At 45.6% G+C, this 57671-nt stretch carries 51 protein-coding genes, 3 rRNA genes, 1 pseudogene and 1 riboswitch (1 of these 56 cut by a window edge); of the genes and pseudogenes, 54 read left to right on the top strand and 1 reads right to left on the bottom strand.

Translation table 11 applies throughout. The annotated features are described in order from the left end of the window. The 19 genes and pseudogenes from codY to DESDE_RS23030 form a co-directional block, all read left to right on the top strand. Positions 1–694: the 3' portion of a GTP-sensing pleiotropic transcriptional regulator CodY gene (gene codY / locus DESDE_RS15075; protein WP_014794883.1), read on the top strand. Its footprint begins 95 nt before the window's first position; 694 of the gene's 789 nt are visible here — the last part of the coding sequence; the start codon falls outside the window, past its left edge; it ends in the stop codon at positions 692–694. Between the two features lie 31 nt (positions 695–725). Further along, positions 726–1169, top strand: a complete 444-nt coding sequence (locus DESDE_RS15070) for a hypothetical protein (RefSeq protein ID WP_014794882.1) — start codon at positions 726–728, stop codon at positions 1167–1169. A gap of 154 nt (positions 1170–1323) precedes the next feature. Continuing rightward, the gene (gene rpsB / locus DESDE_RS15065; protein ID WP_014794881.1) at positions 1324–2061 is read left to right on the top strand and encodes a 30S ribosomal protein S2; all 738 of its coding nucleotides are present in this window, start codon (positions 1324–1326) and stop codon (positions 2059–2061) included. A gap of 142 nt (positions 2062–2203) precedes the next feature. Further along, complete coding sequence (gene tsf, locus DESDE_RS15060; protein ID WP_014794880.1) at positions 2204–2857, top strand: translation elongation factor Ts; 654 nt, start codon at positions 2204–2206, stop codon at positions 2855–2857. A gap of 95 nt (positions 2858–2952) precedes the next feature. After that, positions 2953–3675 carry a UMP kinase gene (pyrH, locus tag DESDE_RS15055; protein ID WP_014794879.1) on the top strand — a complete coding sequence of 241 codons (723 nt, stop codon included), beginning with the start codon at positions 2953–2955 and terminating at the stop codon, positions 3673–3675. Beyond that, positions 3675–4232, top strand: a complete 558-nt coding sequence (gene frr / locus DESDE_RS15050) for a ribosome recycling factor (RefSeq protein WP_014794878.1) — start codon at positions 3675–3677, stop codon at positions 4230–4232. The genes pyrH and frr overlap by 1 nt, the downstream gene beginning before the upstream one ends. Before the next feature lie 77 nt (positions 4233–4309). Next, positions 4310–5080 (top strand): undecaprenyl pyrophosphate synthase, encoded by a 771-nt coding sequence (uppS, locus tag DESDE_RS15045; protein ID WP_014794877.1) that lies wholly within the window; start codon positions 4310–4312, stop codon positions 5078–5080. 10 nt (positions 5081–5090) lie between these two features. After that, positions 5091–5873: a phosphatidate cytidylyltransferase gene (locus DESDE_RS15040; RefSeq protein WP_014794876.1), complete on the top strand. Its 783-nt coding sequence runs from the start codon at positions 5091–5093 to the stop codon at positions 5871–5873. A gap of 4 nt (positions 5874–5877) precedes the next feature. Then, on the top strand, positions 5878–6975 hold the full coding sequence (gene ytvI, locus DESDE_RS15035) for a sporulation integral membrane protein YtvI (protein ID WP_014794875.1): 1098 nt from the start codon (positions 5878–5880) through the stop codon (positions 6973–6975). Positions 6976–6990: 15 nt separating this feature from the next. Then, a complete protein-coding gene (locus DESDE_RS15030; protein ID WP_014794874.1) occupies positions 6991–8154 on the top strand; it encodes a 1-deoxy-D-xylulose-5-phosphate reductoisomerase in 1164 nt (387 codons plus the stop codon). 76 nt (positions 8155–8230) lie between these two features. Continuing rightward, positions 8231–9295 carry an RIP metalloprotease RseP gene (gene rseP / locus DESDE_RS15025; RefSeq protein ID WP_014794873.1) on the top strand — a complete coding sequence of 355 codons (1065 nt, stop codon included), beginning with the start codon at positions 8231–8233 and terminating at the stop codon, positions 9293–9295. 12 nt (positions 9296–9307) lie between these two features. Beyond that, positions 9308–10393, top strand: a complete 1086-nt coding sequence (gene ispG / locus DESDE_RS15020) for a flavodoxin-dependent (E)-4-hydroxy-3-methylbut-2-enyl-diphosphate synthase (protein ID WP_014794872.1) — start codon at positions 9308–9310, stop codon at positions 10391–10393. Further along, on the top strand, positions 10393–12120 hold the full coding sequence (locus DESDE_RS15015) for a proline--tRNA ligase (RefSeq protein WP_014794871.1): 1728 nt from the start codon (positions 10393–10395) through the stop codon (positions 12118–12120). The genes ispG and DESDE_RS15015 overlap by 1 nt, the downstream gene beginning before the upstream one ends. Positions 12121–12344: 224 nt before the next feature. Beyond that, positions 12345–12899, top strand: coding sequence for a hypothetical protein (locus DESDE_RS15010; RefSeq protein ID WP_014794870.1), 555 nt, complete (start codon positions 12345–12347; stop codon positions 12897–12899). Between the two features lie 169 nt (positions 12900–13068). After that, complete coding sequence (locus tag DESDE_RS15005; protein WP_014794869.1) at positions 13069–14376, top strand: putative DNA modification/repair radical SAM protein; 1308 nt, start codon at positions 13069–13071, stop codon at positions 14374–14376. Next, a complete protein-coding gene (locus DESDE_RS15000; protein WP_014794868.1) occupies positions 14355–15260 on the top strand; it encodes a TIGR03915 family putative DNA repair protein in 906 nt (301 codons plus the stop codon). Before DESDE_RS15005 ends, DESDE_RS15000 begins: the two co-directional genes overlap by 22 nt. A gap of 119 nt (positions 15261–15379) precedes the next feature. Next, a riboswitch (guanidine-I (ykkC/yxkD leader) is annotated at positions 15380–15474 on the top strand. Positions 15475–15549: 75 nt separating this feature from the next. Then, the gene (locus DESDE_RS14995) at positions 15550–15885 is read left to right on the top strand and encodes a DMT family transporter (RefSeq protein WP_014794867.1); all 336 of its coding nucleotides are present in this window, start codon (positions 15550–15552) and stop codon (positions 15883–15885) included. A 1-nt stretch (position 15886) separates the two neighbouring features. Next, positions 15887–16201 (top strand): DMT family transporter, encoded by a 315-nt coding sequence (locus DESDE_RS14990; RefSeq protein WP_014794866.1) that lies wholly within the window; start codon positions 15887–15889, stop codon positions 16199–16201. A gap of 403 nt (positions 16202–16604) precedes the next feature. Beyond that, positions 16605–18156: pseudogene (locus tag DESDE_RS23030) on the top strand (IS1182 family transposase). Between the two features lie 545 nt (positions 18157–18701). On the opposite strand, the gene DESDE_RS14980 reads toward DESDE_RS23030, so the two are convergent. Beyond that, positions 18702–19136, bottom strand: coding sequence for a hypothetical protein (locus DESDE_RS14980; protein ID WP_014794865.1), 435 nt, complete (start codon positions 19134–19136; stop codon positions 18702–18704). 771 nt (positions 19137–19907) lie between these two features. On the opposite strand from DESDE_RS14980, the gene DESDE_RS14975 reads away from it, so the two are divergent. The 35 genes from DESDE_RS14975 (at position 19908) to DESDE_RS14800 (ending at position 57536) form a co-directional block, all read left to right on the top strand. Beyond that, complete coding sequence (locus tag DESDE_RS14975; RefSeq protein WP_242831261.1) at positions 19908–20588, top strand: polysaccharide deacetylase family protein; 681 nt, start codon at positions 19908–19910, stop codon at positions 20586–20588. Between the two features lie 299 nt (positions 20589–20887). Next, positions 20888–21418, top strand: a complete 531-nt coding sequence (locus tag DESDE_RS14970; protein ID WP_014794863.1) for a hypothetical protein — start codon at positions 20888–20890, stop codon at positions 21416–21418. 859 nt (positions 21419–22277) lie between these two features. After that, positions 22278–23156, top strand: coding sequence for a DUF6612 family protein (locus tag DESDE_RS14960; RefSeq protein ID WP_014794862.1), 879 nt, complete (start codon positions 22278–22280; stop codon positions 23154–23156). Between the two features lie 189 nt (positions 23157–23345). Further along, on the top strand, positions 23346–23804 hold the full coding sequence (gene rimP, locus DESDE_RS14955) for a ribosome maturation factor RimP (RefSeq protein ID WP_014794861.1): 459 nt from the start codon (positions 23346–23348) through the stop codon (positions 23802–23804). A 45-nt stretch (positions 23805–23849) separates the two neighbouring features. Further along, positions 23850–25328: a transcription termination factor NusA gene (gene nusA, locus DESDE_RS14950; protein ID WP_014794860.1), complete on the top strand. Its 1479-nt coding sequence runs from the start codon at positions 23850–23852 to the stop codon at positions 25326–25328. Positions 25329–25337: 9 nt separating this feature from the next. Further along, the gene (gene rnpM / locus DESDE_RS14945; RefSeq protein ID WP_014794859.1) at positions 25338–25607 is read left to right on the top strand and encodes an RNase P modulator RnpM; all 270 of its coding nucleotides are present in this window, start codon (positions 25338–25340) and stop codon (positions 25605–25607) included. After that, positions 25601–25897, top strand: a complete 297-nt coding sequence (locus DESDE_RS14940) for a L7Ae/L30e/S12e/Gadd45 family ribosomal protein (protein WP_014794858.1) — start codon at positions 25601–25603, stop codon at positions 25895–25897. The genes rnpM and DESDE_RS14940 overlap by 7 nt, the downstream gene beginning before the upstream one ends. A gap of 43 nt (positions 25898–25940) precedes the next feature. Then, positions 25941–28886 carry a translation initiation factor IF-2 gene (gene infB, locus DESDE_RS14935; protein ID WP_014794857.1) on the top strand — a complete coding sequence of 982 codons (2946 nt, stop codon included), beginning with the start codon at positions 25941–25943 and terminating at the stop codon, positions 28884–28886. 24 nt (positions 28887–28910) lie between these two features. After that, positions 28911–29288, top strand: coding sequence for a 30S ribosome-binding factor RbfA (rbfA, locus tag DESDE_RS14930; RefSeq protein ID WP_014794856.1), 378 nt, complete (start codon positions 28911–28913; stop codon positions 29286–29288). Further along, entirely contained in the window at positions 29278–30258 is a 981-nt protein-coding gene (locus DESDE_RS14925; RefSeq protein WP_014794855.1) for a DHH family phosphoesterase, read from the top strand. The genes rbfA and DESDE_RS14925 overlap by 11 nt, the downstream gene beginning before the upstream one ends. Continuing rightward, the gene (gene truB / locus DESDE_RS14920) at positions 30242–31126 is read left to right on the top strand and encodes a tRNA pseudouridine(55) synthase TruB (RefSeq protein WP_014794854.1); all 885 of its coding nucleotides are present in this window, start codon (positions 30242–30244) and stop codon (positions 31124–31126) included. The genes DESDE_RS14925 and truB overlap by 17 nt, the downstream gene beginning before the upstream one ends. A gap of 160 nt (positions 31127–31286) precedes the next feature. After that, positions 31287–32243, top strand: coding sequence for a bifunctional riboflavin kinase/FAD synthetase (locus tag DESDE_RS14915; protein ID WP_014794853.1), 957 nt, complete (start codon positions 31287–31289; stop codon positions 32241–32243). Between the two features lie 120 nt (positions 32244–32363). Further along, on the top strand, positions 32364–32630 hold the full coding sequence (gene rpsO / locus DESDE_RS14910) for a 30S ribosomal protein S15 (RefSeq protein WP_014794852.1): 267 nt from the start codon (positions 32364–32366) through the stop codon (positions 32628–32630). 271 nt (positions 32631–32901) lie between these two features. Beyond that, positions 32902–35064: a polyribonucleotide nucleotidyltransferase gene (locus tag DESDE_RS14905; RefSeq protein ID WP_014794851.1), complete on the top strand. Its 2163-nt coding sequence runs from the start codon at positions 32902–32904 to the stop codon at positions 35062–35064. A gap of 73 nt (positions 35065–35137) precedes the next feature. Further along, complete coding sequence (locus DESDE_RS14900) at positions 35138–35890, top strand: polysaccharide deacetylase family protein (protein ID WP_014794850.1); 753 nt, start codon at positions 35138–35140, stop codon at positions 35888–35890. A gap of 21 nt (positions 35891–35911) precedes the next feature. Then, positions 35912–37051 carry a D-alanyl-D-alanine carboxypeptidase family protein gene (locus DESDE_RS14895; RefSeq protein ID WP_014794849.1) on the top strand — a complete coding sequence of 380 codons (1140 nt, stop codon included), beginning with the start codon at positions 35912–35914 and terminating at the stop codon, positions 37049–37051. 5 nt (positions 37052–37056) lie between these two features. Beyond that, positions 37057–38331, top strand: coding sequence for a M16 family metallopeptidase (locus DESDE_RS14890; RefSeq protein ID WP_014794848.1), 1275 nt, complete (start codon positions 37057–37059; stop codon positions 38329–38331). Positions 38332–38361: 30 nt separating this feature from the next. Next, on the top strand, positions 38362–38817 hold the full coding sequence (gene dut / locus DESDE_RS14885; protein WP_014794847.1) for a dUTP diphosphatase: 456 nt from the start codon (positions 38362–38364) through the stop codon (positions 38815–38817). Positions 38818–38884: 67 nt separating this feature from the next. Then, positions 38885–39187, top strand: coding sequence for a hypothetical protein (locus DESDE_RS14880; RefSeq protein WP_014794846.1), 303 nt, complete (start codon positions 38885–38887; stop codon positions 39185–39187). Between the two features lie 12 nt (positions 39188–39199). Beyond that, the gene (locus tag DESDE_RS14875; RefSeq protein WP_014794845.1) at positions 39200–39478 is read left to right on the top strand and encodes a YlmC/YmxH family sporulation protein; all 279 of its coding nucleotides are present in this window, start codon (positions 39200–39202) and stop codon (positions 39476–39478) included. Between the two features lie 150 nt (positions 39479–39628). Further along, the gene (gene dapB / locus DESDE_RS14870) at positions 39629–40432 is read left to right on the top strand and encodes a 4-hydroxy-tetrahydrodipicolinate reductase (protein WP_014794844.1); all 804 of its coding nucleotides are present in this window, start codon (positions 39629–39631) and stop codon (positions 40430–40432) included. Between the two features lie 84 nt (positions 40433–40516). Further along, the gene (gene dpsA, locus DESDE_RS14865; protein ID WP_014794843.1) at positions 40517–41428 is read left to right on the top strand and encodes a dipicolinate synthase subunit DpsA; all 912 of its coding nucleotides are present in this window, start codon (positions 40517–40519) and stop codon (positions 41426–41428) included. 18 nt (positions 41429–41446) lie between these two features. Then, entirely contained in the window at positions 41447–42034 is a 588-nt protein-coding gene (locus DESDE_RS14860; protein ID WP_014794842.1) for a dipicolinate synthase subunit B, read from the top strand. Positions 42035–42130: 96 nt separating this feature from the next. Then, entirely contained in the window at positions 42131–43120 is a 990-nt protein-coding gene (locus tag DESDE_RS14855) for an aspartate-semialdehyde dehydrogenase (protein ID WP_014794841.1), read from the top strand. A gap of 139 nt (positions 43121–43259) precedes the next feature. Next, positions 43260–44489 carry an aspartate kinase gene (dapG, locus tag DESDE_RS14850; protein WP_014794840.1) on the top strand — a complete coding sequence of 410 codons (1230 nt, stop codon included), beginning with the start codon at positions 43260–43262 and terminating at the stop codon, positions 44487–44489. 30 nt (positions 44490–44519) lie between these two features. Then, complete coding sequence (dapA, locus tag DESDE_RS14845; protein WP_014794839.1) at positions 44520–45395, top strand: 4-hydroxy-tetrahydrodipicolinate synthase; 876 nt, start codon at positions 44520–44522, stop codon at positions 45393–45395. A gap of 317 nt (positions 45396–45712) precedes the next feature. Continuing rightward, entirely contained in the window at positions 45713–47377 is a 1665-nt protein-coding gene (locus DESDE_RS14840) for a ribonuclease J (protein WP_014794838.1), read from the top strand. Positions 47378–48009: 632 nt separating this feature from the next. Further along, positions 48010–49691: ribosomal RNA gene (locus DESDE_RS14835) — 16S ribosomal RNA — on the top strand. 428 nt (positions 49692–50119) lie between these two features. Further along, a 23S ribosomal RNA gene (locus DESDE_RS14830) occupies positions 50120–53175 on the top strand. Between the two features lie 138 nt (positions 53176–53313). Continuing rightward, positions 53314–53430: ribosomal RNA gene (rrf, locus tag DESDE_RS14825) — 5S ribosomal RNA — on the top strand. Together the 16S, 23S and 5S rRNA genes form the textbook arrangement of a ribosomal RNA operon. Before the next feature lie 453 nt (positions 53431–53883). Next, positions 53884–54477, top strand: coding sequence for a hypothetical protein (locus tag DESDE_RS14820; RefSeq protein WP_242831260.1), 594 nt, complete (start codon positions 53884–53886; stop codon positions 54475–54477). A gap of 130 nt (positions 54478–54607) precedes the next feature. After that, positions 54608–55366, top strand: coding sequence for an ABC transporter permease (locus DESDE_RS14815; RefSeq protein ID WP_014794836.1), 759 nt, complete (start codon positions 54608–54610; stop codon positions 55364–55366). A 13-nt stretch (positions 55367–55379) separates the two neighbouring features. Further along, a complete protein-coding gene (locus tag DESDE_RS14810) occupies positions 55380–56135 on the top strand; it encodes an ABC transporter ATP-binding protein (RefSeq protein WP_014794835.1) in 756 nt (251 codons plus the stop codon). Between the two features lie 26 nt (positions 56136–56161). After that, a complete protein-coding gene (locus DESDE_RS14805) occupies positions 56162–57166 on the top strand; it encodes an NrtA/SsuA/CpmA family ABC transporter substrate-binding protein (RefSeq protein ID WP_014794834.1) in 1005 nt (334 codons plus the stop codon). 184 nt (positions 57167–57350) lie between these two features. Beyond that, on the top strand, positions 57351–57536 hold the full coding sequence (locus DESDE_RS14800) for a hypothetical protein (protein WP_014794833.1): 186 nt from the start codon (positions 57351–57353) through the stop codon (positions 57534–57536). Positions 57537–57671: the final 135 nt, after the last annotated feature.

The following is a 57671-nucleotide window of genomic DNA, read 5'->3' as shown; positions in this document are numbered from 1 at the left end:
CAGTGAATCCATTCAGTCCAACTGCTATATCGTAGGACGGCGTGGCAAGATTCTGGGCTATAGCTTTATGCCTAATTTTGGCTGCAACACCATGGAAGACATCGTTGTTCATACCGAGCGTTTTCCTGAAAGCTATAATGAAGGATTATTAAAGGTAACAGAAACTCGGTCCAATACAACTCAAGTAGCCAACGGATGCGTATTTAACGAAAAAGAGCGTTGTCATTTCAACAATAAAATTACCACGATTGTCCCGATTCTCGGAGGCGGAGAACGCGTGGGAACATTAGTATTGGCAAAATTCGATCAGGATTTCAGCGAAGCAGATTTAATCCTTGCTGAATACGGAGCTACAGTAGTTGGTATGGAAATCCTGCGGATAAAAGCTGAGCGGGCAGAAGAAGAAGCCCGGAAGAAAGCGGCTGTCCAAATCGCTGTAGGCACCTTGTCTTATTCAGAATTGGAAGCTGTAGAGCATATCTTTGCCGAACTGGGAGGCGGGGATGGATTACTGGTTGCCAGCAAGATCGCCGACCGTGTGGGAATTACCCGTTCCGTCATTGTCAACGCCTTAAGAAAATTTGAATCCGCCGGTGTGATTGAATCCAAATCTTTAGGGATGAAAGGGACCTACATCCGCGTATTGAATGATTATCTCCTGGAAGAGCTGGACAAAATCAGCCACAATAAATAATCCCTGTAAACACAAAGGTGGAGGGATCTCGATGGAAGAACAGGTTTATTCCTATCAAGTGAAGCCTTTGCTGATTCCCGGGGGACTATATCTCGTCATTGCCCCACTTGCTTTAGCTGGTCTGCACTACGGATTAAAGATTTCGGCTTTGGAAACGAATATACTGCGGGTTATCTATGGTCTTACCGCTCTGGGGATTGTCGCCGTATGTGTTTATGGACGGAGCAAGAGTTTTCGGATCAGTGACAATCGGTTAGTCTTTGGTTCTCTGAGGGGAGAGTACAGCCTCTCCCCTGCTGAGATTCGCCGAATTGCCCTTTTTACGACCAAGCAAGGCAAGGAAATCGTTCAGATCAAAACCAAAAAACAAGATTATTATCTCAGCGATCTCTATTTTCCTTTTCCGGAACTGATGACAGAGTTGGAGCAGTACATCAAAGAGAATGAAATTCGGACAAACTTTTCCTGTGCATAAGCTTTTTGTTGCATTGGAGTTCCAACTATGATATCCTATTCGCAGTGTGAAATGACTACACACGCAGAGGGATGGCGGCTTAAGTTCCCTGAGATCAGGGTAAGCCAAAAGATGAACCTGCGGAGGAAAAAAACAAGAAAGGAGGTGCAACACAATGGCTGTAATTTCTATGAAGCAATTACTAGAAGCCGGTGTTCACTTCGGTCATCAAACTCGTCGTTGGAATCCTAAAATGGCTCGTTACATTTTTACGGAGCGCAATGGTATCTATATCATTGACCTGCAAAAAACCGTAAGAAAGGTAGAAGAAGCCTACAATTACGTGCGGAATTTAGCGGCAGATGGCGGTACTGTTTTGTTTGTCGGTACTAAGAAGCAAGCCCAGGAGTCAGTGAAAGAAGAAGCTGAACGCTGCGGTATGTATTATGTCAATGAGCGTTGGCTCGGCGGCATGATGACCAACTTCCAAACCATTCAAAAGCGTGTTAACCGTCTTCGTGAATTGGAAAAGATGGAAGCTGAAGGAGTATTCGAGGTTCTTCCTAAAAAGGAAGTTGCTTCACTTCGCCATGAAATGGAGAAGTTGGAGAGATTCTTAGGCGGAATCAAGAACATGAAAAGACTTCCGGATGCTTTGTTCGTTGTGGATCCACGCAAAGAGCGGATCGCTGTGGCTGAAGCCCATCGCTTGAACATTCCTATCGTTGGTATTGTGGATACGAACTGTGATCCTGATGAAATCGACGTGGTCATTCCAGCGAATGATGACGCAATTCGTGCAGTGAAGCTCTTAACAGGTCGTATAGCGGATGCCATCATTGAGGGACAACAAGGAAGCGATGAAGCTGAAGAAGCAGCAGAAGAAGCTGCTGAAGAAGTCGTTGCTGAATAATTATCCCCCATACGGGTAAATGTGGATTAAGTAGAGGGGCAGGGTGAAGAAGGGTTGGTTAAGCTTCCCGGATGCTCATCCTGCTCCTTTTCTGTAATGTCCTGTCGAAAGAAATACATACAAATGTTTGGAGGGTTTTAACATGGCAGAAGTTAGTGCAGCTCAAGTAAAAGAGCTCCGTGAACGTACCGGAGCCGGAATGATGGATTGTAAAAAAGCTCTTAACGAAGTCGGTGGCGATATGGATAAAGCGATTGATTTCCTTCGTGAAAAAGGTCTCGCTGCTGCAGCCAAGAAAGAAGGACGCATCGCAGCCGAAGGAATCGTTGAAGCCTATATTCATGGCGGCGGAAGAATCGGCGTCATGCTCGAAATCAACTGTGAAACAGATTTCGTGGCCAATACGGATGATTTCAAACAATTTGCCAGAGATATCGCGTTGCAAATTGCTGCGGCAAAGCCCCTTTACCTTTCGAAAGCGGATGTTCCTGAAGAGGAACTGGAGCATGAAAAGAATATTCTCAGAGCTCAGGCTCTAAATGAAGGAAAACCCGAGAAGATCGTTGATAAGATGGTCGAAGGAAGGATCTCCAAATACTATAAAGAAGTATGTCTGCTTGAGCAAGAATTTGTGAAAGATCCGGATAAGACCATTAATGATCTCGTACTTGAAAAGACTGCTAAGATCGGAGAACGTATCGTGATTCGTCGCTTTACTCGCTATGAAATGGGCGAAGGGATCGAGAAACGTCAAGAAGACTTTGCTGCAGAAGTTATGAAAGAAATGAACCGCTAAGGTAAGCAATTAGAGGACACTTAGGTGTTCTCTTTTTAGAATAGCGAAGAGGATTATTTTTCGTTATGTAGAAATATGTATTTGGAGGTTCAGCAATGGAAACACCACGATATCGCCGGGTTATCTTAAAACTTAGCGGAGAAGCGTTAGCCGGGAATCAGGGCTTTGGTATTGCTCATGATATGCTTGTAGCCGTTGCAGAACAAGTTGTTGAAATCCAGAAGCTTGGAGTAGAAGTGGCCTTAGTGGTTGGTGGTGGAAACATCTGGAGAGGAATTGCGGGAAGCAATCAAGGGATGGACCGGGCCAATGCGGATTATATGGGAATGCTTGCCACGGTAATGAACGCTTTAGCGTTGCAGGATGCCTTGGAAAAGGCTGGTGCGGCTACTCGTGTCTTGTCCGCTATTGAGATGAGACAAGTGGCGGAACCTTATATTAGAAGACGGGCTATCCGCCACCTTGAAAAAGGACGCATTGTTATTTTTGCGGCTGGGACCGGAAACCCTTATTTCTCAACGGATACCACGGCAGCACTGCGTGCTGCGGAGATTGAAGCCGAAGCCATCCTTATGGCCAAACGTGTGGATGGAGTTTATGATTGTGATCCCCTGAAAAATCCTGAAGCTAAGAAATATGACAGACTGACCTTCCTAGATGTTCTTAGCCAGGGATTGGGCGTTATGGACTCTACAGCAGCTTCATTGTGTATGGACAATAATATTCCTCTTATCGTGTTTGACCTAAACAAAAAGGGTAATATCCTAAAAGGAATCATGGGTGAATCCATTGGAACCTATGTAGGGAGGGATAAATAATGATTAATGACGTTTTAAAAGAAGCAGAAGACCGTATGGTCAAAGCAGTGGAAGCGCTAAAAAGAGAATATTCTACGATTCGTGCAGGGCGGGCCAATCCCAACATGCTGGATAAGATCACCGTGGAGTACTACGGGACCCAAACTCCAGTGAACCAGCTGGCCAATATTTCAGTTCCGGAGCCTCGCATGCTTGCGATTCAGCCCTGGGATAAATCCAGTCTGCCCATGATCGAGAAAGCGATTTTGAAATCTGATTTAGGATTGAATCCCTCAAGCGATGGTGCAGTTATTCGTCTAATCATTCCTCAGTTAACCGCTGAACGAAGAACAGAAATCGTAAAGACTGTGAAGAAAAAAGCTGAAGAATCCCGGGTTGCAGTACGCAACATCCGCCGGGACTGCAATGACGACCTTAAGAAACTGGAAAAAGACCATACGGCTTCAGAAGATGAAGTCAAACGGGCTCAGGATGATGTACAAAAGATGACCGATAAATTCGTAAAAGAAATTGATCGTATTATGGGTATAAAGGAAAAGGAAATCATGGAAGTTTGATTTCCAGTGGATTTGACCCCCTTTAAACATAAGGGGGTCTTTACCCTCTTTAAGGTCTGCCCATTGGAGGTATGGAAATGTGGCATAGATTTTGGGACAAAAAAGAGAAAAGCAAAACCTTAGTCGATCAGCTGGATAAGAATAATTTGCCGCGGCATATAGCTATTATCATGGATGGGAATGGCCGCTGGGCTCAGAAGCGAGGCTTACCCCGAGCGGTAGGTCATAAGGCCGGCGTCGAAGCACTGAGGGATATTGTTAAGGCTTGTTCAAATCTTGGCATTGAGGTCTTAACGGTTTACGCTTTCTCCACCGAAAACTGGAGTAGACCCAAAGATGAAGTCAATATTTTAATGAATCTATTAATCGATTACTTACGACGTGAATTGGATGAACTCCACCAGAATAAGGTGTGCATACAAATGATTGGCAATATGGAACAGCTCCCTTCGGAAGCGCAAAAAGAATTAAAGCGCTCTATTAAAAAAACAGAGAACAATAGGGGGCTTATTCTCAATCTAGCCTTAAATTATGGTGGACGTGCAGAAATAACTTCAGCAGTACGGCGGCTCTGTGAAGAAGTCATGAAGAAAGAGTTGACACCTGAAGAAATTACGGGAGAAGTTATCTCACAACATCTGTTTACATCAGGATTACCTGATCCGGATTTACTCATTCGGACTTCGGGGGAGTTGCGTGTAAGTAATTTTTTATTATGGCAGATTGCTTACACCGAGATTGTTGTCACAGAATGTTTGTGGCCTGATTTTAATCCGGATCAACTGATTGAAGCGCTTCTGGAGTTTCAGAAGCGGGAGCGTCGTTTTGGCGGGTTGAACAAGCGGTAAGGAGTATCATATGCTGACAAGAACACTAAGCGCCTTGGTTTTTGTCCCTATTATATTGGGATTGACATATTTGGGAGGGGTATATACTGCTTTACTTGTGACGACGGTTTCCCTCATAGCGCTTAAGGAAGCTCTGGCCATTGGTGAAAAATTAGGATTTAAAGCATGGACTATAAGTTCGGGTATCTTTTCCATGGTATGGCTATACCTGATGTTTGCGGGCGAAACCCAATGGAAATTTCCTTTAATGATTGCATGGCTTTTGTTTGCTATGGGAAGAATGGCTTTAGGGTATCCCAGGGTTAATTTGGGAGAAGCAGGGTATAATTGTTTTGCTCCGATTTACACTGTGGTGCTGTTTTCTCATCTCTATCTTATCCGAGGATTCTCTGAAGGAATAGCTTGGGCAATTCTCACGTTTATTTTGGTATGGGCTACGGACACTTTTGCATACCTTATAGGGAGAGTCATGGGGAAGCGCTTACTTGCCCCTCACGTCAGTCCCAAAAAGACCATAGAGGGTTCCTTAGGGGGACTGGTTTTTTGTATTCTAAGCGGCATCCTGGCGTGGAAAATTATTGGCGGCGCCCCTTTTATAGCGTACATTGTTTTAAGCATTGTCGTAGCTGTCAGTGCTCAGATTGGTGACCTGTTCGAATCCGCCCTGAAACGCAGTGCAAACATTAAAGATTCAGGGAAGGTTATTCCAGGACATGGGGGAATTCTCGACCGCTTTGATAGTCTTTTATTTGTGATACCCATTATGTATTATTGGGCATTATTTGTGAGGTGATTCTGTGAATCTTCAGGAGGAACCGAAGCTTAAACAAAATATTAATCGCTTAGCGGTTATTACCTTTATTTTGGTGCTGCTCAAAGTTATTACATTTTTCTTTGTGGAGTTTATGCCTGTTTTCAGCCGGGTTATGAGTCAACTCCTTGCTGCGCTTTTACCTTTCATTATTGCTTTTTTCATCGCCCTTTTGCTGGAACCTTTGGTCATACGATTTATGCGCGGATTAAAGGCAAGCAGACCCATCGCCGCAATTTTGGCCTTAGTTCTTGCTATTTTTGGAATTGGCAGTATCGTCTTTTTGATTATAGCCCGTCTCTATACAGAGCTGTCTGACCTGGGTCATTCTTTCCCTAGCTACGGGTATTTGGTGACTTTTTTTAACAACATTCTCGACACAGTCGACAACTTTATCCAGCTCAATCCTCAAGTCCAAATTTCCATCAATAATGCCACTCAGGGACTCATTGACTCGTTGCAGGGCTGGGCTCTCGCGGGCAGCAAGATTCTTTTGAATTTCATTTCCGCCTTGCCGGGAGTTTTTGTGGTCTTAGTCGTATCCATCGTTGCCACCTTCTTTATGAGTGCCAGTTACCCGGGAGTCAAGAATTTTTTCAGCAACCTGATCCCTCGAAAGTGGAAGCCCAGTGCCCATTCCGTAAGCCGGGATCTGGGGGCTGCGGTGGTTGGATTCGTTCGGGCGGAAGCCATACTTATTTCTGTAACCGGCCTTATTTTGACTTTAGGATTAGTATGGATGGGTAACCCCTATGCCTTCACCATTGGTTTTATTTCTGTCTTTTTAGATTTATTGCCCATCGTCGGAACAGGGATGATTTTTGTCCCTTGGATTGTTGGTTTGTTTATTTTGGGTTCGGTATCTGAGGGCATTAAGCTCTTAATCATATATTTGATAGCCATGGTCGTAAGGCAAATTATCGAACCTAAAATCATGTCCCAAAATATTGGGATTCATCCCTTGGCCACCATTATTTCCATGTATGTTGGTTTGAAATTATTGGGTGCTTTTGGTTTGATTTTAGGACCGGGTTTAGTGATTATTTATGAAGCTTTAAGAAAAGCAGGCTTTTTTGGAAAATAAGAAGGTAGTGAGCGCGTGAAGAGATTGACAATTCTAGGCTCTACGGGGTCTATTGGAACACAAACCCTGGATATTGTGCGTCAGAATCCGGAGAAATTAGAAGTTTTTGCTTTGGCGGCAGGGAAGAATGTCAAGGAAATTGAACTCCAAGCCCGGGAGTTCAGGCCCCAGATCATTGGGCTGATGGAGGAAAAGGCTGCTCTGGAGTTAAAGCATAGGATAGCAGACCTGGACATCGAAGTGGTTCATGGGATGGAGGGGCTCCTGCGAACGGTTACAGATGAGGTGCCGGATACGGTGGTAACTGCTATCAGCGGACGGATTGGTTTAGAACCGACCCTGGAAGCTTTGCAGACGGGAAAAGATATTGCCTTAGCCAATAAAGAAACTTTGGTTGCCGCCGGCGAGTTGGTTATGGAGACAGCCAGAAGGCTGGGTAGAGCTATTCTTCCGGTGGATAGTGAGCATTCTGCAATCTTCCAATGTATGGAAAGTGATTCGCGTACCCTGGAGAAGATCATACTTACCGCTTCCGGCGGTCCTTTCCGGGGATGGTCTGAAGAACAGTTGAAAGAAGTCACTCCGGAAAGAGCTCTCCAGCACCCTAATTGGGCTATGGGAGCAAAGATAACCATTGATTCAGCGACCATGATGAATAAAGGTTTAGAAGTTATCGAGGCTCATCACCTCTTCAATATGGAGTATGAGCAGATCGAGGTATTGATTCATCCCCAAAGTGTGATTCATTCTATGGTCCAATACTGTGACGGGAGTGTCCTGGCCCAATTGGGGAGACCGGATATGCGTTTGCCTATCCAGTATGCCTTAGCTTACCCGACCCGCTGGCCTAATCCATTGGAACGGCTTGATCTGCGGGGAAAGAGCTTAACCTTTTTTGATCCGGAGGATTATGATTTTCCTGCCTTGAAGCTTGCCTATGCTTGTGGAAAACGGGGAGGGACTTTGCCGGCTGTTATGAATGCTGCCAATGAAGTTGCGGTTCATGCCTTTTTATCACGCAGGGTGTCCTATCCGGAAATCATCGCCTTGGTGGATAAGGTTTGCTGGGAGCATGATGTGTTAGATGCTACAGATTTGGAAACCATACTTAATGCGGATCATTGGGCGCGTGTTCGCACGGAAGAGCTCATCCTTTCGAATAAGACAAGGCATAGTTGAAGATAGATTGGTATAAGATTAAGAGAAACATGAGCAAGGACACCATTCATAGTGGAAGAATGGAGGAGGGTTTAGTTTGGTAAGTGCTATAGCTGTGGTATTTGCTTTCGGGCTGCTGGTTATGATTCATGAACTCGGTCATTTTATTGTGGCCCGTTTAAATGGCATTAAGGTGTTGGAGTTTGCTTTTGGATTTGGGCCGAAGATCATCGGTTTTAAAGGCAAAGAAACTGCTTACTCCCTAAGGCTGGTTCCTTTAGGTGGCTTTGTAAAGCTTTATGGAATGGATGCTGAGACAGACGAAAATGGGAACCAGGTTTTAGCCCCTACCACAGATCCGCGCAGCTTCAATAACAAAAAAGTATGGCAGCGCATGTCGGTTATCGCCGCAGGACCCATTATGAATTTAGTCTTGGCTATATTTTTATTCATGATTGTCTTTGCCTATTTTGGCATCGCCACAGCAACCAATACCAATGTCGTAGGTTCGCTGATTCAAGGAATGCCTGCTCAGGCCGCCGGGATTGAGCCCGGGGATAAAATTGTTTCGGTCAATGGAGTCGAGACTTCTACTTGGACGGATTTAACCCAAGCGATTCATATTAAGCCTGAGCAAGAGGTTGTTCTTGTGGTTGAGCATCAAGGAATGCAAAGAGCCCTAACCATAACGACCCAGAAAGACCCCACCTCAGGAAACGGTCTGGTGGGGATCAGTCCGGAGGTTACCTATCAGAAGACGAGTTTACTGGAAGCGGCACGCTATGGGCTGGAACAGACCATTAATTTCACTCGTTTGATCTTAGTCACCTTAGCTCAGATGATTACAGGTGAGACGAAGGCTGAACTGGGAGGACCGGTAGCCATTGTTCAAGCCATCGATCAAAGTGCTGAGTCAGGCTGGGAGAATTATTTAGGATTTATCGGGATATTGAGTATTCAACTGGGCCTCCTTAATCTTTTTCCCATTCCAGCCCTTGATGGAAGCCACCTGGTCTTTTTGCTGATCGAGGGACTGAGGGGTAAACCTATGAACCCCGAACGACAAAACTTTATTCATTTTCTGGGCTTCATTTTCTTAATGTGCTTAATGTTGGCAGTCACTTATCAAGATATTTTAAAACTCTTTTCAGGCAAAGGATAAGGAGGCCTCAATGTGGAGCGCAAGATGACGAAAACCGTAAGGATTGGAGATGTAACCATAGGGGGAGGAGCTCCTATCGTCGTCCAATCTATGACCAATACAGATACCCGGGACATCTCCAGTACCCTGGCTCAGATTAACGCCTTGGCCAAAGCTGGGTGTGAGGTGGTACGGCTGGCCGTGCTGGATCGGGATGCGGGCCATGCTCTCAAAGACATTGCCTTGAAGAGCGAGCTTCCCGTCATCGCCGACATCCATTTCGATTATCAGCTGGCTTTGCTGGCTATCGAACAAGGTGTTCACGGGTTAAGACTGAATCCGGGCAATATCGGCGCACGCTGGAAGGTGCAGGAGGTTGTCCGGGCCTGTAAGGAAAGAGAGATACCTATTCGGATCGGGGTTAATGCCGGTTCACTGGAAAAAGAAATCCTGGAAAAATATCAGGGAGTCACCCCTGAAGGAATGGTGGAAAGTGCCTTAGGGCATATACATTTGCTTGAAGAAGAAGGCTATGACAAAATCAAAGTCTCCTTAAAGGCTTCCCATGTCCCCTTGATGCTTGAAGCTTACCGCAAAATGGCGGAAAGGGTGGATTATCCCCTTCATATAGGAGTCACTGAGGCAGGAACGGTTCGTTCCGGAGTGGTAAAATCTGCAGTAGGTATCGGCAGTCTCTTAGCCGAAGGGATAGGAGATACCCTGCGTGTATCCCTTACCGGGGATCCTGTTCAAGAGATTCCTGTAGCTTTGGAAATTTTGAAAGTTCTTGGGTTAAGAAACCGGGGAGTAGAGCTGATCAGCTGTCCGACCTGCGGCCGTACTCAGGTGAATCTCGCTGAATTAGCTGAGAAGGTTGAGGACAAGCTCTCCAATCTTCCTCCGCTAGATCGCCCCTTGAAAGTTGCAGTTATGGGGTGTGCGGTCAATGGACCCGGAGAAGCCCGGGAAGCGGATTTTGGTATTGCCGGCGGCAAAGGAATGGGCTTGCTCTTTAAAAAAGGGGAGATTGTCGCCCGTTTATCTGAAGAAGAACTATTGCCCGCCTTACTCCATGAAATCGAAAATTATGTGAAACAGTATGGAAAGGAGCAACACTAATGCGTGTAAGCCAAATCCTTAATCCCACCCTGCGGGAAGTTCCTGCTGAGGCGGAAGTGGTTAGTCATCAGTTGCTGGTTAGAGCAGGATTAATCCGTAAATCCGCTGCCGGTATCTATACCTACTTGCCTCTGGGCTTGCGTGTATTGCGCAAAATTGAACAAATTGTCCGGGAAGAAATGGATATTAAGGGAGGTCAAGAAGTCCTGCTCCCGATTATTCAGCCTGCCGAGCTCTGGCGTGAGAGCGGTCGCTGGGATTTATACGGACAGGAGCTGATGCGCCTTAATGACCGCCACAATCGGGAATTCTGCCTGGGACCGACTCATGAAGAAATCATTACTGATCTGGTACGGGGAGAAATCCGTTCCTATAAACAGTTGCCCTTGCTTCTGTATCAGATTCAAAATAAATACCGGGATGAGCGGCGTCCCCGCTTTGGCTTAATGCGGGGCCGGGAATTTATCATGAAGGATCTTTATTCCTTTGACCGGGATGAGGCAGGCTTAGCTGAAAGCTATAAGAAAATGTATGATGCTTACACCCAGGTCTTTACCCGTTGCGGTTTAACCTTCCGCCCTGTAGAGGCAGATGCCGGAGCCATCGGCGGTACGGGGGGCACTCATGAATTTATGGTCTTGGCTGAATCTGGAGAAGCGGCCGTCGTCTATTGTCCTGATTGTGATTACGCTGCCAATGTGGAGAAGGCTGAATGTAAGCCCGCCCCTGTTGCCGGCGATACTCCTGCCGGTGCTTACCGTAGTGTGGATACTCCTAACGCAAAGACCATTGAACAGGTGGCTGAATTCTTAGGAGTTCCCCAAAATGAATTGGTGAAGTCCCTTCTTTATCAGGGAGACGATAAGCTCTTCTTGGTTCTGGTGCGGGGAGACCGGGAAATCAATGAAATCAAAGTGAATAATGCACTTGGTCCCTTTATCAATCTGCAGTTGGCCGGTCCTGAGGCGGTTCAGAAAAAACTTGGCTGTGAGCCCGGCTTTGTAGGCCCTATCGGTATTCCCAAAGACTTGATGGTGGTTGCCGATTTGGAAGTACCTTTGATGGCTAAGGCTGTTTGCGGTGCCAATGCTGAGGACAAGCACTATGTGGATGCTGTACCGGAGAAGGATTTCCGCATCGATCAGGTTCTTGACCTGCGCATGGTGGAAGCCGGGGAGCCCTGTCCCAAATGCGGCAGCCCTCTCCAAGAAGCACGGGGCATTGAAGTGGGTCAAGTCTTTAAACTGGGTACCAAATACTCCAAAGCTCTCAATGCCGTATTCCTGGATGAGAACGGGGCCGAGCATCCCTGTGTCATGGGGTGCTATGGTATTGGAGTCAGCCGTACCATGGCTGCGGCTATTGAACAAAACAATGATAAGGATGGAATCATCTGGCCCATCCCCATCGCTCCTTATCATGTGATCGTCGTTCCTGTCAATATGAAAGATGAGCAAGTCCGCGAGACGGGCGAGAATTTATACCAGGAGCTGCTGAAACTCGGTGTGGAAGCCGTCCTGGATGATCGGGACGAGAGGCCGGGAGTCAAGTTCAAAGACGCTGACCTGGTAGGCTATCCTCTGAGAGTTACAGTAGGGAGCAAGACTTTGGCCAATGGAGAAGTCGAGCTTCGGGATCGCAAGACAGGGGAAGTTCAGCTGGTGAAAGTGGGAGAGCTGGCAAGCCGTGTCCAGGGAATGATTGGTGAAGCCTTAAGGGTTAAGTAAAGATAGGTAGAATGACTATAACTCGACCGGGAATGCCGTAAAAAGCATCTCCCGGTTTGTTTTTGCATCCATCCATTGAATAAGAAATCGTCCGTTATTTGTACATGATCAGATTTACGGCTTGCTCATAATCATACTTGAATGGAAAATAGAGGGATTTATGTTTGCGTGAAGAATATTAGGAACAGCTGACGATTTTTGTTGATAAGGTGGTGGAGAGAAACATGAGCAGATTGTTTGCTGTCATAATGGTCTTGTTTTTTGGAATTATGGGGACATTATTTAATAACACACATCATCCTTCAGGGCGAACTATTGAGGAAGCAATAGAAAGATCCGGGAGAGAAGTTGTGTCGATCCTCCATAGTGAGAAAGTAAATGACGGAGAAGTAGTGTTCTATCATAAAGGAATTAATGACGGGAATGCTCACAGCGTAGCGGCTGGATATGTCCAAAAGACCAACAGCGGCTGGAAATGGGTATTCGGCGGAGAACATACTGGAATAGATGAAGTAACAGCTCAATACTTTCCCTCTACGAAAGGATACGTGAAAAGCCCTTTTCCCTTAGCGTATGGTGAAATTCTTAGAGGGGATATCGTTAGTATCGGGGTCCTAACAAAGAATTCAGACATAGAAAAGAAAGCGCGCATTGTCAGCAATGAAAAAGGCAAGGTATGGTTTGTCTTATTGAATTCTTCGGAAGGAATATTAAGTAAAATCATAGGTTACAACCAGGTGGGTGAAATAATTTTTTCAAGTGAATATGTTGAACCATAAAGTGAGACCTACAATTTAGGCTTAGAGTGATATGGGGATCAGAAGGCAGCGGGCTATTCTTTCGCTGCCTTGACTATTATAAAAAACGATAAAGTTTTTCGTGGGAACAAACAATCCCTCTTGCAAGAATATATGTTCTGTTATATTCTTATAATTGGAGGGGACGGATATGGATGTATTTGATAAACTTACTATTTTGACAGACTCAGCAAAATATGATGTGGCTTGCACTTCCAGTGGGGTCGAGCGTAAGGGTAGGTCAGGCAGCATTGGGAATACGGTAGCGGCCGGGATCTGTCATAGCTTTGCCGCAGACGGTCGGTGTATAACCCTTCTTAAAGTGCTGCTGACCAATATCTGTGTCTACGACTGTAAATATTGTATCAATCGCAGTTCCAATGATGTTCCCAGAGCTGCCTTTACTCCCCGGGAGCTTGCCGAGCTGACGATTAATTTTTACCGTCGCAATTATATTGAGGGGTTATTTTTGAGTTCGGCGGTCATTAAAAATTCGAACTATACGTCCGAACTACTGATTAAGACTTTGGAACTTTTGCGTCATGAGTATCGGTTTGCCGGATATATTCATGTTAAGGCCATTCCCGGTACAGATAATGAGATTTTAACCCGGCTGGGCTATCTGGCGGACCGGGTCAGCGTTAATATCGAACTCCCATCCCAGGAGAGCCTGAAGCTTTTGGCTCCCGATAAGAGCAAGGAAGCTATTCTCCGGCCTATGGGTCTCATCAAAGGTAAAATAACGGAAAATACTACGGATCTGATCAAATACCGCCATGCTCCGAAGTTTGTCCCGGCAGGTCAAAGTACCCAGCTCATCGTTGGCGCCACACCGGATACCGATTATAAGATACTGGCCCTGGCAGAAGGGCTGTATAAAAAATATCAGCTGAAACGAGTCTTTTTCTCGGCTTACATACCGGTTGCCGAACACAGTCTGTTGCCGGCAGTTTCGGCAAAACCACCCCTGTTGAGAGAGCATCGCCTTTATCAAGCAGATTGGCTCCTGCGGTTCTACGGTTTTGAAGCCCGGGAACTATTGGATGAAGGCCATCAAAATTTTAATCTACATGTTGATCCCAAATGCAACTGGGCCCTTAATCATCTGGACCAGTTCCCCGTCGAGATCAATCAAGCCCCTTATGAAATGCTCCTGCGGGTACCGGGAATTGGTGTAACCAGTGCCCGCCGGATTTTGCGGGCACGGAAAATAGCCCATCTCGATTTTGCGGGGTTGAAAAAGCTGGGCGTTGTTCTTAAGCGTGCTCAGTATTTTATTCTCTGCAAAGGAAAAACCCTGGAGGGGCTTAAGGTAACTCCTCATAACGTGATGCAAGCCCTGATGTCCGAGCAGGTCATCGCCAGTCTTCCCTCCCAGGCACCCCAGCAACTGGCCCTGTTCGAGGAGCCACCCATTTCCCGAGAGGATGTGATTCAGTGTTTGACGGGGCAACTTTAGTCTACAAATACGACGGAAGCTTTGAAGGACTCATGTGCTGTGTCTTCACAAGCTACGAGGAGAAGGAAATCCCCCTCGACATTCTCCCGCCGGAGGGCCAGCCTGGCCTCTTTGATACCCTTAAGACTATTGAGACGGACCCTCAAAAGGCTCAGCGCGTGTATGATTCTATCCCCATCAAAATTTCTCTGGAAGCACAAGAACTGGTGAGACTTGGTTTCTTGACCTGTGCCCCGCAAAAGGAACGGCTGATTTTTCTTTTTCTAAGGCTGGGGTACAAGGTAGGAGGGAATGTCATGGGGATGCTGACTGATGAGCATGTCAACGCATTGCAAAAAGCGGTACAGAACTTAACCTTTGAAAGCCACCGCTATAAAGGGTTCGTCCGGTTTTCAATTTATAACGAAGCCTTGGTCGCCATGATTGAACCCCAAAATTTCGTTTTACCTCTCTTGGCCGCTCACTTCTCAAGCCGTTACCCCAATGAAGTCTTTATGATTTTTGACAAGACTCATAAGGCCGCACTAATCCATCAAGCGGGCAGAGCGGAAATCGTGGATGTTGAGGATTGGGAATTGCCGGAGCCGGAAGAAAGCGAAGTAGAATACCGCCGCCTCTGGCAGCAGTTCTACAAGACCATTGCCATTGAAAGCAGGGATAATCCCCGCTGTCGTATGAATTTCATGCCCAAACGCTTTTGGAAGCATCTGACGGAGTTTTATCCTGAGCAGAAAGTTAAGGCAAGAGAATCTAAAGATGACAAACCCAAAGGAGAAAACCCCGTCTATGAGGAGGCGGCAATGCTCTCCGGTAGCAAACTAAGTGATAATAGGTGGCTGCAGGAAGGGCGAAATTTCCAAGCGCTTGGAAATTTGAAGCCTTAACCCATGGCAGAACTAATTTTGAATATCAAATTTGTGCTTCCAAATGTTGCATCGATGCAGGGGCTGCGATACATTCTTGACAACTGAAAGCCTGCTGTGTATAATGTGCTCAAAAATAATAAGTAGTTTTCTAGGGTTCCGCAGTTCGCTGGCCTGGTCCGAGAGTAAACGACAGCCTACGGCTGTATCACGGAGGGATAAAAGCCCGGGAGAATAGCTGCAATAATGCAGCTTATTTTCCCGGGTTTTATTATTTTTTTTGCTAATACTTAAAAGGGAGGGGATAGATATGAACAAAATCTGGGCATCTGTTGTGATTGCCGCTTTCTTTGAAGTATGTTGGGTGATTGGGCTGAAGCATGCGGAGGGTATTTGGGAATGGGGAGGGACATTGATTGCCATAATCATCAGTTTTTACTTGATGATTATGGCTGCGCGTAATATTGCCGTTGGCACGGTATATGCCGTCTTCGTCGGACTTGGAACAGCGGGAACCGTATTGGCGGAAATTCTACTGTTCAATGCACCTGTTATACCTGCTAAACTCGCCTTAATTGTGCTGCTGCTCAGTGGAGTGGTCAGTCTCAAGCTGCTAAGCAACCAGAAAGAGAAGGAGGTGCGATGATATGGACTGGCTATACCTCATAATTGCAGGTGTTTTCGAGATGATGGGAGTTACAATGATTAACAAGCTGCACAAGGACCGCAATTGGAAGGCGCTTGCCCTACTGGTCACCGGCTTTGGTCTAAGTTTTATTTTTCTGGCGCTTGCTATGAAAACTTTGCCGATGGGAACAGCCTATGCGGTGTGGACAGGAATTGGGGCTTCGGGAGGAGCGATACTAGGGATGTTGATATATGGTGAACCACGGAATTTACCAAGGATTATTTCTATCGCCGTTGTGCTTGGCTCTGCTGTTGGATTAAAATTGATCAGTTAGTACGGTTTCCTAGGGAGTCAGTAATTCCTTTCTTGGGTTGGCTGCCCATTTGGCATAATGAGATAATTTAAGAGCTGATCTGACTCATGGAGGATTTATTCTATCGGATTTGGATATAGAACAGATCGCAAGGGGACTGGAATTTTGCCCCATCTAAAAGATTGACCCTGCACATGCTGCACAGCTGTAGATAACTACCCAAACCAATTCGTGAGTTTTAAAAAATTGTCTGAAGGTAGTGTTAATATAAATAAGCAAAAGGGTCTGTCGCAGTAACAGCACCTAAATAAAAAGAACAAAAGACGGCGACTGGCGTAAGCCAGAAGCCGTTTTTTGCTGTAAAATATAAGTTGTGAACAATACTTTACGGCCAGATTATACATTAACCGGGAATGTATATTAACTGGTAATCCCGATGGACATAGGAGAAATGATCCCGGCGGACGATTCGGTGAGGCTTTTAAACAGCATACTGGAAAGGATGGATTACAGAAAATTGTATGCTGCCTACTCCCGGATGGGGAGAATCGAGAGGTCACCGAAGAGTCTCTTCAAGATTGCGATTTATGGGCGGATGAACGGAATCTATTTCAGCCAAAAGATAGAACAAGCCTGCCGGCGAGATGTAAACTTCATGTACCTGCTGGACCGGGAAGCGGCCCCCGACCATGCAACATCGCCCGTTTTTGCAGTGAGCGCCTGACTGATGTGGAGGAGGAGTTGTTCTCCCAACTGATAGCCCTTTTGGCAGAGGCAGGAGAACTATCGCTTTCACAGGTCTTTATCGATGGAACGAAACTTGAAGCCAATGCGAACCGCTACAGCTTCGTCTGGAAGAAGTCCACCCAAAAAGGCGAGGCCAAAATGCAGGAAAAGATGAGGACAGAACTGCCAAAACTGGCAAAGCAATTTGGGATACGCTTCTATGTAGGAGAAAAAATCCAGGCCAAAGACATGAAGAAATTGCGCAAAAAGCTTTATGCCCAAAAGGGGGAGGAGAAATTCGCCCAGGGAAAAGGCAAACGGAAATCCCCTTTACAAAAAGCCATCGAAACCACAGAACACTTATCTGGCCCGCCAGAAAAAATATGACGACTACAACCACAGCTTTGGTGAGCGCAACAGCTTTTCCAAGACAGACAGAGACGCCACATTCATGCGGATGAAAGAGGATCACATGAAAAACGGGCAGCCAAAGCCTGGCTACAATGTCACCTTGGCGGTAGACGCCGAGTACATCGTCGCTGCGATGATCTCCCAAGCCCGCAGTGATATAGATACATTCATCCCAATGATGGAAAAGCTCCTCCCTCTTGGCTACACCAAGCCGGTGGCGGAAGCAGGCTTTGAGAGCGAAGATAACTACACCTGGTGCGAGGAGAACGGACAACTGGCCTTCATCAAACCTGCCAACCATGAGCAGGCTAAGACTAAAAAATACAAGAGTGACATCGGCAAACGGGAGAATATGCCATATGATGCTGAAAATGACAGCTACATCTGCCATGCGGGTCATCCCATCCAAGCCGCATATGAGAAAAAAAAGCAAGTCTAAAGCCGGACGCACCCTCGTGACCACCGTATATTCCTGTACCAACTGTGACGGATGTCCACACAAGACAAAATGTATTAAAGGCGCAAGCAAAATACCCCTGGAGGAACGAAGCAAAAACCTTCATGTTTCTAAAAACTTTCAGAGACAGCGTCAGGAAATGCAAGCCCGTATCAATACCGACGAAGGTATTCTTTTACGGATAAACCGCTCAATTCAGGTCGAGGGAGCCTTCGGTGTTTTGAAACAGGATATGGGTTTTCGCCGTTTTCTTCTGCGCGGCCGGGTAAAAGTACAGACAGAGCTTCTTTTACTGGCTATGGCATTCAACATAAACAAACTCCACAACAAAACCCAAGCCAGGCGCTGCGGAGAACATTTACATATCCCTAAGGCAGCCTGATCAAACCCAAAAAGTTATCCACAAGGGGAAAGACTTCCCTTGCTTTGTTGTGCCCAGATCAGGGCTAAAGTGGCGATATAAGCCTGCATTTTAGGTGTTTTCTTATCTGTCCATGATAAAAAGGAGCGTGTCGCTCAACATTTTAAATTAACTTTTGGGACACGCCCTTTTTATTTGTATCCCAGGCGGCCTTCAGGCGCCGACGCCCGGGCGGCATGTATGAGATACTTTTATGTATCTAGTTCTGGCTGGCCGGCGTCTCCGCCCGGCTGGCTGCAGCGGGCCGGAGTGGGATGCATGTTTTCAATAAAGTGTCCTTTAACTCATCATAGCCAGGGCAAATACGGGTAAATCCAAACGGGCCAGCCACAGCCCGCATGAAAGGCTGCATAGAGGTCAAATATGGAGGCTTGGGAGTCAATTAAATATATGCCCTGGGGTCAAGTGCAACAAAAAACAAAGCGCCGTAATCAGAAGTGGTGCAGCATTCTGCTTACCCTCCATTACGGCGGTTACTAAAAGCTTATTTTATTCACAAAAACAGGTTATTCTATCGTGTCAGTTTCCGGCCTTGGTATTAGCTCAGTTTCTTCAATAGAGAGAATAATCCAGCTACCATCGTCTAGAACTTTAACAGTAACTATGGGGATAGAGCCAGTAATCCACTTAACACCATCTAGAGCTTCAATTGCTTTAATTTTCTTTTCATTTTCAATGTTAACTTTTTTATTTCGTTCATATCCATCTCTCATAAGTCGTTCAAATTCATCCAAGGCCTTTTGATCCATTTCTACATAGCTATCCGCAGGCGGCACATAATCGCTTGGAGGCGTAATGTTATACTCTTTATATAATTTTTGTGCGACTTCGTACATCGTTTTTGGTTTTTCTACATCCGCTTTCTTCTCTTCCTCCGCTATTAAAAATGTCGGTATAAGCAGAAGTAGTAACGTTATCAAAATAACAAATGCCCTTTTCATGACGAATCACCTCCTTGGTGCAATCAATAGCATAATAGGGATGAATTACCATTAAAAGGAGGTTTATTACTCACACCTCCATTCTATGCTGGGGTTTTATATTATTATAGCACTAAATTGATAAAGTTCTTATTTTTCAAAAAATTTTGATGTGAGGATATTGTCCTGAACCCGTGTTTTACAGACAGCCTGATCAAACCCAAAAAGTTATCCACAAGGGGAAAGACTTCCCTTGCTTCGTTGTGCCCAGATCAGGGCTAAAGTGGGATATAAGCCTGCATTTTAGGTGTTTTCTTATCCGATCATGATAAAAAGGAGCGTGTCGCTCAACATTTTAAATTAACGTTTTGCGACACGCCCTTTTGCTTATGGAATACAAGTAAAGTATTTTATCCACCTGAAAAATGCAGTTTGAATAGAAACATCCTAGGTGATGTATTATATATTATCTGATGATCCCGATAGTAATTTGATTTTATGAGGGGAACATATATTGATTTGGTTCTTTTTAACTAAAAACAGTTCAGCGGAGGTTAGATGATGAAGCATCTTTTGACAGCATTGATTATCTTATCCTGTTTACTTTTGAGCAATGGATGTTCCCACATACAAAACCTTGGTCGATCAGATCATAGCGAAAGGTCCCAGGCAGAGTCCTCTGCTCCCAATAATGCTGTGAACATTTCGGATGATAATTTATCTGTCAGCCAGTCAAAGAATACAGATGTTTCGGAAACCCCTCAAAAGGATCAAATAGAGAAAGGAAGTCCCTTGATTGAACAATCGTTAAGCGCATTTCCTGCTGATGGGATACCTGTGCTCATGTATCATTCCATCAGTACCATCCCTGGAAATAATTTAGGGGTTCCTGTTGCCCAATTCACTGAGGAAATGAAGTGGTTAAAATCCCGTAACTATTCCGCCCTATCACTGGAAGAATTTTACCAAGCTTTGATACATGAAAAACCAGTTCCTCTCAAACCGATTCTGATTACGTTTGATGATGGATATTTGGATAATTATCAAGATGCCTGGCCGATTTTACAAGAGAATGGTTTCCGGGCGACTTTTTTTATCATAACTGATTCAGTTGGTCCCGGAATGATGAACTGGGAGCAAATTCGTGTTCTTGCAGATCAAGGAAACAGCATCGGAAGTCATACGAGAACCCATCCAGATCTAACAATTCTTTCATCTAATCAACTTGAAAAAGAGCTTGCCTTATCAAAAAAAGAGATAGAAAGCTATGTGGGCAGAAATATTAATGCTTTGTGCTTTCCCTCGGGCAATTACAATGATAAAACACTTGAAATAATGCCCCGGCTGGGATATAAGCTCGGCTTTACAACTAAACCTGGAAAAGTCCATTTAGGGGATAAACCTTTAGCCTTAAAAAGAGTCCGCATTCCCGGCGGCATGTCCTTTGATGCTTTTAAAAGCTTGTTTCCATAAAGTGATGTCGGTTTTTCATGCCTGAATCAGTATTCATAGAAATGACTTCCGAAGGAAAACTTAAGGGAGTCATTGTCGTTTTTATTCTAAAGGTGAAAAATCTGTAATGCAGAGAAAGTAATTCGCTCCGGTAGAAAACTGATTCTTGGAAATGAAAGAAAAACGAGCTGCTTAGCTCTGAGGAATTAAAGAAACTCTGAAGTTTTTTACATAAACTATCAATTTTAGGAAGGAAATAGCTATTTTTTGGCGAATGCATAACATTAAATGGTATTAAAAGAAATTAAAGGAGGGATCATATGAGGGGCAAAAAAAGACTTATTCCATTAGTTTTATTCGTAATAATATTTTTATCTATTCCCTTAGGAGCGTTTGCTGCTTTTGATGATTACGGCTATAACCCTCAAGGAAGAATGTTTAAAGGGACTTTAGAAAATTGGGAGGCTTTTCTTCATAACCAACCGGCTGTTTCTTGGGATCCTAAAGCAACCGATGTCATCTTTTTGGAAAGAAAGTGGGATAAGCTTTTTGATCCAATGTTAAGGGGAGATATCCCCCTTCCTGGTGCTTGGCAAAAGGCAAAATTATGGCAGTATTTATCTGGTGAGCAAGCAGGATGGACTTGGCATCAAGAGCTGGAGGTAGTTTATTCACCAAATCAACCGATAGCTGGTGCTATGGAACTTACGGCCAATGAAATGGGGATTCCAGGTTTTTATTGTGTAACATTTAAAGAGTGGCAGACTGGCCCGAAGGGACAAAAAGTGGTAATAGACGATCTTTCAGTGAATTCAGGTATCATACAAAAGGCGCTTAAATTTACAAAATAGCTATTAGAACTATGGGTTACTAGATGTAGTACGAGAGTACACAGTGACAAGCCAATCAATTCTTTTCCTTCAAAATCGAAATGTCTATGAATGGAAATGCCTCTATATATGCTATAAAAGATTAAAATTGTTTTGTTGCGATTTGGTCGTTCAATGCGTACCAAATCTTTTTTATACGGCTATCAATAATTTGGAAGCAATTTAAGGGCATATTTATATTCTTGTAATATAGACGGGATGGATGGAAGATTAAATTCTGGGATAGCCCTTATTGAACGTCGATCCTATAGCCGATATATAATAGTAACTTTAGATGAACTAAAAATTTGCTGGAAAGGTCAGCAGATACCTATCTTGATTATATAATGATCCAGAAAAATAACGAGCCAGTTTTATGCTTAGTAATACTTAGCTTTAACCCAGATTTATCCTTGATAAAGGTTATTGGGGATGAGAATGAACCAATTTATAAAGAAGTAGGCACTAATCCGTCCCTTTCAGTCATTGAAATGAAATTTCCTATTTCAAATATAGATTACTCTTTCCGGAAAAATGTGGAGTTACTCCAGTTATTGGGCTAGATATATATGCTATTTTTAGCAAATTTCATTCAATTCAAATCTCTCTTTTTTGGTTGTTACTCATAGAATTCCAGTAAATGTACTCCCTGGCGTAATAGTTATTGTGTTAGGAGTTTTTTTAAAGGGAAGAAACTGAAAAACTAGATTCTTCCATATTTTTCTGCCTGGGTATTTGATTATTCAGCTATCAGAGGCGAGATTTCTATGCTAATATTAATTGGTAAATATAATCTTCCAAAGTCCTATTAAAATTAATAAGAAGGAAGTGCATAACTGGAATGAATAAAAAGATTTCATCTCTTATACTTATTCTAATGTGTACACTGGTTCTCGCAGCCTGTTCTACGGGGACGACTAACTTAAGCCAAGGAAAAAGTCCCGAACAGATCGTTGAGGAATCCTTTGCAAAGTGGTATGGGCTTAAGAGCTATGATATGGACATGGTTATGACTATGAAGTTTTCTGTGGGAGAAGAGGTTCTGGATATGTCCATGACAGGAAAAGGAGCCGTGTTTCAAAACCCTATCAAAATGAAAATGGTCATGGAGGCCAATATTCCCGGAATGGATCAAAAAATGACTTTAGAGCAGTATGTAGTGCAAAATAAGCAAAAAATGGCTATCTATCAGAATATCGAGAACAACTGGCAAAAGATCATTTTCGATGATCCTGCAATGACGGAAAAGATGTACATGGACCCCAAAGATAACCTTAAATTGTTTATGGACCATCTTGTTTCGGCAGAAATCCTTGGGGAAGAAAAAATCGGTGAGAAGGATACATTAAAGATAAAGCTAGTGGCTTCAGGGGATATCTTTGACCAGATCTTTCAAGAAACAGCTGGCAATACGCTCGGCGTAGGGAATGGTCTTATCAATCCGGATGTCTTTTCCCAAATAGGAGATATGGTTTATACAATCTGGGTTGATAAAGTTACCCTTGATACGCTGAAGTGTCAGATGGATCTATCCGAAAATATGAGAAACTTAGGTAAAGCTCTGGCCGAAGACCCGAAGTTGCCTTTAGAGATAAAAGACATCTTCTCCGATGCAGAAATATTTATGGAATACACGATCTTAAACCAAAATAGCGCCCAGGACTTCACTATTCCTGAGGAAGCTATGAATGCCCCGGAGGTAGAATTACCAACTGCTTAAAGAAATTATCGAATCATTTCAAATAGCTTGCACAATTCCCTGGTATGTGCTATAGTTTAAAGAAGAGAAATTCTATTGCAGCCGAAGAGGAGTGGGTCTTGAACCCACTCTTTCCTTTGTTTTGTATAACACATTAAAACCCTCGCAACACTAGTCATAGTGGTTATTAAAAATAATAGGAGGATGGCTATGGGAGAATCCATCATGGAACAAGTTGAGGCGATCATTGCACCTGTTATAACCGAACAAGGCCTTGAGCTGGTTGATGTCGAATATGTTAAGGAAGGTGCACATTGGTATCTCCGTATTTATATCGATAAAGAGGGCGGGGTTGATATCGACGATTGCACGAATGTCAGCCATTTGGTAAGCGAGGTATTGGATAAGCATGACCCTATAGCTCAAGCTTATATGCTTGAAGTCTCTTCGCCGGGATTAGAGCGCCCTCTGAAGAAGGATGAAGATTTTGAACGCTTCACAGGAAAACTTGTACGGGTCCTGACTAAAGAAGCTTATCACGGATATAAAGAGTTTACTGGTTATTTAGTCGGTTTAATTGAAGACGACATCGTTTTGGAATATGAAAAGGAAAGAATGGCTATTCCCAGATCGATAGTGGATAAAGCACATTTGACCTTTGAATTCTAGGTTTGACTATGTTTTGGAACATAATATAAGGGGGAAGAATAAAAAATGAATATGGAGTTCATTGAGGCCCTCCATGAATTGGAGAAGGAACGGGGGATCTCAGCGGATATTCTGTTTGAAGCTATTGAAGCTGCTCTAATATCTGCTTACAAGAAAAATTTTGCTTCGTTACAGAATGTCCGGGTACATATCGACCGTATGACCGGAGAGTTCAAGGTTTTTGCCCGGAAAAACGTGGTGGATGAGGTCGAAGACTCACGGACTCAGGTAAGTCTGGAAGAAGCACGGAAGATTGACCCTAACTATGCCATTGATGATGTGGTGGAATACGAAGTCACGCCTCGTGAATTTGGGCGGATTGCTGCTCAGACTGCTAAACAAGTGGTGGTGCAAAGAATTCGTGAAGCTGAGCGGGGCATGATTTACGATGAATATATCAACCGGGAAGGGGATATCGTTACCGGAGTTGTTCAGCGCTATGATCAGAAAAATGTCATTGTCGACTTAGGTAAGGTTGAAGCTATTCTGACAGCACAAGAACAAATCCCTGGTGAGACCTATCAACCCTTTGAGCGAATTAAAACTTTTGTAGTGGAAGTCAAAAAGACAACCAAAGGGCCTCAGGTTATGCTATCCCGTACTCACCCTGGGCTGATTAAACGTTTGTTTGAACTGGAAGTGCCGGAAATCCATGACGGCCTGGTTGAGATTAAGGGAGTGTCCCGGGAGGCGGGAGCTCGCTCTAAAATCGCTGTGTATTCCCGGGATCCCAATGTGGACCCTGTGGGTGCTTGCGTAGGCCCTAAAGGCAGCCGTGTTCAAACCATTGTTACCGAGCTGAAGGGTGAAAAGATTGATATCGTAAATTTTTCCACAGATCCCGAAGAATTTGTGGCTAATGCACTTTCCCCTGCCAAAGTTGTCGGTGTGTACCCTAAGCCCAATGAGAAAGTTGCTTTGGTCGTAGTTCCTGACTATCAATTATCCCTGGCTATCGGTAAAGAAGGTCAAAACGCACGTTTAGCTGCGAAGTTGACCAATTGGAAGATTGACATTAAAAGTGAATCTCAGGCCTTGGCTCAAAATCTCATTCCCGAGAAGAATGAGGAGCTGGGAGAGTTCGAAGAGTATGATGAATTCGCGGATTATGCAGAATATGAAGAGTATGAAGACTATAATGAATATGAAGAGTATAGCGAATACGATGAAGAATATGAAGAGAATGCAGAATACGATGAAACCTCATACGATGAGAACTATGATGATGAGCTGGTTTATGATGAAAATTCCGAGTACGAAGACTTCGATAATTACGAAAAAGAGGAACTTCCATACGAAGAGGGCGAAGAATACGAAGTAACATCAGGCAATGCAGGGTCTGACAAGGAAGACTATACCCTCGCAGAGTCAGAGAGCAAGGAAGAAAAACTGACGGAACGGGATCGGGCCATGATGAAGTACTTTGATGCTGATGAGAAAAACAGCCGCAAGGAGAAGAAGAAGAAAGCCAAAGGTAAAAGGTAGGTGAGTGCTATGAAGACACGCAAAATTCCGCTAAGAATGTGTTTGGGCTGTCAAGAAATGAAGCCGAAAAAGGAGCTCATTCGCGTAGTCCGCACACCAGAGGGAGCTGTGGAGCTTGACCCCACTGGTAAACGGAATGGCCGTGGCGCATACATTTGCCCGCAAGTCGAGTGTTTTAAAGCAGCAGTAAAGGGTAAGCGATTCCAAAAAGCCCTGGAAATTGAATTGGCTCCTCAAGTGGTTGAGGAACTGGAAAGGAAGTTGGGTGGGGAGTGTTAGAACGAATCTACTCTCTCTTAGGATTAGCCCGAAGGGCGGGAAAGATTACCTCCGGAGAGTCACAGATAGAGGTTATGTTAAAGAAAGGGAAGGGATTTCTCCTCATTTTGGCCGAAGACGCTCCGGGAACCCATAAAAAATATGGGAAATGGGCGGAAGACCTTCGCTTGCCTGTTTTGATACTTGGGACTAAACAAGACTTGGGGATCGCCGTCGGGCTCTCTCCAAGATCAACGATTTTGGTTATGGACGAAGGATTTGCCAAGGCCATACTAAAGATAAGGAGTTGACGCCTGGAAAGATAATGTGCGCTGAATATGTGGGGGTGGTATTTTGAGTATACGTGTTCATGAATTAGCAAAGGAATTAAATTTAAGCAGTAAAGAAGTGATGAGTCGCCTGGAAAGTATAGGTGTCGATGTAAAGAACCATTTGAGTGCTGTCGAAGATCATGAGGCCAATCGTCTTCGGACTCGAAATCAAAAGCCGCAGGGCAAAGAGCAGGTTGTGGAACCTAAAAAAAGTATTCCGACACAAGAAAGTAAAAGCTTAGCTCAAGGTTCAGTTGAAGGGAATCATGATAAATCTCAAAGCTCACAAGTGGAAAGTTCCCGAGTAGAAGGGGAAGGACATCCCCAAGGACAACGACCGATGGGAGATCGTCCTCAAGGACAACGACCGATGGGAGATCGTCCTCAAGGACAAAGACCGATGGGAGATCGTCCCCAAGGACAACGGCCTATGGGAGATCGCCCTCAAGGACAACGGCCTATGGGAGATCGTCCTCAAGGACAAAGACCCATGGGAGATCGCCCTCAAGGACAGCGGCCGATGGGAGACCGTCCTCAAGGACAACGACCGATGGGAGACCGTCCTCAAGGACCAAGACCGATGGGAGACCGTCCTCAAGGACAACGACCCATGGGAGACCGTCCTCAAGGACCAAGACCGATGGGAGACCGTCCTCAAGGACAACGGCCTATGGGAGACCGTCCCCAAGGACCAAGACCGATGGGAGACCGTCCTCAAGGACAAAGACCTATGGGAGATCGTCCTCAAGGACAAAGACCGATGGGAGATCGTCCTCAAGGACAAAGACCCATGGGAGATCGTCCTTATGGACAACGACCGATGGGAGACCGTCCTCAAGGGCAACGTCCCATGGGAGACCGTCCTCAAGGGCAACGTCCCATGGGAGACCGTCCTCAAGGGCAACGTCCTATGGGAGATCGTCCTCAAGGACCAAGACCGATGGGAGATCGTCCTTATGGGCAACGACCGATGGGAGACCGTCCTCAAGGACAAAGACCGATGGGAGATCGTCCTCAAGGACAAAGACCACCTCAAAGACCACCTGCAACTCCCAGTGCACCAGCGGTAGAGCAACCGCCTAAGCGTCAAATCGGTGAAAAGAAGAAAACACCAGATCGGCCTTTTGAACGCAAAAAAGAGATGGAAAAAGAGATGCGTTCACCACGAAATAATAAACGGAATATGAAACCAGCGCCACGTGAAATACGTGATACTGCGCCAAAGCATATTGTTATTCCGGAAACTTTAACAGTTCAGGATTTGGCATCGAGAATGAGTCGTAAATCCGGAGAAGTGATTAAAAAGCTGATGGATTTAGGAGTCATGGCAACGATCAATCAAGAGATTGATTCTGAAACTGCCACCATCATTGCGGGAGAAATGGGAGTAACGGTAGAGGTTAAGGTAGAGAAACCAATTACTGTGATCGAAGAGATTGAAGACGATCCAGCTGAACTGCGGCCACGTCCTCCGGTTGTCACGGTCATGGGCCATGTTGACCATGGTAAAACGTCACTCCTTGATGCTATACGGACAACCAAGGTCACTGCATCGGAAGCGGGTGGTATCACTCAGCATATTGGTGCTTATCAGGTAGAAATTAATGGACAAAAGATCACCTTCCTTGATACCCCGGGCCATGAAGCGTTTACAGCAATGCGTGCCCGCGGGGCTCAAGTTACGGATATTGCCATTCTTGTTGTCGCTGCAGATGACGGCGTGATGCCCCAAACGATTGAAGCTATCAACCATGCCAAGGCGGCGGATGTACCGATTATTGTAGCAATCAACAAAATTGATAAAGAAGAATCTAACCCGGATCGGGTTAAGCAGGAATTGACCGAATATGGACTGGTCGTTGAAGAATGGGGTGGCGACACCATCGCGGTGCCTGTCTCGGCAAAAGCCCGCATGAATATTGAACAGCTCTTAGAGATGGTTCTGCTTGTTGCAGAAATTAAAGAGCTTAAGGCTAACCCCAATCGAAGTGCTACCGGAACAGTGATTGAAGCCGAATTGGATAAAGGAAAAGGACCTGTGGCTACAGTCCTCGTCTCCAAAGGAAACCTAAATGTTGGAGATATTATTCTCGCAGGATCCGCCTTTGGCCGCATCCGTGCCATGGTGGATGACAAAGGACGCCGTGTTAAGAAAGCCGGCCCATCCACTCCTGTCGAGGTACAGGGGTTAAATGAGGTCCCCATAGCCGGTCAAGTCTTTAATGTAGTTGACGACGAGAAACATGCCCGTCAGATTGCTGAAGCGCGTGCTAACGAGCGGAAGGCTGAGGAAGTGCGGCAGACGACTAAAGTCAGCTTAGAAGACCTCTTTGATCGGATTAAAGAAGGGGAAGTAAAAGAGCTGAATGTTATTATCAAGGCTGATGTTCAGGGATCCATTGAAGCTCTGAAGCAATCGCTCCTCCGCCTATCCACCAGCGAAGTCCGAGTCAACCCGATTCATGGAGGGGTTGGGGCGATTACGGAGACAGACATCATGCTTGCTGCGGCTTCCAATGCCATCATCATTGGGTTTAATGTCCGCCCCGATGCCAATACCAAAGCAACGGCAGAACTGCAAGGGGTAGATATGCGTCTCTATCGGGTCATCTATGATGCGATTGAGGATGTCAAAGCGGCTATGACAGGCATGTTGGATCCTGATTTCAAGGAAGTGGTACAAGGCCGGGCCGAAGTTCGCCAAGTCTTTAAAGTTCCCAAAGTTGGAGCTGTCGGCGGATCCTATGTTCTCAACGGCAAGATTACAAGACACTCCAAAGTCCGCGTCATTCGTGATGGCATAGTCATTCATGAAGGAGATCTGGAATCCCTGAGACGTTTCAAGGACGATGCCAAAGAAGTTGTGGAAGGCTATGAATGCGGTATTGGAGTAGCAAACTTCAACGATATTAAAGAGGGAGACATTATAGAGGCCTTTATCATGGAAGAAGTGAAACGAGAACTATAATTCACCCCTATGGAGGGAGACCACATGGCTAAACATCGTTCGAATAGGCTCGCAGAGACCTTAAAACAAGAAATATCCCAGTTGATTCGAGAGGAGCTCAAGGACCCTAGGATTGGCTTTGTTACCGTGACCAGTGTCGAAGTAGCCGATGACCTTGGCAGTGCTAAAGTCTATATAAGTGTTTTGGGTGACTCTCAGCAGGCTAAGGATTCATTGGATGCCTTAAAAAAGGCAGCGGGCTTCGTACGCAGCGAAATCGGTAAAAGGGTGCGCTTAAGGCATGCTCCTGAGATCGTGTTCAAATATGATACTTCCATCGAGCATGGTGCCCATATTGCCCAATTGCTCCGGGGAGTAAAGCATGAGGAACAAAAAGACGAGGGCGAATCCCATGATGAATAGTGTTATCAATCAAATGGCAGAGGAATTGAGAAAAGCGCCTAAAGTGGCGCTTTTCTCCCATGTATCCCCGGACGGAGATTGTATAGGATCAATGTTGGGAATTGGCTTGGCTTTAGAGGCTTTGGGGAAAGAAGTAGCTATGATTAACCCGGACCCGATTCCACGAAATTTAAGTTTTTTGCCCGGTGTTGATAAGATCGCAAGATCAATGCCTAATCCTCTCCCTGAAACCCTGCTCTTTGTGGATTGCGCAGATTTACAACGAGTTCAATTGCAAAGGGAAGATCTGCCTGCGGAGGCCGTAATCCTAAATTTGGACCACCACATTTCCAATCAGAATTTTGGCAAGATTAATTGGGTGGATAGCCATGCTGCAGCCAGTGGTGAACTTGCCTATGCTTTAATACGCCGGCTTAATGTGGAGTTAACTCTGGAAATCGCGGCGAATCTCTATACAGCATTGTTGACGGATACCGGGTGCTTTAAGTATTCCAATACCACGTCGAAGACTCATCAGATTGCAGGTGAGCTTATCGACGCCGGTATAAACTTAGGTGATATACATCATTTCGTTTTTGACCAAACCCCTATGGTTAAGTTAGAATTATTGCGCCGTGGCTTAAACCAATTGCAGATTTTTGCAGAGGGGCAAATAGGGATGATGACCTTAAGGAAACGAGATTTTGAGGAAAGCGGTGCTGAGGAGAGTTTAAGCGAAGGACTGATCGATCACGCCCGGACCATAGAAGGGGTGGAAGTGGCAGTCTTATTTAAAGAATCGAAACCCGATACCATACGTGTAAGCCTCCGCTCTAATCGCTGGTTGGATGTTAACAGAATTGCCGATAGTTTTGGTGGTGGGGGGCATAAACGGGCAGCGGGCTGTACCTTGCATGTTTCCCTGGAAGAAGCAAAACAGATGGTTCGACAATCCATTGAGGAGGAGCTCAAACTTGGACGGAGTCATTAATGTACTTAAACCCTCAGGGATGACTTCTTCTGACGTGGTGGTTCGTTTAAGGAGAATTTTGAACACCCGGAAGATTGGGCATACGGGAACATTGGATCCCGAAGTAACGGGAGTATTGCCGATTTGTGTGGGGAAAGCAACACGCTTGGCTGAATATATCACCAATCAAGGGAAATCATACCGTTGTGAGATGACCTTTGGAATTATCACAGATACCCAGGATGCTTCTGGAGAAATTCTGAACAAGGCACCGGCTCATGTGAGTGCTGAGGATTTTCAACACATCATCCCCCAGTACCTTGGTTCGATCCGGCAGATTCCTCCCATGTTTTCTGCTGTAAAGCATCAAGGGAAACGTCTTTATGAATTAGCCCGTCAAGGTCTGGAAGTTGAAAGAAAATCCCGGGAGATACACATTGATCATTTGCAGCTCATGGAATGGATAGCGGGGGAATACCCTAAGGCCATTTTTGAAGTGGACTGTTCAAAGGGCACATACGTGCGGACCTTGTGCCATGATATGGGGCAGACTTTAGGGTGTGGGGCACATATGTCTGATCTGGTCCGCCTCCGTTCCGGACCCTTTCGTATTCAGGAGAGTCTGTCCTTGGAGGCCATTCAAAGCTTTATGGAGCAGGATGATCATTCATTCTTGATTCCTTTCACTCAAGTACTGGACTTACCTCGGGTTATCTTGCCACCTCAGCGAGCTTTGGCTTTTCGCAATGGACTTTCCACCTCGAAAAGTCAAGTTGAAGAAGGGGCTAAGACGGATGAGGGGTGTGAGGTTCAAGTCTTTAGTGAAGGAAATTTCTTAGGTATAGGTATTTGGAGAGAGCAGGCCCTCTGTCCTTACAAAGTTTTTTAACCATAAAGAAAACCCGGTTTCGCTGAGTCTTAAACGCATGCTCGGAAATGAAGCGAAGCCGCTGGTTGCCCTTATGCTTAGAAAGTATAGTGCGCAAGCTTATACTTTCTGACAGTATAAAAAATAGAGTTAGTGCTGAGGGAAAGTTAGGTGGGGAACTATGCAAATCATTCGAGAATTACCGTCAACCCCTGAGACCCAATGCGTATTGGCTTTAGGGAATTTTGACGGGGTGCATCTGGGACATCAACGCTTGCTTAAAAGCGGTTTGGAACAAGCTGCTCAAAAAGGTGTGGACCTTGCCGTTCTTCTTTTCGAGCCTCATCCCTTGAAGCTGCTTTTTCCGGAACGAGTCATCGGCTTCTTAACCACTCAAAAAGAGCAGATGCGGTTGTTTTCCGAAATCGGTGTTGATCGGGTTTATTTGGTACCCTTTACCAAGGAAATGGCCGATACTTCTCCAGAAGGGTTTGTTAGAGATATACTTGTAAAGCTTGGCGTCGTTCATATTGTTGTCGGCTTCAACTATTCCTTTGGTGCCTTGGGAAAAGGGACTGCGGAGGACCTTCAGCGTTATGGACAAGACTATGGCTTTGGGGTGAGTGTGCTCCAGCCCCAGACTTTTGAGGGCAAGGTCATCTCTTCGACAGCCGTTCGCAAGGCTTTGCTTAATGGGGATGCCGTCCAAGCCAAGAAGCTATTGGGCCGGACCTATAAGCTTGTGGGAACCGTGGTCGAAGGAGAAAAACGTGGCCATGACTTAGGGTATCCTACCGCAAACTTAAGGATTTATGAAGATTTGATTATTCCCAAACGGGGAGTCTATGCCGTATGGGCTGAGATCGAGGGACGCCTTGTCCATGGTATGATGAATATTGGCATGAAGCCCACGTTTCATGAGGAATATGCCCTTACTGTAGAAATTCATTTTTTTGATTTTAGTGGAGATCTTTATGGCATGGAATTAGCAATATGCTGCGAAGAGAAGATTCGTGATGAAAGAAAATTCAATGGCCTTGGCGAACTGAAGGGGCAGCTTGATCGGGATGCCTTAAAAGTTAAGCAAGTACTGGAAGGAATCTTCAGAAACCCTATTCAAGCAGTAAATGGCCATTAAATTCCTTTACAAATAGGAATTTTTCTAGTAAAATACATGAGAACCGCTCGCTCGGGCTTGCGTTCTCCGTCGCAATTCTGGGCAGTAGGCGATTTTTATAATTATTGGAGGTAGACACCCATGATGACACCGGAAAAGAAAAAAGAAATTATTGCGAAATTCCAACAACACGAAGGAGATACAGGTTCTCCCGAAGTACAAATCGCGTTGCTCACTGAGCGCATTACCTATTTGACTGAGCACTTCAAGACCCATAAGAAGGATCATCATTCCCGCCGTGGTCTTTTGAAGATGGTTGGACAACGCCGTGCTCTGCTCAACTATCTGAAAGATATGGACTTCAATCGCTATCGTAAAATTGTTTCTGATCTCGGCTTACGCCGTTAATTTTGTCCACAGAACGCTATAATATGGAGAGAAAAGAGAGGCAGACTATTTCTGTCTCTCTTTTTTGCACTGTCAGAAAGTATAAACTTACGCACTATACTTTCTAAGCATAAGGGCAACCAAAGACGACCCTTTCGCTGCGGCTCAGCGAAATCAGGTTTTCTTTATATAATTAGTTTTTTTAATCTAAATGCAGGAAATAATAACAATATGTCGAAGATGAATCAAGTTAAGAAGAAAATAGTTGGAGAGAATTTAAGGAGGTTCCATTGTGACACAGGAAGTATTTGAACGTTCGATCCAGGTCGGCGGCAGGACAATGACCTTCCAAACCGGGAAAATCGGTAAGCAAGCAGGCGGTGCCATTTTCTGCCGGTATGGAGATACCGTTGTTTCAGCATTTGCTACTGGAAGTGCTCAACCAAGGGAAGGTATTGATTTTTTTCCGTTGACCGTTGAATTTGAAGAAAGACTCTATGCCGTCGGGAAAATTCCCGGAGGCTTTATTAAGAGGGAGGGGCGCCCCAGTGAGAAGGCTATTTTGTCTGCGCGCCTCATCGACCGGCCGATTCGGCCTCTTTTCCCCGAGGGTTATCGCAACGATGTACAAGTTGTTGCTCAAGTCATGTCGGTAGATCAGGATTGTGCCTCCGACATTACAGGGATTAATGCAGCTTCGGCTGCGCTGACGATTTCCAATGTTCCTTTCGAAGGACCGGTAGCTGCAGTTACCGTAGGGTTAATCGGCGATGAGTTTATCATTAACCCCACAGTTGAACAGTCCGAAAAAAGCGTCATGCATCTTACCGTTGCCGGGACCAAAGATGCTGTGATGATGGTAGAAGCTGGTGCGCAAGAGGTACCTGAAACTCAAATGCTGGAAGCCATTATGTTTGGTCACCGCGAAATTCAACGTATTGCGGAGTTTATCGAGAACTACCGCCGCGAAGCTCTGGAAAGAAATTTAGCAAAACCCAAACAAGAAGTCGTGATGCAGCAGATATCGGAAGACATTGTCCGGGTGGTCAAAGAATTTGCCTATGACAAAATGGATCAGGCAGTTCGCACCGAAGAAAAGAAAGCAAGGGAAGAAGCCATCCGACAAGTTAAGGAAGAAGCTTTAGCCCATTTCGCAGAGCAATATCCTGAAGATCTGAAAGCCATTGATAGAACTCTGGAAGACTTCGTACATAAGATTGTTCGCCGCTTAATCACTGTAGAACACATTCGACCCGATGGACGCGCTTTAGATGAGATTCGTCCCATCAGTATCGAAGTCGGACTGTTGCCCAGAACTCATGGTACCGGCCTGTTTACCCGGGGACAAACCCAAGTGCTCACGGTGGCGACTTTGGGAGCCGTTGGTGATGAACAGATTCTTGACGGGTTAGGTCTCGAAGAGTCCAAGCGCTATATGCATCATTATAATTTCCCACCTTACAGCGTAGGGGAAACTCGTCCTATGCGCGGACCTGGCCGTCGGGAAATTGGTCATGGAGCTTTAGCAGAACGGGCCCTTCTCCCCGTAATTCCTAATGAAAACGACTTCCCCTATACCCTTCGTCTGGTTTCTGAGGTTCTTGAATCCAATGGATCCAGTTCTATGGCATCAGTATGCGGCAGCACTCTGTCTTTGATGGACGCCGGGGTGCCTATTAAATCCCCTGTGGCCGGGATAGCCATGGGCTTGATCAGCGAGGAAAATCATATCGCTATTCTTTCGGACATTCAGGGACTGGAAGACCATGATGGGGATATGGATTTCAAAGTGGCAGGAACAAGTCAAGGTGTAACAGCTTTGCAGATGGATATAAAAATCAAAGGGGTGTCCCAGGAGATCTTGGAGAGAGCCCTTACTCAAGCGAAAGAAGGACGTCTGTTTATTCTTGATAAAATGCTCTCCGTGATTGAAAAACCACGACCAGAGCTTTCACCCTATGCCCCAAGAATCATTACGGCATCCATTCACCCAGATAAGATTCGTGAGGTTATTGGACCTGGCGGAAAGACTATTAAGAAGATCATTGATGAAACCGGTGTTAAGATCGACATTGAAGATGATGGCCGTGTCTTTATTTCTGCAGTAGATGGGGAGGCCGGTGAGAACGCACTTAAAATCATCCAGGCCCTCACTCAAGAGGTTGAAGTAGGCCGTATTTATAATGGCCGGGTAACCCGGGTTATGGACTTCGGAGCCTTCGTAGAGGTCATTCCTGGTGTTCTGGGATTAAGCGGTAAAGAAGGATTGGTTCATATTTCCCAACTGGCTCACGGGCGGGTTGAGAAAGTAGAGGATGTGGTGAAACTGGGAGATGAAATCCTGGTTAAGGCTACAGGCATTGACAAGCAAGGTCGTTTGAATCTTTCCCGGAAGGAAGCACTGCCCAATCCTAATCCCAATGGAAATACGGCTAATAAAAAACCCAAGGAATAATTAAAGAAGAATAGCCTGAATTATTCTGCATTCGTCCCCCCTTGCATAAATCTAAATGGAAGGGGGTAGACGAATGTATGTTTTTAAAGTTCCATTTAAGACCTTAAAGCTTCTCGGGCTTGTTCTCGTATTAGCTCTTGGCATACTCATAGAACAAAGAGTGGTGGGGATTGTTGCTAATCTTCCCACCCCCATAGACCAAGTCAAAACCGAGAAAAAAGTCATGGCTTTAACCATTAACGTGGACTGGGGCGGAGAATTTCTGCCCGGTATTCTGGATGCTTTAGATAAATATAATGGAAAAGCAACCTTTTTCCTTACGGGACGCTGGGCCCAAAATAATCCGGAAATGGTGAAAGAGATCCAGGCCCGTGGCCATGCCATAGAGAATCATGGCTATTCCCATCCTCATCCAGACCAAATATCCATCAGTGCCAATCAGGAAGAAATTCTTAAGACGGAAAAGATCGTCCAGGAAATTACCGGAACCAAGACCAAGTATTATGCACCGCCCTATGGCGAAAAAGGAGCCTCAGGGCTTAAAGCCGCAGAAAATCTTGGCTATACTACCATCCTTTGGACCTTGGATACGGTGGATTGGCGTCCGGAAAGCACACCGGAGATTATTACCAAGCGCATTGTGGATCCGGCTGTACGCTTTGGTATTAAGCCCACCCGGGAAGGAGCCATTGTATTAATGCATCCCAAAGAGAACACAGTGAAAGCTTTGCCGAATATTTTAAGCCGGCTCGCCAATGAAGGATTCCAATTCATTACTGTAAATGAACTGATAACATTGGAAGGAGTCGGAGATACTACCTCATAGACTTTAATGTGAGGTGGTAGAATGTTCAGGCAAAAATGGATGCAGGCCGTGGTTTGCGTTCTTATTTCACTATCTTTAAATACGGCTCCAGTGTATGCACAAACCATGGACACGCATCAAGAGCCAATACCGACACCGTCGTTAAAAATTACTGCTGATGCAGCGGTACTTATGGACGCAGCAACAGGAGATATACTCTATGATAAAAATGCTCATAAACAGAGGCCGCCGGCCAGCACCACAAAAATTATAACGGCTATTCTCGGACTGGAGCTGGGAAAACCTGATGAACTTGTAGTGGTAAGCGAAAAAGCCGCTTCTGTAGGCGAATCCACCATTCATCTGGACCCCGGGGAAAAGATTCTGCTTTACGAACTGGTTACAGGGGCTATGGTTAAATCAGGCAATGATGCCTGCGTGGCTATCGGAGAACATATAGCGGGTACTGAAGAACATTTCATTCGATTAATGAACCAAAAAGCGTTCCTTCTCGGAGCGAGAAATACTAATTTTGAAAACACCAACGGCCTACCTGGCAAAAATCATGTCTCAACAGCCTATGATTTGGCTTTAATGGCTCGTTATGGGCTGCAGATTCCAGCGTTTACCTCGATTACTCGCTTGAAGGAAACAGAAATTCATTTTATTGAACCTGATTTTTTTATGAACTTAAAAAATACCAATAGACTATTATGGAGTTACCCTTATAGCGATGGAGTTAAGACGGGGACAACCAATGCCGCCGGAAAATGTTTAGTAGCAGCCGCGACGAAGGACGGTCGGCAGCTCATTGCCGTTGTTCTCCATGCTCCCAACCGTTTCGGAGATGCACAAAAGCTTTTGGAATGGGGTTTTGACGAAACAGAAACACTGAATATTATACAAGCCGGAGAAACCATCGAGTTTCCCGCTAAAAATACAGAACCTGTCAAAGCGTTTGCTCAGAATCCGGTTGACATCAGTATTTTAAAGAAAGATAAGGAAAAACTTGAAAAGAAAATTGTTTGGACAAGGGATGAGAGTCTCCCTATTAATGCCGGCGAGGTCTTAGGAGCATATGAGGTGTGGCTGAACGGAGGAAAGTTAAGCAGCACCCCACTCTATGCCGAAAGTCCTGTCAAGCAAAAGGGGAGATTAACGAATCTCTTAGAGGGGAAGTGAAAGATATGTATCAAAAAACTGTATTACCAAACGGAGTTCGCATTATCACAGAGGAAATCGATCATGTACGCTCAGTAGCGGTAGGAGTATGGGTAGGTGCTGGTTCCCGGGACGAGAAAGAAGGATATGAGGGGATATCCCATTTTATAGAGCACATGTTTTTTAAAGGAACAAAAAACCGCACCGCTCGCGATATCGCTGAATCTTTAGAGGCTGTGGGGGGACAGCTCAATGCCTTTACCACGAAAGAATATACTTGCTACTACGCCAAGGTTCTGGATGAAGATATGGATCTAGCTATGGATGTACTTAATGATATGTTTTTTGAGTCTCTCTTCGATGAAAATGAAATAGAAAAAGAAAAGAAAGTGGTCATTGAAGAGATAAAAATGTATGAGGATTCTCCCGATGAGCTTATTCATGATTTGTTTTCCGATTACGTCTGGAATGACCATCCCTTGGGAAGGCCCATATTAGGAACCGAGGAGAGCGTTAAAGGACTAAGCCGTGAAAAAATCCTGACCTTTATGGATCATCATTATGCTCCTGATAATCTGGTTATTGCCGTGGCCGGCAAAATCAAGCATGATGAGGTCTTGAAAAAGCTTGCTCCCTTATATGGGGAATTTAAACGGGGAGGAAGACGGATCTTGGAAGGGACTCCCAAGGGGCAGCAGGTTCAGGAAATGATCCCGAAAGATACGGAACAAATGCACCTCATCCTGGGAGTTCCCGGTCTAGGGCAAGAAGATGAGGATATTTATCCCATGCACATCTTCAATAATATCTTGGGGGGAGGCTTAAGTTCCCGTTTGTTCCAGGAGATCAGAGAACAGCGGGGGATGGCCTATACGGTGTTCTCTTATCATTCCACTTATGTGGATACCGGCTTGTTTGCTATTTATGCAGGAACCACACCCTCAAATTCCCAAGAAGTTGTGGAATGCGCTCTCGCTGAGATTTTAGACATTAAGAAGAATGGTATCTCACAATCAGAGCTGGATCGGACCAAGTCTCAGATTAAGGGCGGACTTTACTTAGGATTAGAATCAGCAAACAGCAGGATGAGTCGTTTAGGCAAGACGGAATTGACCTATAATCGGGTTGTTTCTCCCGAAGAAGTGGTTGAAAAGCTGGAACGCGTTACCGTCGAGGATACGAAGAGAGTGGTAAACCGTCTGTGGAAGCGGGATAAGATAAGCCTTCTCATGTTAGGGCCGGCAGGGAATGAAGTGAACATAGAAGCATTGTTGGATAAAATAGGCTGGACCGAAGAATAAGGCAATGTTTATTAGGAGAGGAAAAGCAAATTGAATTCGCTTAAAGTAAAAATAGCTTACGTCAGGAGAGATAAGGCCCCAAATCTTCCGCAATACGCAACGCCGGGAGCAGCGGGTGTGGATTTACAAGCCTCTCTGGATCAGGATCTACTCATCAACCCGGGGCAGATCGTTAAAATACCTACTGGGCTGGCCATAGAGCTGCCTCATAAAGGTGTGGGGGCCTTTGTTTTTGCCCGAAGTGGTTTAGCCTCTAAGTATGGTTTGGCGTTAGCCAACGGGGTGGGCGTCGTCGATTCAGATTATCGGGGTGAGATTCTGGTTGCAGTTATCAATCAGGGCCCGGAACCTTTTGTTGTGAAGGACGGGGATCGGGTTGCACAAATGGTTTTTCTCCCTGTATTCATTGGAGAATTTTACTTGGTGGATCAATTAGACGAGACCGACCGAGGCCAAGGTGGCTTTGGCTCAACAGGTGTTTCATAAGTCGTTGGTTGTAAAGAGTTCTAGGGCTCATGAACTTGTCATACACATCCCATAGAGGAGGTATGCCATGCAAGCCCTAGGACTCTTTTTACTTACCACTGGAATCCTTGTATCTCTTCGCTCCAGGTGCTATCTGCTTATGTGGCGATCAGAGAGTAAGCCCAGTCTGTTATCGGCAGCCATAACCCAGCTTGTAGGTACTGCAGGGGGAATTTATCTCTCTTTGGAGCTATTGTTTTCTTTTTTGAAGATTCCGGAGGACTGGTGGAATCCTTCAGCTTTTGTTGTCGAGCCACTTGCCGTTATTTCGCTAGTCTTAGCCATTGTACAGCCCTTTATGGTCCAATTGTGGCTGAAGATTAAAAAATAAGGAGGAGTAACTATGCTTCTTAGTGACTTAGCAGGTAAAGAAATTATTAATTTATTTGACGGAGCGAAACTAGGACTGGTGGGTGATGCGGATTTAGCGATTACGGCAAGCGGAGCGATTGAAGCCATTATACTTACTTCCCGTTCCGGCTTTTCAGGGTTTTGGGGAAATAATGAAAGAGATAGAGATATCTTAGTCATTCCCTGGGATGTCATTAAGAAGGTAGGGTCTGAAGTCATTATTGTGGACATGAGTAATAGAACAGAGCGTATTAATAAATATTCTGTTTGACATGAATACGTTAATTAACTAAAATAGTAAAAAAGGTAAAGCAACCCCGAAATGCCTGTGGCAGCGGGGTTGTTAGTGTAGTGACAGGTTCACTTTCAGCTCAGCATGTCGCTACACTAGCTATCGTTGGGTCTCTTGGGAGGGTTATAGATGAAGAAGATTCGTGTTTTTGTTTCTGGAGCCGGAGGGAAAATGGGAAAAGAAGTGGTTCGCACTATCCTCGGCCAGGAAGATATGCAGCTTGTGGGTGCTTCGGATGCACGCCAACAAGGTAAGGATATAGGAGAGATTCTTGCCACTGCTCCCCTAGGGATTGAGATAACCGGCCCTCTGGAAGGTGTGCATCTTAAGGAGAGTCGGGCAGATGTCTTGGTGGATTTTACCAATCCTCAGTCCGTATTGAAAAATACAAAATGTGCTTTATTGGCCGGAGTTGTTCCCATCTTAGGGACCACGGGCTTAGATGAAGCCGATATCGCGGAAATCAGTGATCTTGTGGATCAGACTAAAGTGGGAGCCTTTATTGCACCGAACTTTGCCATTGGTGCTATACTCATGATGCGCTTTGCCCAAGAAGCGGCAAAGTACTTTCCCAATGTAGAGATTATTGAGCTGCATCATGACCAAAAGCTGGATGCACCTTCTGGAACGGCTCTCAAAACTGTAGAGTGGATATCGGAAGTGAGAAAGCCCCTGGTACAGGGTCATCCCAATGAGTACGAAAAGATCAAGGGGTCACGGGGCGGTGATGTAGATGGAATTCATATCCACTCTGTCCGTCTGCCCGGATTTATAGCTCATCAGGAAGTGATTTTTGGCGGCCTTGGACAAGCCTTGACGATCCGCCATGATGCCCTCTCCCGGGAAACCTATATGCCCGGGGTTATGTTAGCTATTCGCAAAGGGAGCCAACTCTCAAATTTGGTAATAGGCTTAGAGAATTTCCTCGAATAGGAATCATCATCGGGGAACCGCATTCTATCTTTCCTCATATACTGGATAGTAGTCATGGGACACAGTCTCAAAGGGGGCTTAAAGATGAGTGCGGGTCTAACTGGAATTCGAGTCGCTGTAATTGGAGGGGATGACCGAGAAATTTATATGATTTCGGAGCTTCAAAAGCTAGGGGCCTACATAGTCGGGGTCGGATTTGAAAAAGCAGATTCCATCCAAGGAGTTACACTTCTTTCTTCGCCGCTGGAAGCGGTAGAGAAGGCAGACGTCTTGCTTTTTCCAATGTACGGTACCGATGAACATGGGGGTGTCAGAGCTAAGTATTCCGATACGCCTATTGTGCTGAATAAGGAGCTGTTAAAAGCAGCTTCACCCAAGGTGCCGCTTTTTATCGGGTGGGCACGCCCTGCCCTAAAATCAGCGGCGGAAATGCTGGGAATTCAAATTGTCGAGACGGCTAACCTTGACCAACTTGCTATTCTCAACTCCATTCCTTCTGCAGAAGGTGCTATCCAAATGGCCATGGAGGCCTCGCCCATCACAATCCACGGCAGTGAGAGCTTTGTTCTCGGCCTGGGACGATGTGGCTGGACTCTTGCCCGGACATTAAAAGGGATGGGGGCTCATGTTACTGGAGTAGCCCGCAAACCTGCGGATCTGGCCAGGGCATTGGAAATGGGTTTGGAAGCGGTCCATTTTGCTGATTTGGAAGACAGGATCGGGAAGGCGGAGCTTATTTTCAACACCGTTCCCAATCTGATTCTGGACAAAGTCATGTTGGAACAAGTGAATCATGAGGCTGTCATTATCGATATCGCTTCACTTCCCGGCGGCACGGATTTTGAATGGGCAAAGGCTTTAGGCATCAAGGCAATACTCGCTCCTGGTTTACCCGGTAAGGTTGCTCCCAAAGCAGCAGGAAAAATCCTTGCTCAAGTCTACCCGCAACTTATTCTTCGCCACCTGACCACAAATAGTATTTCTTTAAAGTTTTGAAGTGGAGGTGACGAAGGCATGAAACTTGACGGGTTAAAGATTGGTTTTGCTGTAACGGGTTCACATTGTACCTTGCATGAAATCACTGAGGTCATGCGTAAGATGGTTGAAGAAGGAGCGGACTTAACTCCCATTATCTCCTATGCTGTGGACAGCATGGACACTCGATTTGGCAAAGCAGAGGATTGGAAGATCAAATTCGAAGAAATAACCCAGAAAGAGGTTATTCATACCATACCGGATGCTGAACCCATCGGGCCGCAGAAAAAGTTTGACTGCCTGCTCATTGCACCGTGTACAGGTAACACACTGGCAAAGTTAGCAAATGGCATTACGGACACTCCGGTACTTATGGCGGCAAAAGCACATCTTCGTAACCAGCGGCCTTTGGTAATAGCCATCTCAACTAATGACGGCCTGGGATTGAACGCTCGGAATATTGGGACACTTTTATGTACAAAAAATATATTTCTCGTTCCATTTGGGCAGGATAGCCCGGCTACAAAAGCGAATTCATTAGTAGCCCATATGGATAAAATTCCGGATACAGTCCTTATGGCTTGTGAGGGGAGACAAATTCAGCCCATATTGGTTGATTATCACTAAAACTCAGACTGATCAGTTATATGGATATGGTGCTGTGCGTTTAGGCTTAGCACCATATTCCTAGTTACTGATCCAGGATATTAAGGAGGAACATTTATGCCGAATGTTGCAATTGTTGGAGCTACAGGTGCGGTTGGACAAGAGTTCTTGAAGATCCTTGTGGAAAGGAATTTCCCTGTGGGAGAATTACGCTTATTAGCTACAAAGCGTTCCGCAGGCAAAAAAATTCTTTGGCAAGGCAGGGAAATCGAGGTTCAAGAAACGACCCATGACAGCTTTAAAGGTATCGATATAGCATTATTTGCTGGAGGATCATCCAGTACAGAATATGCTCCCTCTGCAGTTAAAAGTGGAGCAGTAGTCATCGATAACAGCAGTGCTTATCGTCTTGATCCGGAGGTCCCTCTGGTCGTACCCGAAGTCAATCCGGAAGATGTAAAATGGCATAAGGGGATCATCGCTAATCCTAACTGCTCCACAATCATCATGGCAGTCGCCTTGAAGCCTGTTTTTGATTTAGCTGGAATCAAAAGGGTGGTGGTGTCAACGTATCAAGCCGTTTCCGGAGCAGGTCGTGAGGGGATCGAAGAATTAGAAGGCCAGGTTCGCGACTGGGTGCAGGGGAAGGAATTGAAGAACCAGACATTTCCTTATCAAATTGCCTTTAACCTGATTCCCAGGATTGATGTATTCCAAGAAGGGGATTACACTAAAGAAGAGTGGAAGATGGTTAAGGAGACCCAGAAGATTTTCCATGTGGACAATATGCCGATTACGGCAACCACAGTCCGAGTTCCTGTTTTAAGAAGCCACTCCGAATCCATTAACATAGAGACAGAGCGAAGTGTTGATTTGGAGGAGGTCAAAGCGGCCTTCCGAAAGGCTCCAGGAATTATTGTTGAGGATAATCCGGCAGAAGATCGCTATCCGATGCCTTGGTTTACTTCAGATACCGATGAAGTCTATATAGGCCGTATCCGTAAAGATTTCTCCATTGAAAATGGAATCAATCTTTGGGTTGTGGGCGACCAGATTCGTAAAGGAGCTGCAACCAATACGATACAGATTGCCGAATTATTATTATAGTCATGTTGTGAGCACTGTAGGGAAGAGTGTGGGGACAGATAGAAGGATCCATTAAAATTTTGAAGCACAAGGAATAGTGCCTTTATATAAGTGAATAAAATAATTGAAATCATAATGTGAGGCGACAGGAGGAGTTCAGGTGCGTGTTTTGGTCCAAAAGTTTGGGGGAACTTCAGTATCCAGTGCTGAACGTCGTGCCCAGGTTGCCGCAAAAGTTTCTGAAGCAGTGCGGGAGGGGTATTCACCTGTTGTCGTAGTCTCTGCGATTGGGCGCAGCGGCGATCCCTACGCCACAGATACCTTTATTAACCTGGTCAATGGTATTACCCTCGAATCGCCTAAGCGGGAAATGGATCTTTTGATGAGCTGTGGGGAAATCATATCGGGTGTGGTATTGACCAGTACCCTTAAGAACATAGGGCTCGATGTGGTCCTCTTAACCGGAGGTCAAGCAGGAATTATAACCAATGATTGTTATGGAGATGCCCGCATCATCCGCGTGGAGCCGAAAGCGATCCTTGATCATCTCAGTGAAGGTAGGGTTGTGGTGGTTACCGGTTTTCAAGGGATTACCGAAGACGGCCAGGTTACCACATTAGGTCGTGGGGGAAGTGATACCACTGCTTCAGCACTGGGTGTCGCTTTAAATGCTGAGGCCATCGATATTTATACTGATGTGGAAGGTATTATGACTGCCGATCCTCGCATTGTTGAGGATGCCCGTATCTTAGACGTAGTGACCTATAATGAGATCTGTCATTTGGCTCATCAGGGAGCTAAGGTCATTCATCCCCGTGCGGTTGAAATTGCTATGCAACGAAATATCCCCATCTGGATCAAATGTGCATTTTCCGATGCCCGGGGGACATTGGTAACCAGCATACAACCCGATATGGGAGCTGGAACAGATATTACGGGGGACCGAACGATTACGGGGATTGCTCATACACCCAATGTGACTCAGATTCAAGTACCTACTCATGATGCACCCGATATGCTGCAAGTCGATAAGCAGATCTTTAAGGGTATGGCTTTAGCGGATATTAGTGTCGACTTTATAAGTGTTCAACCTGAGAGTGTGCTTTACACCGTACCAGATGACTTAGCTAAAAAAGCTACAAAAATTCTTGAAAATTTAGGATTCAAGCCTACAGCGGTTCCGGGATGCGCCAAAGTCTCCATTGTTGGTGCGGGAATCGCAGGAGTTCCCGGTGTTATGGCCGACATGGTGGAGGCCTTATCTGATGCAGGCGTCCGTATTTTACAGTCAGCAGACTCTCACACAACCATATGGGTACTTGTCAATAAAGAAGATATGGTCCCGGCAGTGCAAGCACTTCACAAGAAGTTTCTTCTGAGTGCCTGTTAAAAAACGAGCAAATGAGGAGTTGAGAGAGATATGGCTTTGAATAGAATTATGACGGCAATGGTCACACCCTTTAACGACAAAATGGAAGTGAATTACCCGGAAGCCGAGAAATTAGCTCATTATCTCATAGAACATGGTTCTGATGGGATCGTTGTTTGCGGTACCACAGGTGAATCCCCTACAGTATCGGATGAAGAAAAGCTTGAACTTTTTAGAACGGTCAAGAAAGCTGTTGGGAGCAAAGCAACGGTAATAGCCGGAATTGGCTCCAATACCACGGACGGGAGCATTAACCTGGCCCGCAAAGCGGAGAAAACCGGGGCAGATGGACTCATGGCAGTGGTTCCCTACTACAACAAACCTTCACAAGAGGGATTGTATCAGCATTTTCGTGCTATCGCTGAAGCAATATCCTTGCCTTTGATGGTGTATAATATTCCCGGAAGAACATCCATTAATCTTCTTCCGGAAACAGTTCTACGGCTAAGTGAAATTCCCAACATAACATCCATTAAAGAAGCAGCCGGTTCAATGGATCAAGTCAGCGAAATGAGACGTATCTTACCGGAAGACTTCCTGATTTTTAGTGGTGACGATTCCTTGACATTACCCATGCTGGCTTTAGGTTGTGATGGAATAATCAGTGTAGCGGCTCATGTGGTCGGTGATGAAATCAAACAATTAGTTGAGGCCTGGTTTAACGGAGACCCACAGACTGCCCTTCAATGGCATCTAAAGCTCATGCCGATGTTCAAAGGAGTGTTTGTCACCACCAATCCAGTTCCTGTTAAATATCTTTTAAAGAAAGTAGGAATCAATGCAGGAGGGGTAAAACTTCCCCTTGTCTGTGCTGCTCCAGAAGAAGAAGCCTTCTTGGATGATCTCTATCAAAAAATCAAGGGATAAAAAAGGCTAAAGATAAACTTCATTGAAAAACAAGTGTATAAATTTTAAGAGGCAGAAATTCAACATTTTTTGGTTGAGTTTCTGTTTTTTCTGTCTCTTGTCTTTCTTTACGTAACGAGTTATAATAAAGTGACTGTATTGTGCGGTGAGTTTCATATTTGTTTGCGGAATATCAGCGAGTACCAGGGGCGTTGTATTCGTTTGTTATTTCGAATCTTTTTGTTTTCATTTTCGGGTGGAAGCAAATTAACAAGATCCATGAAAAAAAGGCACAAATAGTTTTCTGAAAAGGAAAAATATGGTGGAGGTGTAGAATTTTGCCAAAAGAACATAAGGTTCAGATCATACCTTTAGGCGGTTTAGGCGAGATCGGTAAAAATATGACCGTGATTCGCTACGATAATCAAATGATCGTTATAGATGCGGGGTTGGCATTTCCCGAAGATGAGATGCTGGGGATAGATATAGTCATCCCGGATTATTCTTATCTATTGGAACATAAAGAAATGGTTCAAGGAATCTTAGTCACCCATGGTCATGAAGACCATATTGGTGCACTGCCTTATCTTCTTAAAGACCTGGATGCCCCTATTTTTGCCACGCGCTTAACTCTGGGGTTGATTCAATCCAAATTAAAAGAAGGAAATCTAGATAGTATCAAAGCAACGGTAGTTCGTCCTAGAGATACTGTTAAACTTGGAGTTTTTAAAGTCGAGTTTATGAGTGTGAATCATAGCATTCCGGATGCTGTAGCGCTAGCGATACATACTCCTATGGGTACGATCATTCATACTGGGGATTTCAAAGTGGACCATACTCCTGTCATGGGTGAAAAAATTGATATTCATAAGTTTGCCGAACTCGGAGACAAAGGGGTCCTTTGCTTGCTGTCCGACAGTACCAATGTGGAACGGCCTGGTTTTACCATGTCTGAACGCAGCGTGGGACACATGTTTGAGGAAGCATTTAATAGTGCAAAAGACAGAATTATCATTGCTAGCTTTGCGACCAATGTGCACAGGCTTCAGCAAGTGATTACAGCAGCATACCATACCAACCGTAAGGTTGCTGTCGTTGGCCGGAGTATGGTTAACACTGTAGCTATAGCCTCAGAGTTGGGTTATTTGGATATACCTGAGGGCACTCTGGTCGATGTGGATGAAGTTATAAATTTGCCGGGTAATCAAGCCTGTATTCTAACCACAGGCAGTCAGGGGGAGCCTATGTCGGCTCTAACCCGAATGGCGATGAGCGACCATCGGCGTATTGAAATTCAACCTGGCGATACGGTCATCATATCTGCAAACCCTATCCCCGGCAACGAAAAATCAGTATCAAAAACCATTGACCTTTTGTTTAAGCTCGGTGCCAATGTGATTTACGAGTCTTTCCAAGGTATGCATGTTTCTGGACATGCCAGTCAGGAAGAACTTAAACTCATGCTCAATATGACTCGCCCTCAATACTTTATTCCTGTTCATGGTGAATATCGTATGCTTATTAAGCATGCTAAGCTGGCTGAACAGCTGGGAATTCCCAGAGAGAACACCTTTGTTGCTGATAATGGTACGATTATTGAGTTTACGCGCCATGGGGCAAGTATCGCAGGGAAAGTCTCCGCTGGGAAGGTCTTAATTGATGGACTTGGAGTCGGTGATGTCGGTAATATTGTGCTGCGGGATCGCAAACAGCTTTCTCAAGATGGAATCTTAATCGTGGTTATGACCATTAGCCGTAGTACCGGAGCTGTCGTAGCAGGCCCTGATGTAGTAACTCGTGGCTTTGTCTATGTTCGTGAATCGGAATCCATGCTTGAAGAAGCAAAAGATAAAGTAAAACAGACTATGGCTCGATTAAAGGAGAACCGTGTTACTGAGTGGGCTGTTTTGAAAGGTCAAGTTCGGGAAACCTTAAGCAAGCATTTCTACGAAAAGACACGGAGGCGCCCAATGATTCTTCCTATCATTCAGGAAGTTGAGTAGCGTAAGTGTAAATATTAGTAGTTGACCTAAGGGATCGTTCTTAGATTTTCTATAAGAATATTACCAAGTAGATTACCGAGCATAGTACAAAGGGGTATCGCAAAACTGCTTTTCAAAGTAGTCGGCGGCCCCTTTTTCATATGCTTTATCCAGAGTCCAGTCCCGAAAAGCGACTTTACCGGTGAGCTATTTTAATTTAAGCAGCAGCATGATGGTTGCTGGACCAATGGGCGGACCCCTTTCTTGTGGAGGCTGACGAATAGTATAGTTAAAATCCGCAGATAATGATAATTCTGTTAAAAAAACTGTCGAAAAAGCTGTTGACAATATAAACATAGTCTGCTAGAATCTATAAATGTCGCCACTGAATTGCGGCGGACGAAAAAACATCCTCTTACCGAGAGGTAAGGGAATGAAAAATTAGCAGTTGACGAAAGTCGCAAAAAGTGCTAAGATAAGTCTCGTTGCTGAAAACAGCAAATAGAAAAGATGGTCTTTGGTCGCTTCCCGCCGTCCATGGCTCCAGCGACACCCAGACCGTCCATGGTCTTTGAAAACTAAACAACAAGGAACAGCCAATGACTCGTCAAATGAGTAAAGACAATTTGAGCAATCAAATGTTCTTCATAAATTTTATGGAGAGTTTGATCCTGGCTCAGGACGAACGCTGGCGGCGTGCCTAACACATGCAAGTCGAACGGACTAACGTTTAGCACTGAGTGTTCAGTGAAGTTGGTTAAAGCGAGAGCTCGAACGTAGTGGAACGAAGAGAGAGCTCCACGCATTATAAAGTGCCAACACAGTTTATTAGAAAGAACATGAAGAACACTGAGTGCTAGACGTTAGTTAGTGGCGGACGGGTGAGTAACGCGTGGATAACCTACCCAATAGACCGGGACAACCCTTGGAAACGAGGGCTAATACCGGATAAGCTTATCCCATGGCATCATGGGATAAGGAAAGATGGCCTCTGAACATGCTATCGTTAATGGATGGATCCGCGTCTGATTAGCTAGTTGGTGGGGTAAAGGCCTACCAAGGCGACGATCAGTAGCCGGCCTGAGAGGGTGAACGGCCACACTGGGACTGAGACACGGCCCAGACTCCTACGGGAGGCAGCAGTGGGGAATCTTCCGCAATGGACGAAAGTCTGACGGAGCAACGCCGCGTGTACGACGAAGGCCTTCGGGTTGTAAAGTACTGTCTTCAGGGACGAACGGCAGGTATGAAAATATTGTACTTGCATGACGGTACCTGAGGAGGAAGCCCCGGCTAACTACGTGCCAGCAGCCGCGGTAATACGTAGGGGGCAAGCGTTGTCCGGAATCATTGGGCGTAAAGGGCGCGTAGGCGGATGATTAAGTCTGGTGTGAAAACCTAGGGCTCAACCCTGGGACTGCATCGGAAACTGGTTATCTTGAGGACAGGAGAGGAAAGTGGAATTCCACGTGTAGCGGTGAAATGCGTAGATATGTGGAGGAACACCAGTGGCGAAGGCGACTTTCTGGACTGTAACTGACGCTGAGGCGCGAAAGCGTGGGGAGCAAACAGGATTAGATACCCTGGTAGTCCACGCCGTAAACGATGAGTGCTAGGTGTAGAGGGTATCGACCCCCTCTGTGCCGCAGTTAACACACTAAGCACTCCGCCTGGGGAGTACGGCCGCAAGGTTGAAACTCAAAGGAATTGACGGGGGCCCGCACAAGCGGTGGAGCATGTGGTTTAATTCGACGCAACGCGAAGAACCTTACCAAGGCTTGACATCCATAGAATCCCGTGGAAACATGGGAGTGCCCTTCGGGGAGCTATGAGACAGGTGGTGCATGGTTGTCGTCAGCTCGTGTCGTGAGATGTTGGGTTAAGTCCCGCAACGAGCGCAACCCCTATGTTTAGTTGCCAGCAAGTAAGGTTGGGCACTCTAGACAGACTGCCGGTGACAAACCGGAGGAAGGTGGGGATGACGTCAAATCATCATGCCCCTTATGTCTTGGGCTACACACGTGCTACAATGGCCAGTACAGACGGAAGCGAAGCCGTGAGGTGGAGCAAATCCGAGAAAGCTGGTCTCAGTTCGGATTGTTCTCTGCAACTCGAGAACATGAAGTCGGAATCGCTAGTAATCGCAGGTCAGCATACTGCGGTGAATACGTTCCCGGGCCTTGTACACACCGCCCGTCACACCACGAAAGTCTGCAACACCCGAAGCCGGTGAGGTAACCCTTTTGGGAGCTAGCCGTCGAAGGTGGGGCCGATGATTGGGGTGAAGTCGTAACAAGGTAGCCGTATCGGAAGGTGCGGCTGGATCACCTCCTTTCTAAGGAGACATGTTCACTCTGGTAGTGAGCATATCCTAAGGTCGATGCTTTGAAGAACGTCACGGAAGCAATGAAGTGAAACGATTCAAAGTTGGAGAAGTCTTAAGAGACTTCTGAAAGCCGAAGAGGCAAAACGGAGCAATCCGTAAAGTATGAGAAATGAAGCTGTTGAAGTTAAAAGCTAACTTGTTGTTTAGTTTTGAGGGACCAGCAATGGAAACTCAATATTTTTTTGACCAAAAATAAGGAAGCTCATTGAGCAATCTTTTGAATTGGCAAAAATTACAGATTGAAAGTAAAGCTGAAAAATGCTAAACTAACAATCCGCTGAGAAATCAGCCACATGTTCTTTGAAAACTGCACAGAGAAGAAAAAAACTGTAATTAGGATAACATCTAAAACCTAGAAGTGGCGGCAAAAAACGTTTGGTCAAGCTACTAAGGGCGTACGGTGGATGCCTAGGCGCTAAGAGTCGAAGAAGGACGCGGCGAGCGGCGAAACGCCACGGGGAGCAGTAAGCATGCCTTGATCCGTGGATATCCGAATGGGGCAACCCATCCAGAGTCATATCTGGATATCTGTAACTGAATCCATAGGTTGCAGAAGACAACCCGGGGAACTGAAACATCTAAGTACCCGGAGGAAGAGAAAGAATAATCGATTCCCTGAGTAGCGGCGAGCGAAACGGGAACAGCCCAAACCAATCCCTTCGGGGGTTGGGGTTGTAGGACCCTCTATTAAGTCTGTATCTCTAGTCGAAGAGGTCTGGAAAGGCCGAGCAAAGAAGGTAACACTCCTGTAGGCGAAAGAGAGAAAGACTGTGAGGGTATCCTGAGTACCGCGGGACACGTGAAACCCCGTGGGAAGCTGGGAGGACCACCTCCCAAGGCTAAATACTCCTTAGCGACCGATAGCGAACCAGTACCGTGAGGGAAAGGTGAAAAGCACCCCGGGAGGGGAGTGAAAGAGAACCTGAAACCGTACGCTTACAAGCAGTCAAAGCACCATAAAGGTGTGATGGCGTGCCTTTTGTAGAATGAACCGGCGAGTTACGGTATGTAGCAAGGTTAAGACGAGAAGTCGGAGCCGAAGCGAAAGCGAGTCTGAAGAGGGCGATGAGTTACATGCTGTAGACCCGAAACCGTGTGATCTACCCATGGACAGGGTGAAGGTGGGGTAAAACCCACTGGAGGCCCGAACTCACTGTCGTTGAAAAGACAGGGGATGAGCTGTGGGTAGGGGAGAAATTCCAATCGAACACGGAGATAGCTGGTTCTCCCCGAAATAGCTTTAGGGCTAGCCTCAATTAATGATTCTTGGCGGTAAAGCACTGAATAGGCTAGGGGCCTTACCGGGTTACCGAACCTTATCAAACTCAGAATGCCAAGAATTTAGATTGGGAGTCAGACTGTGGGGGATAAGCTTCATAGTCAAAAGGGAAACAGCCCAGACCATCAGCTAAGGTCCCCAAGTATACGCTAAGTGGAAAAGGATGTGGAATTGCATAGACAACCAGGATGTTGGCTCAGAAGCAGCCACCATTTAAAGAGTGCGTAATAGCTCACTGGTCGAGTGGTTCTGCGCCGAAAATGTAACGGGGCTCAAGCGTATCACCGAAGCTATGGCTTGGAACGGAATTATTAAGTCTTTAGAAAAGGAGCACTAAGGGAAGTTGCATCAGGAATTTTGCTTCCAATGAGGAAGACAAAGGCTTGAATGAAAGCAAAATTTCCAAATGTCCTCAAGGGGCTCAAGAAAAGCTAAGGGTTTAATAATTCCGTTCCAGGGGTAGGGGAGCGTTCTATTCGCAGCGAAGTCAGACTGTGAGGTCTGGTGGAGTGAATAGAAGTGAGAATGCCGGTATGAGTATGCGAAAAGGTGAGTGAGAATCTCACCCGCCGAAAACCTAAGGATTCCTGGGGAAGGCTCGTCCGCCCAGGGTAAGTCGGGACCTAAGCCGAGGCGTAAAGCGTAGGCGATGGACAACTGGTTGAGATTCCAGTACCACTGAGAAGCGTTTGAGCGATGGGGTGACACAGAAGGATAGGTTAAGCGTGCCGTTGGTTGAGCACGCCCAAGCCCGTAGGGTGTGAGATAGGCAAATCCGTCTCGCGAATAAACCTAAAAGGTGATGGGGAGCGAAATAAGTAGCGAAGTAACCGACTCCAAGCTGTCAAGAAAAGCCTCTAGCGAGCTTACTTAGTGCCCGTACCGTAAACCGACACAGGTAGGTAAGGAGAGAATCCTAAGGCGCGCGAGAAAACCCTCGTTAAGGAACTCGGCAAAATGACCCCGTAACTTCGGGAGAAGGGGTGCTCTAGAGATAGAGCCGCAGAGAAGAGGTCCAGGCGACTGTTTATCAAAAACACAGGTTCCTGCCAATCTGAAAAGAGAAGTATAGGAGCTGACGCCTGCCCGGTGCTGGAAGGTTAAGAGGAGAGGTTAGCCCGAAAGAGCGAAGCTTTGAATTGAAGCCCCAGTAAACGGCGGCCGTAACTATAACGGTCCTAAGGTAGCGAAATTCCTTGTCAGGTAAGTTCTGACCCGCACGAAAGGCGTAACGATCTGGACACTGTCTCAACGAGGGACTCGGCGAAATTGTAATACCCGTGAAGATGCGGGTTACCTGCGACAGGACAGAAAGACCCCATGGAGCTTTACTGTAGCTTGACATTGGACTTTGGTATGAAATGTACAGGATAGGTGGGAGACTAAGAAGCTAGGGCGCCAGCCTTGGTGGAGTCACAGGTGGGATACCACTCTTTTTGTACTGAAGTTCTAACCTAGGCCCCTGAATCGGGGTTGGGGACCGTGTCAGGTGGGCAGTTTGACTGGGGCGGTCGCCTCCTAAAGAGTAACGGAGGCGCCCAAAGGTTCCCTCAGCGCGGATGGAAATCGCGCGAAGAGTGTAAAGGCACAAGGGAGCTTGACTGCGAGACCAACAAGTCGAGCAGGGACGAAAGTCGGGCTTAGTGATCCGGTGGTACCGAGTGGAAGGGCCATCGCTCAACGGATAAAAGCTACCCTGGGGATAACAGGCTTATCTCCCCCAAGAGTCCATATCGACGGGGAGGTTTGGCACCTCGATGTCGGCTCATCGCATCCTGGGGCTGTAGTAGGTCCCAAGGGTTGGGCTGTTCGCCCATTAAAGCGGTACGTGAGCTGGGTTCAGAACGTCGTGAGACAGTTCGGTCCCTATCCGTCGCAGGCGCAGGAAATTTGAGAGGAACTGACCCTAGTACGAGAGGACCGGGTTGGACGGATCACTGGTGTACCAGTTGTCTCGCCAGAGGCAGTGCTGGGTAGCTATATCCGGATCGGATAAGCGCTGAAAGCATCTAAGCGCGAAGCCGGCCTCAAGATGAGATTTCCCACAGCGTAAGCTGGTAAGACCCCTGAAAGATGATCAGGTAGATAGGCCCGGAGTGGAAGTGCGGCGACGCATGGAGCGGACGGGTACTAATCGGTCGAGGGCTTGACCTAACGAAAGGTCATGGAAAGGTCACCTCACTGAGGGGCTCAAGACTAAGGTGAGGAAAGATGGACGCTTAATTACAGTGAAGAAGACTCTGTGTAGTTTTGAGGGAACAGGAAGTTCGCTCAAAGATAACCACATAAAGATCTGGTGACTATACCGGAGGGGTACCACCCGTTCCCATCCCGAACACGGAAGTTAAGACCTTCAGGGCTGATGATACTTGGACCGCAGGGTCCTGGGAAAGTAAGTCGTTGCCAGGTAAGCGAATGGACTATGCAGTGATGCGTAGTCCATTTGAGTTATGTGGGTTATGTATGGGGAATTTGTTTAGGTATGGTTTTAGCTTTTTTCCTGGTGGAAAAAACATACCGGAGGAGTACCACCCCTACGCCGGCGCCACGTAGTTGATTTATGTGGCCGTGTGGCTTGGCCGAAATGATGTACTACATCATTTCGTATCCCGAACACGAAGTTAAGACCTTCAGGGCTGATGATACACTGCTACATAGACTTTCTGAGGCGCGCTACCTTAGTATCCACACGGCAGGAGTGTTCGTCTGTGGAGGCTGTGTGGCGAAAGGCTCATCCGCCTTTCGTGTTGCCGGGTAACGAAGAGACCGTCTGAATAAGATGGTCTTTTCCCTTCTGCAGAACATGCGAAGTAACTTCATAACCTCATTCGAAAGGTTCTATATGACTTTTTACAGCGCAAAGTGAAATCTTCCTGGTTTTTAGGTTTAATTATTATAGTATTCTACGGAATAGCTCATTGGGAATCTACGAATTACCAAGACATCTTTGTACCAGGGAATGTGGATGTTGCTCTATTTGGAATCATCTTCTACGCTTTGGGGCATTTATTCCATGAAAAGGATTGGTTCAATAAAGAACGAGTAGGTCGATTATTGTTGCTCGGATCTATAGCTTATTTAACAGTCTTTTTCTATTTGTATGATGAAGGCATGATTCGCTTTGGGTTAGATTTAAAGCATCGCCAGTATTATTTTTTTGGCACGGTTATTTTAACCCCTTTATCGTGTACAATAATCATAGCATTTTTAAGCAAGTTGCTTAGCCGCATTAAGGTGATTCGTAAAGTGTTGGGGTTTTTAGGGCAGGCCACCATGGAGATAATGTATCTCCATGTCATGACCGGAGTCATCATAAGTGATTTTATCCCTTTACCATGGTATTTATTTTCATTAACAGGGCTGCTCTTTCCTAGTGCCTGGTATTATATTCTGTTAAAACTCAAGGAACTAAAAAATGTTCGCAGCCACAGTTTAACAGCGGGTCATTTTAAATAAAGAAAGTTCCAACTTCTGGGCAAACCCACCCAATCGTACCCAAACAGGTTAATCTTCACTCGTTACCTAGCAAAAGAAAAAATCTAAAATATAATAAGAGGTGCTATAATAAACTAGAAGTGGTGTAATAATGAAGGATCAGATAATTCGAAAAATCCAAGGTTTGCTTTTCCCCGCCTTACTGATTATCCTATGGCAAGGTGTTAGTTATTTTGGCTGGGTTAACCCCTATCTTTTGCCTTCACCGGGTGATATTATGGGAACGCTTGCGGAACTCTTATTCACCGGGGAGATTTTTATCCATATTAAATCGAGCCTTTTTAGACTGGGAGTGGGAATGGCAATTACCATAGTACTTGCTGTTCCCCTTGGTTTGTTCATTGGGCTTTTTAGCGGAGCCCAGAGGTTTATCACTCCGACTTTAGCATTTCTGCAGCAAATTCCGTCCATTGCCTGGATTCCTGTCTTTATTCTTTGGCTTGGAATAGGGGAGGGTTCTAAGATTGCGCTGATGGTCTATGCAGCCTTTTTTCCAGTCTTTATTAACACCTTATTTGGGATTCAATCCGTAGACCAGAGGTTAAAAGAAGTGGCCCAGGCCTTTAGCTTAGGCTACAGGACAAGGATCACTCATATTTATCTTCCTTCGGCGGCACCTCATTTTTTCGTTGGCATACGGTTAGGCTTCAGCAACTGTTGGCGTGCCCTTGTAGCCGCCGAAATTATTGCCTCCTCAAAGGGATTAGGCTATCTGCTGATGGAGGGAAGAAATTTAGCCCAGGCGGAGTTGATTTTTGTATCGATTTTTATTATCGGCAGTCTTGGAGCATTAATTGACTATGCTATTAAGTACCTTGAGCAAAGAGCATTGCCTTGGAATAACGCATGATAGAGGAGAAAAAATGAGGCCGCTTTTAGAGATCAATGGGTTAAGGAAAGAGTTTATCACCCCCAGAACGAATATAACTGCCTTAGCAGATATATATATGACTGTAGCAAAGGGTGAGTTTGTATGTCTGGTTGGGCCCAGCGGTTGTGGGAAAACAACCTTGCTGCGTCTTATCGCGGGTTTAGAGCGTCCGACGGCTGGAACAGTGTCCGTTCTGGGCAATGAAGTCCTCGAGCCTGGCCGGCAGTGCGGGATGGTTTTTCAAGAACCACGACTCTTCCCTTGGCTTACCGTGGCTGAAAACATTGGGGTGGGGATCAAGGGAAGACTCGCGGCTTCTGATTTGCAAAAGGCAGTGAGTCATCACCTGGAGCTCATAGGCTTAATGGATTTTGCCCAGGTCTATCCCCGTGAATTATCCGGGGGTATGGCCCAAAGGGTAGCCATCGCCCGGGCCTTGGCCATTGACCCGGAAATTCTCCTTTTGGACGAACCCTTTTCAACATTGGATGCACTGACACGAAGACGAATGCAGGATGAGATTTTACAGCTTTGGCGAGCTACAGGCAAAACCATGATCATGGTGACTCATGATATCCATGAAGCTATTCATCTCGGAGAGCGGGTCTTAGTTTTTTCGCCTTCCCCCGGCCGAATTACTCACATCTTTGATGTGGGAAAGGAGAAGAGGCTGGCGCAAACCACGGATTCCCAAAACTTGATAGACATTGAGCGAGAGATTATGAGTTGCCTGAACCCTATAAACTAAAAACGCAAAGGAAAGAAGGATGATCCTTGTTAAGAAGAAGAAAACCATTGATCTATTTACTGTGTCTTTTTCTATTTTTGCTGGGAGCACAAGGCTGCAGTATAGAGAAGGGGAGCCAGCCGGAAGATAAAGGGATTCCGGCCTTAACCCAGATTAACGCATCTTACTCCACACGGCCCATTAACGTTCCTGCTATCGTTGCACTTGATCGGCTTAATTTTGAGAAGGCTTTTCAAGCAGAGGGTATCGATTTTAAATGGACTGAGATTGCGGCGGGACCGGCACAGCTTGAAGCCCTGGCTTCGAAGAGTATCGATATAAGCACCTCTATGAACTATGTTTCCGCTTTACTGGCCAAAGCCAATGGCAACGATATCCGGGTCGTTGCCGGGTATTCTCAATTTCCTGAAGGGATCGCCATCGTCGCTGGAACAGATCGGAATGTAAAAACATTGGCCGATCTAAAGGGTAAGAAAATAGCCCTGCAAAAGGGGACCATGCTCCATGAGTTCCTGATCAAGGCACTGGAAAAAGCGAACTTAAGCCCTACGGACGTGGAAATGGTGGCCATGGAATCTGTGGATGCAGCTCCTGCCATGATGGGAGGGCAGATTGACGCAGCTATTTTGCCCGAGCCTCTCCTGACAAAAGTGATCAGTTCAGGAAAAGGAATTTTAGTTCAAAATGCCGAAGGATTTATTACCGGTCAAACTTTTATCGTCGCGCGATCAGACTTTGCCTTGAATCATCCCGAGGCGGTTAAACGCTTTATCCAACTCCATGAGGAAAGTATTCAATGGGCTGAGCAGAACAAAGAGCAGTTTTACACTTTTGCCGGTGAACAGCTGAAGCTCGAACCTAAAGCAGTGGAGGCACTTTACCCGAAATTCGTGTTTTCTACTCAGATTAATTCGCAAATGATCCATGAGCTTAAGGAATCAGCACAGTTTCTCCAAAAGAATGGGTTTATCAAGTCAACAGTAAACACGGATCAATTAGTGGATGATCTGGTGGACATTTCTTTCCTATAGGTCCTGAGTTTTCATACCACTCAACCTGGACTAAGCCTTTGAGAGATGTAGATCGACCGCTTACCCTCAATTTTGAACAGGAAAAGGTCTATATTGTGCCGCTTGCGGAAATATTCTTATTATTTGAAAAGATTTGGTGTACAATATAACTAACAAGAGAGAGGGAAAAAGAGGAGTGATACTGATGAAGGTTTATGTTGTGAAATGTATGGATACCAACTTTGTCAGCTCAATAGATAAGATTTTTATTAATAAACAAGAGGCAGAAAGATATGCCGCCCTTCAAACGAAGAAATACGACTTTGTAACCTTCATGGTCACTGAATATCAGGTATTTAGTGAGGTAAGCCAGTGCAGCCTGGCAGTTTAACTTAATAAAGGAGTTTAGAGCATCATTATGCTATAAAATGGTCGAAGATAAGCAGGTCGCCTGGAATTTGACAGGTAGCCTGCTTAATTTGTATTTTCAGATTTTTATTATCTAGATAACAAGGTAATTATAAAT

The organism is Desulfitobacterium dehalogenans ATCC 51507 (assembly GCF_000243155.2).
In the GTDB taxonomy this organism is placed as follows: domain Bacteria; phylum Bacillota; class Desulfitobacteriia; order Desulfitobacteriales; family Desulfitobacteriaceae; genus Desulfitobacterium; species Desulfitobacterium dehalogenans.
The sequence above is the reverse complement of the archived record's forward strand: the minus strand, read 5'-3'. Positions and strand labels throughout refer to the sequence as shown.

Excerpts from the sequence above, each read along its gene's own strand:
- frr (WP_014794878.1), top strand. The coding sequence starts at position 3,675 with ATGATTAATGACGTTTTAAAAGAAGCAGAAGACCGTATGGTCAAAGCA.
- uppS (WP_014794877.1), top strand. The coding sequence starts at position 4,310 with ATGTGGCATAGATTTTGGGACAAAAAAGAGAAAAGCAAAACCTTAGTC.
- rbfA (WP_014794856.1), top strand. The coding sequence starts at position 28,911 with ATGGCTAAACATCGTTCGAATAGGCTCGCAGAGACCTTAAAACAAGAA.
- nusA (WP_014794860.1), top strand. The coding sequence starts at position 23,850 with ATGAATATGGAGTTCATTGAGGCCCTCCATGAATTGGAGAAGGAACGG.
- DESDE_RS14890 (WP_014794848.1), top strand. The coding sequence starts at position 37,057 with ATGTATCAAAAAACTGTATTACCAAACGGAGTTCGCATTATCACAGAG.
- rpsO (WP_014794852.1), top strand. The coding sequence starts at position 32,364 with ATGATGACACCGGAAAAGAAAAAAGAAATTATTGCGAAATTCCAACAA.
- DESDE_RS14815 (WP_014794836.1), top strand. The coding sequence starts at position 54,608 with ATGAAGGATCAGATAATTCGAAAAATCCAAGGTTTGCTTTTCCCCGCC.
- DESDE_RS15070 (WP_014794882.1), top strand. The coding sequence starts at position 726 with ATGGAAGAACAGGTTTATTCCTATCAAGTGAAGCCTTTGCTGATTCCC.
- DESDE_RS14990 (WP_014794866.1), top strand. The coding sequence starts at position 15,887 with ATGGACTGGCTATACCTCATAATTGCAGGTGTTTTCGAGATGATGGGA.
- dapA (WP_014794839.1), top strand. The coding sequence starts at position 44,520 with ATGGCTTTGAATAGAATTATGACGGCAATGGTCACACCCTTTAACGAC.
- DESDE_RS15010 (WP_014794870.1), top strand. The coding sequence starts at position 12,345 with ATGAGCAGATTGTTTGCTGTCATAATGGTCTTGTTTTTTGGAATTATG.
- DESDE_RS14970 (WP_014794863.1), top strand. The coding sequence starts at position 20,888 with ATGAGGGGCAAAAAAAGACTTATTCCATTAGTTTTATTCGTAATAATA.
- DESDE_RS14995 (WP_014794867.1), top strand. The coding sequence starts at position 15,550 with ATGAACAAAATCTGGGCATCTGTTGTGATTGCCGCTTTCTTTGAAGTA.
- DESDE_RS15005 (WP_014794869.1), top strand. The coding sequence starts at position 13,069 with ATGGATGTATTTGATAAACTTACTATTTTGACAGACTCAGCAAAATAT.
- rnpM (WP_014794859.1), top strand. The coding sequence starts at position 25,338 with ATGAAGACACGCAAAATTCCGCTAAGAATGTGTTTGGGCTGTCAAGAA.
- DESDE_RS15040 (WP_014794876.1), top strand. The coding sequence starts at position 5,091 with ATGCTGACAAGAACACTAAGCGCCTTGGTTTTTGTCCCTATTATATTG.
- DESDE_RS14855 (WP_014794841.1), top strand. The coding sequence starts at position 42,131 with ATGCCGAATGTTGCAATTGTTGGAGCTACAGGTGCGGTTGGACAAGAG.
- rimP (WP_014794861.1), top strand. The coding sequence starts at position 23,346 with ATGGGAGAATCCATCATGGAACAAGTTGAGGCGATCATTGCACCTGTT.
- tsf (WP_014794880.1), top strand. The coding sequence starts at position 2,204 with ATGGCAGAAGTTAGTGCAGCTCAAGTAAAAGAGCTCCGTGAACGTACC.
- DESDE_RS14880 (WP_014794846.1), top strand. The coding sequence starts at position 38,885 with ATGCAAGCCCTAGGACTCTTTTTACTTACCACTGGAATCCTTGTATCT.
- dpsA (WP_014794843.1), top strand. The coding sequence starts at position 40,517 with ATGAGTGCGGGTCTAACTGGAATTCGAGTCGCTGTAATTGGAGGGGAT.
- DESDE_RS14980 (WP_014794865.1), bottom strand. The coding sequence starts at position 19,136 with ATGAAAAGGGCATTTGTTATTTTGATAACGTTACTACTTCTGCTTATA.
- DESDE_RS14895 (WP_014794849.1), top strand. The coding sequence starts at position 35,912 with ATGTTCAGGCAAAAATGGATGCAGGCCGTGGTTTGCGTTCTTATTTCA.
- DESDE_RS14860 (WP_014794842.1), top strand. The coding sequence starts at position 41,447 with ATGAAACTTGACGGGTTAAAGATTGGTTTTGCTGTAACGGGTTCACAT.
- DESDE_RS14875 (WP_014794845.1), top strand. The coding sequence starts at position 39,200 with ATGCTTCTTAGTGACTTAGCAGGTAAAGAAATTATTAATTTATTTGAC.
- DESDE_RS14800 (WP_014794833.1), top strand. The coding sequence starts at position 57,351 with ATGAAGGTTTATGTTGTGAAATGTATGGATACCAACTTTGTCAGCTCA.
- DESDE_RS14900 (WP_014794850.1), top strand. The coding sequence starts at position 35,138 with ATGTATGTTTTTAAAGTTCCATTTAAGACCTTAAAGCTTCTCGGGCTT.
- rpsB (WP_014794881.1), top strand. The coding sequence starts at position 1,324 with ATGGCTGTAATTTCTATGAAGCAATTACTAGAAGCCGGTGTTCACTTC.
- dapB (WP_014794844.1), top strand. The coding sequence starts at position 39,629 with ATGAAGAAGATTCGTGTTTTTGTTTCTGGAGCCGGAGGGAAAATGGGA.
- DESDE_RS14925 (WP_014794855.1), top strand. The coding sequence starts at position 29,278 with ATGATGAATAGTGTTATCAATCAAATGGCAGAGGAATTGAGAAAAGCG.
- DESDE_RS14810 (WP_014794835.1), top strand. The coding sequence starts at position 55,380 with ATGAGGCCGCTTTTAGAGATCAATGGGTTAAGGAAAGAGTTTATCACC.
- DESDE_RS14915 (WP_014794853.1), top strand. The coding sequence starts at position 31,287 with ATGCAAATCATTCGAGAATTACCGTCAACCCCTGAGACCCAATGCGTA.
- DESDE_RS15015 (WP_014794871.1), top strand. The coding sequence starts at position 10,393 with ATGCGTGTAAGCCAAATCCTTAATCCCACCCTGCGGGAAGTTCCTGCT.
- pyrH (WP_014794879.1), top strand. The coding sequence starts at position 2,953 with ATGGAAACACCACGATATCGCCGGGTTATCTTAAAACTTAGCGGAGAA.
- DESDE_RS14960 (WP_014794862.1), top strand. The coding sequence starts at position 22,278 with ATGAATAAAAAGATTTCATCTCTTATACTTATTCTAATGTGTACACTG.